At 47.1% G+C, this 57,671-nt stretch carries 50 protein-coding genes (1 of these 50 running past the window's edge); 39 read left to right on the forward strand and 11 right to left on the reverse strand.

Annotated elements, in window-relative coordinates:
• From AB4Y93_RS25850 to AB4Y93_RS25895, 10 genes are all read left to right on the forward strand, one after another.
• Positions 1-1,430: WIAG-tail domain (locus AB4Y93_RS25850; protein ID WP_441896324.1), on the forward strand; the 1,430-nt coding region annotated here is incomplete at its 5' end.
• A 188-nt stretch (positions 1,431-1,618) separates the two neighbouring features.
• A complete protein-coding gene (locus tag AB4Y93_RS25855; protein ID WP_441896326.1) occupies positions 1,619-2,428 on the forward strand; it encodes a glycosyltransferase family 2 protein in 810 nt (269 codons plus the stop codon).
• 27 nt (positions 2,429-2,455) lie between these two features.
• The gene (locus tag AB4Y93_RS25860; protein ID WP_441896327.1) at positions 2,456-3,178 is read left to right on the forward strand and encodes a sugar phosphate nucleotidyltransferase; all 723 of its coding nucleotides are present in this window, start codon (positions 2,456-2,458) and stop codon (positions 3,176-3,178) included.
• A 16-nt stretch (positions 3,179-3,194) separates the two neighbouring features.
• Positions 3,195-4,553 (forward strand): glycosyltransferase family 2 protein, encoded by a 1,359-nt coding sequence (locus AB4Y93_RS25865; RefSeq protein WP_441896329.1) that lies wholly within the window; start codon positions 3,195-3,197, stop codon positions 4,551-4,553.
• A gap of 97 nt (positions 4,554-4,650) precedes the next feature.
• Positions 4,651-4,938: a nucleoside-diphosphate sugar epimerase gene (locus AB4Y93_RS25870; protein WP_441896330.1), complete on the forward strand. Its 288-nt coding sequence runs from the start codon at positions 4,651-4,653 to the stop codon at positions 4,936-4,938.
• Positions 4,939-4,959: 21 nt separating this feature from the next.
• On the forward strand, positions 4,960-5,292 hold the full coding sequence (locus AB4Y93_RS25875) for a restriction endonuclease subunit S (protein WP_441896332.1): 333 nt from the start codon (positions 4,960-4,962) through the stop codon (positions 5,290-5,292).
• 2 nt (positions 5,293-5,294) lie between these two features.
• On the forward strand, positions 5,295-5,597 hold the full coding sequence (locus AB4Y93_RS25880) for a hypothetical protein (protein ID WP_441896333.1): 303 nt from the start codon (positions 5,295-5,297) through the stop codon (positions 5,595-5,597).
• A complete protein-coding gene (locus tag AB4Y93_RS25885; protein ID WP_441896335.1) occupies positions 5,594-5,875 on the forward strand; it encodes a hypothetical protein in 282 nt (93 codons plus the stop codon). The genes AB4Y93_RS25880 and AB4Y93_RS25885 overlap by 4 nt, the downstream gene beginning before the upstream one ends.
• 108 nt (positions 5,876-5,983) lie before the next feature.
• Positions 5,984-7,084, forward strand: a complete 1,101-nt coding sequence (locus tag AB4Y93_RS25890) for a CgeB family protein (protein WP_441896336.1) — start codon at positions 5,984-5,986, stop codon at positions 7,082-7,084.
• 11 nt (positions 7,085-7,095) lie between these two features.
• On the forward strand, positions 7,096-8,205 hold the full coding sequence (locus AB4Y93_RS25895) for a CgeB family protein (RefSeq protein ID WP_441896338.1): 1,110 nt from the start codon (positions 7,096-7,098) through the stop codon (positions 8,203-8,205).
• 8 nt (positions 8,206-8,213) lie between these two features.
• On the opposite strand, the gene AB4Y93_RS25900 is transcribed toward AB4Y93_RS25895, so the two are convergent.
• The gene (locus tag AB4Y93_RS25900; RefSeq protein WP_441896339.1) at positions 8,214-9,209 is read right to left on the reverse strand and encodes a ketoacyl-ACP synthase III; all 996 of its coding nucleotides are present in this window, start codon (positions 9,207-9,209) and stop codon (positions 8,214-8,216) included.
• Positions 9,210-9,380: 171 nt separating this feature from the next.
• Here AB4Y93_RS25900 and AB4Y93_RS25905 point away from each other — a divergent pair, with 171 nt between their 5' ends.
• Positions 9,381-10,259, forward strand: a complete 879-nt coding sequence (locus tag AB4Y93_RS25905) for a YhcN/YlaJ family sporulation lipoprotein (RefSeq protein WP_441896340.1) — start codon at positions 9,381-9,383, stop codon at positions 10,257-10,259.
• Between the two features lie 207 nt (positions 10,260-10,466).
• On the opposite strand, the gene AB4Y93_RS25910 is transcribed toward AB4Y93_RS25905, so the two are convergent.
• Together AB4Y93_RS25910 and AB4Y93_RS25915 are read right to left on the reverse strand one after the other, a co-directional pair.
• A complete protein-coding gene (locus AB4Y93_RS25910) occupies positions 10,467-10,691 on the reverse strand; it encodes a helix-turn-helix domain-containing protein (protein WP_006040330.1) in 225 nt (74 codons plus the stop codon).
• A 183-nt stretch (positions 10,692-10,874) separates the two neighbouring features.
• Positions 10,875-12,503, reverse strand: coding sequence for a catalase (locus AB4Y93_RS25915; RefSeq protein WP_441896342.1), 1,629 nt, complete (start codon positions 12,501-12,503; stop codon positions 10,875-10,877).
• Between the two features lie 186 nt (positions 12,504-12,689).
• Here AB4Y93_RS25915 and AB4Y93_RS25920 point away from each other — a divergent pair, with 186 nt between their 5' ends.
• The 18 genes from AB4Y93_RS25920 to AB4Y93_RS26005 all read left to right on the forward strand — a co-directional run bounded on the left by AB4Y93_RS25920 (position 12,690) and on the right by AB4Y93_RS26005 (position 38,832).
• Positions 12,690-14,294, forward strand: a complete 1,605-nt coding sequence (locus tag AB4Y93_RS25920) for a response regulator transcription factor (RefSeq protein WP_441896344.1) — start codon at positions 12,690-12,692, stop codon at positions 14,292-14,294.
• Positions 14,291-16,066, forward strand: a complete 1,776-nt coding sequence (locus AB4Y93_RS25925) for a cache domain-containing sensor histidine kinase (protein ID WP_441896346.1) — start codon at positions 14,291-14,293, stop codon at positions 16,064-16,066. Before AB4Y93_RS25920 ends, AB4Y93_RS25925 begins: the two co-directional genes overlap by 4 nt.
• Positions 16,067-16,185: 119 nt before the next feature.
• Positions 16,186-17,622, forward strand: a complete 1,437-nt coding sequence (locus AB4Y93_RS25930; protein WP_441896348.1) for an ABC transporter substrate-binding protein — start codon at positions 16,186-16,188, stop codon at positions 17,620-17,622.
• Between the two features lie 87 nt (positions 17,623-17,709).
• Positions 17,710-18,657, forward strand: a complete 948-nt coding sequence (locus AB4Y93_RS25935) for a carbohydrate ABC transporter permease (RefSeq protein ID WP_441896349.1) — start codon at positions 17,710-17,712, stop codon at positions 18,655-18,657.
• Entirely contained in the window at positions 18,657-19,487 is an 831-nt protein-coding gene (locus AB4Y93_RS25940) for a carbohydrate ABC transporter permease (RefSeq protein ID WP_441896351.1), read from the forward strand. The genes AB4Y93_RS25935 and AB4Y93_RS25940 overlap by 1 nt, the downstream gene beginning before the upstream one ends.
• Positions 19,488-19,538: 51 nt before the next feature.
• On the forward strand, positions 19,539-21,383 hold the full coding sequence (locus tag AB4Y93_RS25945; protein ID WP_441896353.1) for a glycoside hydrolase family 127 protein: 1,845 nt from the start codon (positions 19,539-19,541) through the stop codon (positions 21,381-21,383).
• Between the two features lie 240 nt (positions 21,384-21,623).
• A complete protein-coding gene (locus AB4Y93_RS25950) occupies positions 21,624-22,301 on the forward strand; it encodes a tetratricopeptide repeat protein (protein ID WP_441896355.1) in 678 nt (225 codons plus the stop codon).
• 101 nt (positions 22,302-22,402) lie between these two features.
• Entirely contained in the window at positions 22,403-24,151 is a 1,749-nt protein-coding gene (locus AB4Y93_RS25955) for a sensor histidine kinase (protein WP_441896357.1), read from the forward strand.
• A 135-nt stretch (positions 24,152-24,286) separates the two neighbouring features.
• A complete protein-coding gene (locus AB4Y93_RS25960; RefSeq protein WP_441896358.1) occupies positions 24,287-25,870 on the forward strand; it encodes an SWIM zinc finger family protein in 1,584 nt (527 codons plus the stop codon).
• Complete coding sequence (locus AB4Y93_RS25965) at positions 25,867-28,758, forward strand: DEAD/DEAH box helicase (protein ID WP_441896359.1); 2,892 nt, start codon at positions 25,867-25,869, stop codon at positions 28,756-28,758. Before AB4Y93_RS25960 ends, AB4Y93_RS25965 begins: the two co-directional genes overlap by 4 nt.
• A 9-nt stretch (positions 28,759-28,767) precedes the next feature.
• Entirely contained in the window at positions 28,768-28,941 is a 174-nt protein-coding gene (locus AB4Y93_RS25970; protein WP_441896361.1) for a hypothetical protein, read from the forward strand.
• Positions 28,942-29,134: 193 nt separating this feature from the next.
• Positions 29,135-30,517 carry an ABC transporter substrate-binding protein gene (locus AB4Y93_RS25975; protein WP_441896363.1) on the forward strand — a complete coding sequence of 461 codons (1,383 nt, stop codon included), beginning with the start codon at positions 29,135-29,137 and terminating at the stop codon, positions 30,515-30,517.
• A gap of 284 nt (positions 30,518-30,801) precedes the next feature.
• Positions 30,802-31,680, forward strand: a complete 879-nt coding sequence (locus tag AB4Y93_RS25980) for a carbohydrate ABC transporter permease (protein ID WP_441896365.1) — start codon at positions 30,802-30,804, stop codon at positions 31,678-31,680.
• Positions 31,680-32,537 carry a carbohydrate ABC transporter permease gene (locus AB4Y93_RS25985; RefSeq protein ID WP_441896367.1) on the forward strand — a complete coding sequence of 286 codons (858 nt, stop codon included), beginning with the start codon at positions 31,680-31,682 and terminating at the stop codon, positions 32,535-32,537. Before AB4Y93_RS25980 ends, AB4Y93_RS25985 begins: the two co-directional genes overlap by 1 nt.
• 23 nt (positions 32,538-32,560) lie before the next feature.
• Entirely contained in the window at positions 32,561-34,378 is a 1,818-nt protein-coding gene (locus AB4Y93_RS25990; protein WP_441896369.1) for a cache domain-containing sensor histidine kinase, read from the forward strand.
• Complete coding sequence (locus AB4Y93_RS25995; protein ID WP_441896370.1) at positions 34,375-36,009, forward strand: response regulator transcription factor; 1,635 nt, start codon at positions 34,375-34,377, stop codon at positions 36,007-36,009. Before AB4Y93_RS25990 ends, AB4Y93_RS25995 begins: the two co-directional genes overlap by 4 nt.
• Before the next feature lie 22 nt (positions 36,010-36,031).
• Positions 36,032-37,639: a glycoside hydrolase family 3 protein gene (locus AB4Y93_RS26000; protein ID WP_441896372.1), complete on the forward strand. Its 1,608-nt coding sequence runs from the start codon at positions 36,032-36,034 to the stop codon at positions 37,637-37,639.
• Positions 37,640-37,860: 221 nt separating this feature from the next.
• Positions 37,861-38,832: an aldo/keto reductase gene (locus tag AB4Y93_RS26005; protein WP_441896373.1), complete on the forward strand. Its 972-nt coding sequence runs from the start codon at positions 37,861-37,863 to the stop codon at positions 38,830-38,832.
• Positions 38,833-38,904: 72 nt separating this feature from the next.
• Here AB4Y93_RS26005 and AB4Y93_RS26010 read toward each other — a convergent pair whose 3' ends face one another.
• The 4 genes from AB4Y93_RS26010 to yfbR form a co-directional block, all read right to left on the reverse strand.
• Complete coding sequence (locus AB4Y93_RS26010) at positions 38,905-39,336, reverse strand: NUDIX hydrolase (RefSeq protein ID WP_441896374.1); 432 nt, start codon at positions 39,334-39,336, stop codon at positions 38,905-38,907.
• A 157-nt stretch (positions 39,337-39,493) separates the two neighbouring features.
• The gene (locus AB4Y93_RS26015; RefSeq protein WP_441896375.1) at positions 39,494-40,963 is read right to left on the reverse strand and encodes an AraC family transcriptional regulator; all 1,470 of its coding nucleotides are present in this window, start codon (positions 40,961-40,963) and stop codon (positions 39,494-39,496) included.
• Positions 40,950-41,921 (reverse strand): ABC transporter substrate-binding protein, encoded by a 972-nt coding sequence (locus AB4Y93_RS26020; protein ID WP_441896376.1) that lies wholly within the window; start codon positions 41,919-41,921, stop codon positions 40,950-40,952. Before AB4Y93_RS26020 ends, AB4Y93_RS26015 begins: the two co-directional genes overlap by 14 nt.
• A 179-nt stretch (positions 41,922-42,100) precedes the next feature.
• Complete coding sequence (yfbR, locus tag AB4Y93_RS26025) at positions 42,101-42,697, reverse strand: 5'-deoxynucleotidase (RefSeq protein ID WP_167279642.1); 597 nt, start codon at positions 42,695-42,697, stop codon at positions 42,101-42,103.
• Between the two features lie 573 nt (positions 42,698-43,270).
• Between yfbR and AB4Y93_RS26030 the strand changes: the two genes are divergently transcribed.
• From AB4Y93_RS26030 to AB4Y93_RS26055, 6 genes are all read left to right on the forward strand, one after another.
• A complete protein-coding gene (locus AB4Y93_RS26030; RefSeq protein ID WP_441896378.1) occupies positions 43,271-43,969 on the forward strand; it encodes a Na-translocating system protein MpsC family protein in 699 nt (232 codons plus the stop codon).
• Between the two features lie 124 nt (positions 43,970-44,093).
• The gene (locus AB4Y93_RS26035; RefSeq protein ID WP_441896380.1) at positions 44,094-44,786 is read left to right on the forward strand and encodes a Na-translocating system protein MpsC family protein; all 693 of its coding nucleotides are present in this window, start codon (positions 44,094-44,096) and stop codon (positions 44,784-44,786) included.
• A 113-nt stretch (positions 44,787-44,899) separates the two neighbouring features.
• Positions 44,900-46,306, forward strand: coding sequence for a PAS domain S-box protein (locus tag AB4Y93_RS26040; RefSeq protein WP_441896382.1), 1,407 nt, complete (start codon positions 44,900-44,902; stop codon positions 46,304-46,306).
• A 67-nt stretch (positions 46,307-46,373) separates the two neighbouring features.
• Positions 46,374-47,336: a bile acid:sodium symporter family protein gene (locus tag AB4Y93_RS26045; RefSeq protein ID WP_441896384.1), complete on the forward strand. Its 963-nt coding sequence runs from the start codon at positions 46,374-46,376 to the stop codon at positions 47,334-47,336.
• A 40-nt stretch (positions 47,337-47,376) separates the two neighbouring features.
• Positions 47,377-49,152 (forward strand): two-component system histidine kinase PnpS, encoded by a 1,776-nt coding sequence (gene pnpS / locus AB4Y93_RS26050; protein ID WP_441896386.1) that lies wholly within the window; start codon positions 47,377-47,379, stop codon positions 49,150-49,152.
• A gap of 93 nt (positions 49,153-49,245) precedes the next feature.
• A complete protein-coding gene (locus AB4Y93_RS26055) occupies positions 49,246-49,965 on the forward strand; it encodes a response regulator transcription factor (RefSeq protein WP_167279646.1) in 720 nt (239 codons plus the stop codon).
• A 67-nt stretch (positions 49,966-50,032) separates the two neighbouring features.
• Here the strand turns inward: AB4Y93_RS26055 and AB4Y93_RS26060 are convergent, their stop codons facing one another.
• The gene (locus AB4Y93_RS26060) at positions 50,033-50,899 is read right to left on the reverse strand and encodes a helix-turn-helix domain-containing protein (protein ID WP_441896388.1); all 867 of its coding nucleotides are present in this window, start codon (positions 50,897-50,899) and stop codon (positions 50,033-50,035) included.
• A 153-nt stretch (positions 50,900-51,052) separates the two neighbouring features.
• Between AB4Y93_RS26060 and AB4Y93_RS26065 the strand changes: the two genes are divergently transcribed.
• Positions 51,053-52,027 carry a 2-hydroxyacid dehydrogenase gene (locus AB4Y93_RS26065; protein ID WP_441896390.1) on the forward strand — a complete coding sequence of 325 codons (975 nt, stop codon included), beginning with the start codon at positions 51,053-51,055 and terminating at the stop codon, positions 52,025-52,027.
• Between the two features lie 82 nt (positions 52,028-52,109).
• Here AB4Y93_RS26065 and AB4Y93_RS26070 read toward each other — a convergent pair whose 3' ends face one another.
• Positions 52,110-52,658, reverse strand: a complete 549-nt coding sequence (locus AB4Y93_RS26070) for a pyridoxamine 5'-phosphate oxidase family protein (RefSeq protein WP_441896392.1) — start codon at positions 52,656-52,658, stop codon at positions 52,110-52,112.
• 116 nt (positions 52,659-52,774) lie between these two features.
• Between AB4Y93_RS26070 and pdxR the strand changes: the two genes are divergently transcribed.
• The 3 genes from pdxR to AB4Y93_RS26085 all read left to right on the forward strand — a co-directional run bounded on the left by pdxR (position 52,775) and on the right by AB4Y93_RS26085 (position 56,358).
• Entirely contained in the window at positions 52,775-54,196 is a 1,422-nt protein-coding gene (gene pdxR / locus AB4Y93_RS26075; protein WP_441896394.1) for a MocR-like pyridoxine biosynthesis transcription factor PdxR, read from the forward strand.
• Positions 54,197-54,236: 40 nt separating this feature from the next.
• Positions 54,237-54,593 carry a nucleotide excision repair endonuclease gene (locus tag AB4Y93_RS26080; protein WP_208420456.1) on the forward strand — a complete coding sequence of 119 codons (357 nt, stop codon included), beginning with the start codon at positions 54,237-54,239 and terminating at the stop codon, positions 54,591-54,593.
• Positions 54,594-54,753: 160 nt separating this feature from the next.
• Positions 54,754-56,358, forward strand: a complete 1,605-nt coding sequence (locus AB4Y93_RS26085; protein WP_441896397.1) for a glycoside hydrolase family 9 protein — start codon at positions 54,754-54,756, stop codon at positions 56,356-56,358.
• A 275-nt stretch (positions 56,359-56,633) separates the two neighbouring features.
• Here the strand turns inward: AB4Y93_RS26085 and AB4Y93_RS26090 are convergent, their stop codons facing one another.
• A complete protein-coding gene (locus AB4Y93_RS26090) occupies positions 56,634-57,485 on the reverse strand; it encodes a GNAT family N-acetyltransferase (RefSeq protein ID WP_441896399.1) in 852 nt (283 codons plus the stop codon).
• A 12-nt stretch (positions 57,486-57,497) separates the two neighbouring features.
• Positions 57,498-57,671 carry the end of a M3 family oligoendopeptidase gene (locus AB4Y93_RS26095; RefSeq protein ID WP_441896401.1) on the reverse strand. Its footprint extends 1,521 nt past the window's final position, so 174 of the gene's 1,695 nt are visible here — the last part of the coding sequence; its start codon lies beyond the right edge, outside the window; the stop codon is at positions 57,498-57,500.

Below are 57,671 nucleotides of genomic sequence, written 5' to 3' on the forward strand. Positions count from 1 at the left end.
CGACTGATAAGCTTGCGAGCGGCAGCATAACAACTAGCAAGCCGACTGATAAGCTTGCGAGCGGCAGCATAACAACTAGCAAGCTGGCTGATGAAAGTGTGACGAGTGATAAGCTTGCCAAAGAGAGCATAACTAGTGATAAGCTATCAGGGGAAAGTGTTACGACTGATAAGCTTGCGAGCGGCAGCATAACAACTAGCAAGCTGGCTGATGAAAGTGTGACGAGTGATAAGCTTGCCAAAGAGAGCATAACTAGTGATAAGCTATCAGGGGAAAGTGTTACGACTGATAAGCTCGCGAGCGGCAGCATAACAAACAGCAAGCTGTCAGACGAAAGTGTCACAGCCGAGAAGCTGGCGGACGACAGCATCACGAGCCGTAAGCTGGTAGATGAGAGTGTGACGACCGAGAAGCTGGCGGATGATAGCATTACAGTTGAGAAACTTGCAGACAAAAGTATCATAAGCAGCAAGCTGGCCGACGAAAGTGTTTCAACTACAAAGCTTGCGGACAGCAGCGTTACAAGCAGCAAGCTGATAGACGAAAGCGTAACGACCGAGAAGCTGGCTGGCGAAAGTGTCACAGCTGATAAGCTTGCGATTAGCAGCATTACAACTAGTAAGCTGTCAGAAGCAAGCGTGACGACTGAGAAGCTTGCGGACAGCAGCATCACAACGAGCAAACTGGCCGAAGAAAGTATCACGACTGGGAAGCTTGTAGACGGAAGCATCATAAGCAGCAAGCTGGCGGATGGTAGTGTTTCATCTGCGAAACTGGCAGACAACAGCATCACAAGTGGTAAACTGGCCGACGGGATTATCACCGGAAATAAGTTATCAGATGGAAGTGTCTCAGCTGTTAAACTCGCACAGGGAAGTGTGACGACTGCGAAGCTTGCTGACGAAAGCATCACTAGCGAGAAGCTGGCGGACGAAAGCGTCATAACCGAGAAAATAGCCGATGAGAGTGTGACGAGTGAGAAGCTTGCTGATGAAAGTGTGACTAGAGAGAAGCTCGCGGAGGAGAGCGTTTGTGGCTGGCATATTGCTCCAGAAGCCATCACACTGGAAAAGTTTGCACCAGAACTTGTGTCTGCTTTATTCCCAGCTCTAGTCGAAGAAATGATGGAGGAGTCAAAACCGGAGCCAGTGCCAGCCTTTATTCGATCAACGGGAAGCAGCCAAGTGATCCAGCAATTTGGGCTTAATCCGTATTCCTTCTTCAAAAAGGGTAAAATGCTGGAAGTGGAGATCCTATTTGAAGAACCATTCAGCGATACCAATTATGTTATAACTGCTATCTGTGACAACCCGGAATGTTATGTCTCTATATTTAGCAAATCCGAGGATAGAGCCATTCTTAATATTATTCGCTCCAGAGGATCATTTGAACCTGAAGGATATATGAACTGGATTGCTATTGGCCGATAATATTCATTCTTTTTCATAGAGGATTGGAAGCGTGGAGTACGCTTCTATCCTCTTTTTTATTTATAGCGGGACATCCGTCTTGGAAGTTGTACAAATGCCGTTGCGCCAGCAGGAGCTATACATACTATGTGATGTACATCAATTAAGCTTGTAAATTTTAATAGGCGTAAACTGAGGTGATTTAGTGGATGAAACGCGCAGAGCGATTGATAGGCAGCCGGGCAGGAAGCCGATCATCGGAGCACGGATCTTACAAGCCTCATCCTAATCCGATTGTATCGGTTATTATCCCTGTTATGAATGAAAGATCGACCATCGGGCGCGTGATTCGCGAAGCTGCAAAAGTACATCCTCGGACAGAAGTTATCGTAGTGGCTAATGGTTCAAAGGATGGTTCAATTGCAATTGCTAGGAAGATGGGAGCTAGAGTGCTGCAATTCGAGAAGCCCCTTGGTCATGACGTAGGAAGAACGATGGGGGCTCTAGAGGCCAAAGGCGAGGTCCTGCTTTTTATTGACGGCGATATGGTTATATCAGCCTCTCAATTACGCCCTTTCATTCACGCGGTGAAAGAAAGAGGAGTAGATGCGGCACTGAACAACTATTCCGGCCCCGTTCATAAAGTGAATGTTCATAGTGTAGTGCTTGCAAAACATGCTTTAAACGCGGTTCTGCAAAGGCCAGATCTGAAAGGTATTTCGTTTACAGCTGTACCCCATGCCATTAGCCGAAAATGTCTGGATACGATTGGGGCATCAGCCTTGTCTGTCCCTCCGCTTGCTCATGCAATGGCTGTAAAGGAAGGGCTTAAGGTTGCTGCCGTGCATACCGTTAATGTCGGCAAATTAAATAAACCTCGTCCGGAGCGGGAAAGGAAAAATCCACTTGAACGGTTAATTCTAGGCGATCATTTGGAGGCGATCTATTGGCTGCTTTCATGCACAGATGAACGGGGCGGGTTCGAGGATCGGCTGCGCAAGCGCGAGATGGCCTTGTAAGTCTGCACATGATAGGAGGTATGTACAATGAAAGCTGTTATATTGGCAGGTGGAACGGGATCGCGGCTTATGCCTTTAACTTCTTATATCAATAAGCATATGCTGCCTGTCGGTAAACTTCCAATGATCCATCATGGTATTCAGTCCCTGCAGAAAGCAGGAATTCAGGACATTCTGATTATCACGAATCGGCAATCTGCAGGAATGTTCATTCAATATTTCGGAAACGGACATCAAATGAAGATGTCGCTGGCGTATCGGATTCAAGAGGAAGCCGCCGGCATTGCAGACGCCTTGCAGCTTGCGAGACCGTTTATCAATGATGGGGAAAAGTTCCTTGTACTCTTGGGCGACAATTTATTTGATGAGGATTTAACACCTTATGTGGAAGATTTTCAGAAGCAGGCAGAGGGAGCGATGGTACTTCTTAAGCAGGTGGATGACCCGCGCCGCTATGGCGTTCCAGTCTTCAGTCCCTCCGGTACCATCCTTCATATTGAAGAAAAGCCTGCCGAGCCGGAATCCGATCTATCGGTTACTGGTTTATATATGTATAGTACTGATGTCTTTCAGCATATCGAGAATATTAGCCCGTCCAGCAGAGGGGAGCTGGAGATTACGGATCTTAACAACCACTATGCAGCCGCCGGACTATTAACCTATAGGGAAATATCCGGCTGGTGGATCGATGCAGGAACATTCGAGTCGCTGAGAGAAGCATCCGCCCGATATTGGGATAAAGAATACTAGACGGGAGAGATCATACGTGAGACGAAAGTCGCGGAACATCCGTCGTCTCAAGCTCGTACCAACGCAAGAGGGCAGGCGCTTGGACAGTTATAAGGCCGGTTTGCAAGCGGGGTACAATCAGGGGCTGCAAGCAGGTCAAAGCAGCTACCACGCTTTATTCGAAGGAACCAGCATCATCATCCCGAGCTATAATCAAGTGGATTATTTGAGAGCGTGTATCGATAGCATTATGGATAATACCGAACAGCCTCATGAAATTATTGTGGTCGATAATGCGTCAACCGACGGGACTGTAGATTATTTGGAACAGCTCGACGGGCAGGTGCGTTATCGAGTTTTAAGCGAGAATTACGGATTTTCCGGAGCGGTAAATATGGGGCTCATGATGGCCAAAGGAACAACTATGGTCGTTCTTAATAATGATACGCTCCTGACGGATAACTGGCTTGGCAACATGCTGATCTGTCTGCACAGTGATCCAACGATTGGACTGGTGGGTCCTGTCACCAATTATATTAGTGGGGATCAGCAGATTCAGGTACCTTATGTGAGTATTGAAGATATGCCTGAGTTTGCTAGACTTAATAATATTTCCGATCCGAAGCGATGGGAGAGAACAGACAGACTTCCGGGCTTTTGCCTCTTGTTCAGGCGGGAGTTGTGGGAGAAAATCGGTTTCCTGGACGAAGGCTTCGAATACGGCAACTATGAAGATGATGATTATAATATTCGGGTCCGGCTGCTTGGGTACTCACTTGTTATTGCGAGAGATTCATTTATCCACCACTTCGGGAGTGTAAGCATTAAGGCGCTTGGTGACCAGCTTGAAGAAGTGACAACCCGGAATATGGTTTACTATATGACCAAATGGAACAATCCGTACGCTTGGATTCATCAGCTTCGTGCGGGTGAGCATGGCAAGCCTTCCTCTTCCCTGATGACGAAAGGGGAAACAGCCTTTTATCCAGAGGGAATTGTGGTGAAGGGAATTGGACCACAAGCCTACTGGATTGAGAATGGAGTCAAGCGGCCAATTGAAGGTGGTTGGTCAGGTCCGATTGTAAGGCTTCCGCAAATCCTCATTCGTAACTGGCCGATGGGCGGCCCTCTGTCAACCTTGGAGGCTGAGGTCAAATGGCAGACGCTGCATTACGTTCATCACGGTGCACCATTACACGGACAGATTGCAAGCGGACTTGATGGGTTCCTCTATTATCTGGAGCATGGTATGAAACGGAAAGTGATTACCGAAGCGGCGGCTGCAGCCTGGAATCTGAAAGCCAGAGCCAAATATCCGCTGACGGTTGAACAGCTGGAAGCACTACCGGAAGGGCTGCCGCTTATTCCTCCGGTCAAGCTGCGACAAGCGTTGTAGGCATGCCGCATGTATCACCCTTTTTCCCTGATGCATATGCTGGTATGACGACATCTGTAGAGAGCTAAGGTTATTGCTGCCAGAGGAGGGGACCGAATTGCAGCAGATCGTAAATGAAATTATTGAGCATCTATCCTATTCCCATCATCAGATGGCTCGTATGATTGACTCCAAGCGTCATGTTGTCGTGCGGATGGCTGAGGTTGTGAAGGCGATTCCCGATAAAGATCCGAACTTTGGGGGAACGGATGGGCTGCTGTCCAATACCCAATCCTTACTAGGCGGAATAGTCTCTTACTTGACGACGATTGCGGAACTGCAAGAAACACTTGCAGCACAGCTGACGTTTACCGTTCGCGAGCTTCGTCTTGAAGATGAGGAGTGAATCGGAAGGAGGGCGTCTGTCATGAATCGTGAACAGGCTTATAAGCGTATGCTTGGCGCTACCGCCAATATGCAGTGGAACATCGCACTGATGCTAGAAGCAAAAGCAGAGGAAGCGGAAAAAGCACGTAATTGGATATGCAACCATATCACATCGGCTTCCTTCTTAGGTGAACAAACGCAAATGAAACAATCCGCCCAAGTCAATGAGCAGGTTATTGAAGTATTGGACGGCGTAAACAAAATGAGTCAAGGGATTCTCTCTGTCATGAAGTCCGTTCTGCAGAAATCCAATGAGGGCGGGGGCGACGGCGACGACGAAGAAATGCTATTTGGCATGGGTGATATCGATTGAGCATGATCACTCATAGAGAGCGGGAAGTGAAGCTGGAGCTTCTGTCTTCTTTGGCAAGAAGCCAAGCAGCGCTTGCCCGAATTCTGGATAGTATTGCTGTCGTATCGGAGGCTTCACCTGAGCTTGCGAGAAACATTGCAGAAAATGTGAAGCTGCTGACTGGGATGCAGGCGAATATAACGGAAGCTGTAACGGGACTGTCTTTGAAGCGCAAGCGCAGGAAGACTAGCAGCCCCGTTCATCCATGGCTGAATACGAAGATTACAAGTATAAGAATGTCATCACGAAGGAGGCGTTTGATATGAAGAAGAAAGCTGCCTCTGCTGCGAAACGGAAAGCCAAACGCAAGCCTCATGTACGTACTAAACGCAAAGCAGTAGGAGCGCGGAAGCTGGCCGGCAAGAAAACAGGCAAGGGCACATTGAGGCGTCGAAAGTCAGCGGTTAGAAAGAGAAGAAGAAAAAGCTTCGATTCCGTAAGTTATGATGAAGGCTTTAATCAAACCTATAACGAAGGCTACAACGCCGGTTTTGCTAAAGGGTTCGAAGATGGACATCAAATAGCTTACGAGACGCAGGTGTAGTATCAGCGATACAGGTCTTAGATCTGCCTTGTTCATGCCCATGATGGACAAATCAGGAATAAGGCTTTTTTTGTATAATCATCACACACGGGCAGGTGAAGGGGTATTTTGAATACGGCAGCAGAAGTGTCGTTTCAAACGGGCAGGCAGCAGGGCTTTGCAGCCGGATTCCATACAGGATGGCGGGATGGAGCTTGCGAATGGGCCAAAGCGGCTTCCATTACTCCTCAGCCAGAGATACAGCCTTTGCGAGTATTGTATATCCCGCAAGGTTCATTAGGATTTGAAGCGATAGACTCCGGTATTATTCTTGCCCTGCAGAGATGCACCAGCGAAGTTCTGGTAGGCACGCAGGAGCAATTATTGGAGCAGGCCATTGCTTTTCAGCCAAATATAATGATTGTGCTAAATGGTTTATATACGTTTCCTCCCGATCATTTGCAGCAAATAGATGCGATAAGGGCACTCGGCATCCGAACCGTGATCTGGTTTGTAGATGATCCTTATATGACGGATCAGACGGTCCCAATTGCTCTTCATTATGATGTTGTATTGACCCATGAACGGAGTACCGTTCAGCTGTACCAACAGCATGGATGTCTTCAGGTGCATCATATGCCATTAGCAGTGAATGAAGCGATATACCGGCCTTTCCGGGCGGAGAAACCATATGAGTATGATGTTTGCTTTATCGGGGTCGCTTTCTGGAACCGGGTAGAGTTGTTTGATGCCATTGCCAAGCAGCTGTCTCATAGGCGGTTGTTTATTGGCGGAGGGCATTGGGAACGGTTGAAAAATTATTCCCTGCTTAAGCCATTCATTCATTCGGGAGAAATTGTACCAGAGGAAGCTGCCCGTTATTATAACGGCTCCAAGATTATCATTAATCTTCACCGTACTGATGTTCCTGGGAAAGATAATCAGAATGAAGCCCAGCTGCCAGGGCTGTCGATAAATCCAAGGACGTATGATGTAGCAGCCTGTGCCACGCTGCAATTAACCGATATCCGTGACGACCTTATTCATCAGTATCGTCCAGGTCATGAGATTGAAACGTATAACGGGACAGCCGAATTGCTGGAGAAGATTGATTATTATTTGACTCATGAAGAAGAACGGCTTCGCATTGCGATGAGAGGGTTATATAGGACTTTACGAGATCATACGATGACTACGCGAATGGCATCGCTATTGACATTATTGAAGTAGGAGTGACGAATATGGCGCCAGGGCTCAAAAGAAAGCTCGATGAGGAGGCTGGGCGAGCGGCAGGGTTTCAATTAGGCTGGGATCATGGCTATTGGTACGGTATATGCGAATCGGCAATTAGCCGGATTCCGCAGGTAAGCCAAGTATGGCCGATTCATGCCATGTTTGTTGAAACGGGAAAAGGCTTCCCTTATTCGCCAATTGATGAAGCGGTAAGAGAAACCCTGTCAGCTTTCGTTCAGCGTTTGACTGTGGTTAATGGCTCACAGCCAGTCGCGGATATCGCGATTGCAGAACGACCGGATATTGTAATCGTACTTGACGGCCTGCAATTTGATATCGGACAGATTATTGCGATGAAGGATAATGGGATTCGCACGGCGATCTGGCTGACGGATGATCCTTATTATATGGACATTACAACCAGCCTCGTCCCTCATTATGATACGGTATTCACGTTGGAGAGGAACTCTGTCGATTATTACAAACAGCTGGGCTGTCAGCAAGTACATTATTTGCCCTTTTGCTTCCACCCATCCCAATACAGGCCAACGAATCCTGATCGATCGATTCGAAAAGAAATTACATTTATAGGTTCAGCTTATCTAAACAGGGTGAGCTACTTCAATGAATTAACTTCTTACCTGGCAGGTAAAGACACCTTAATATCTGGCATTTGGTGGGATAGGCTAGCCAAATATGATCAGCTTCGTTCCAAAATTAAACTGAACCATTGGATGGGGTCAGCCGAAACCTCTCTCACTTATAATGCATCCAAAATAGTGATCAATATGCATCGAGCACATGATGATGCGTTGTATAACAGCAATACAATTGGTTTGACTGCCGTTTCGCCAAACCCACGCACGTTCGAGATTGCGGCTTGCGGCGTCCTGCAGATATGCGATATTCGTGACGACCTGGCTTCATTCTTTATACCGGATGTAGAGATTGTAACGTATTCTTCTCCAATGGAGCTTGTACAGAAAATGGATTATTATCTGAGCCATGAACAAGAGCGGAAACAGATTGCCCTTCGCGGCATGTATCGTGCTTTCCGGGATCATACGTATGCGAACCGCATTCATACGATGCTGTCCATCTTATTCCCATTGACTTGAAAGAAATTTCAAATGGACCAGCGCAGTATAACGCCAGATTGGGTCAAACCACCTCCAAAGCCATAAAGCAGCAGCAGATGTCCAGGCAGCACACGCTGGTCGCGGACAGCGGCGTCAAGAGCAAGTGGAATGGATGCAGCTGATGTATTGCCGTAATGCTCAATGCTCGACAAAGCCTGCTGCTCGCTTATGCCGGTCCGTTCGCATAACGCGTCGATTATGCGCTGATTCGCGTTGTGCGGAACGAACCAGTTCATCTGGGAAGGTGCATAGCCGCTTTCATGAAGCAGATTGGAGATCCCTTCAGAAACATGGCTTAAAGCCCAGCGGTATACTTCACGGCCATTTTGTACGATACGGCTTGTCGTATCGATATCCGCTGCATTAATTGTGGAGGACAAGCCGCTGCGGTAAACATGATGTCCACCTGATCCATCCGTATGAGAGGAGGCAGCTAAAATGTCTCCTTCAGCTGTGGCTTTGGCTTCCATTAAGATAGCGCCAGCCCCGTCTCCAAATAAGATGCAGGTCGTCCGGTCAGAATAGTTCGTTACTTTAGACAGGGTTTCTCCGCCAATAACAAGAATTTTACGGTAAACTCCCGACAACAGCAGACCATTAGCAAGCTGAATCGAAGAAGTGAAACCGGCACAGGCTGCCTGAATATCGATCGCACCGCATTGCGTGATGCCAAGTGCTCCTTGAACTTGTGCGGCTACACTGGGGATGACGTTATCTGGAGTTGAGGTTGCTACGATAATGTAGTCCACGTCTTGGACATCTACTCCGTAACGCTCTTGCATATTACGAACTGCCTCTATACATAAATCGCTTGTGAACTGATCCTCAGCTGCAACACGGCGTTCACGGATGCCTGTACGCTGTACAATCCATTCGTCAGAGGTCTCAACGATTTGTTCTAAATCAGCATTGGAGAGAATTTTCTCAGGCATATAAGTGCCAATAGCTGTAATAGCGGCATTGGAATGGAATTGCTTTTCCATAATAAACAGCTCCTTCACGATTTTATTTAGTACCTGGTACTAACACCTGATATTAACTTACTCAAACAGAGAGGATTTGTCAAGGGTTACGGCAGGATAGCTTCGTAATCATCCGCACACAATAATGGACGGGTCAAAGCCTAACTAACCGAATGGAGGAGTGGCCAGTTCATGAAAAACAAATTCATTCTTCTCACAGCAAGTGTGGCTTTAGCAACAACGTTAGCAGGATGTGCAGCTAATCAGGGGGATCTAGGCAACAAAAACATTCGTCCCAATAGTGTACGTTACGATGCTAATGGTAATGCGATCCGTAACTTAGCAGTTCCGGGTGCAATGACAGACAAACGGTTCGCCAATGACCAGATGAATGAGATGAATCGTGTCAATGGTCGTCGCCTCAACAGCAACAATATTGTTGGCAGTCATAAAAATTATAAAATGGAAATGAGCGATGAAATCGCTAAGCGGATTGTTGCATTAAATACGGTCAAATCAGCCAATGTCATGCTGACAGACAATAATGCTTATGTGGCCGTATCTTTCGAGGATCATGTAAACGACTTAAGCGCAAAAAGCATCAGCCGTACAAACAGAAGCTACATGACCAGCCCGATTACCGATACCAACCGCAGCATGAACGGCACCTATGGAGCGAATGGGAAATACGGTATGAACGGGATGAATGGCACGTATGGCATGAATCCAGCGATGAACGGCCATGGTACAACGAGTAACAATAGCAACGGCATGCGTGGTCTAAGTATGACGAATACCGGAGAAAGTCAGCTCACGGATAAAATTAAAAGCGATATCGCTGCAGAAGTTAAGCGAATACACCCATCGATTCAAAATGTTTATGTATCCGCAAACCCAGATTTTGTAGACCGCATGACCAGCTATATGGGCGATGTAAGACTTGGCCACCCAATCCAAGGCTTTGTATCTGAATTTAATGCGATGGTTGAACGGATTTTCCCGGCTAATGCAACCAAGTTGAATTCCCAAAGCGCAAAGCATACTTCCCCGCATATCTATGATCGTCGTTAAAACACAATAGAACAAAAAAAGGGCCCGCTTGCAAAAGCGGGCCTGTCCTAGAAAATGGTATCAACTGTGGGGTTGATGCATATGATTGTATCGAAGAAAGCTTAGTGTAAGATTAAAGAACTTTGTCGAAATTGAAACAAAGTAAAACCCCGCCCCTTTTATAAAAGGAACGGGGAAGCTAGATAGCCCAAATCGAGGTTGGGTTGGTTAGATTTGTAACTCCCCAAGCTTGATCAGCTCGACAACTGCTTGTGAACGACCTTTAACGTTCAATTTTTGCATGACATTGGAAATGTGGTTGCGGACGGTTTTTTCGCTAATAAATAATTGCTGTGCAATATCTCTAGTTGTCTTATCTTGCACCAGCAGCTCAAATACCTCGCGTTCACGATGCGTTAATAAAAACTTGCTCTTATGGTCGCTACCCTTCAAGTTTGTCACCCCTCCTTGCTCGGGTTTTTATGGTTTAACAAGGTTAAGGGATACAGTCAAAATTATAGTATGAATTGGCCGTGGCAATGGTGCTGTATGTAGGGAAAATGGGCGCTTATAATAAAAGAAGGGCTGTCCAACCTGTCATGATAATGACCGGTTGGACAGCCCTTCTATTGCGATCTAGTAGCCGTCCGTCCGATGTCCCAGTTCCTCAGCAATTTCCATGCCTTCGCGAGCAGGGAACGTACCGATATGATCGGATTTCATCGAGGCCGATTTCTTGATGGATTCCGCGACTAGGCGGCCGTACTCCGGATCAGCATTGGTCAAATTCGCAAGCATCTTCTCTTGAATGACAAGTGCACATGTCGATAACGCATCGCCGAGGTTATGAACGAGTTCATCACGTTCCCACTGCTCCAGCTTACGGAATGTTTCGCCGGCTTGGCCAAAGTTGTTTGTCCGGTCGATCGTTTGGCGGACCAGATTCGCATCATAATGCGGTTCATGCGGTTCACCGGAAGCTTCTGCCTCTACAAGTCCGTTTAAGCTTGACGGCTCATAGTTAATATGCGGATTTTGACCAGGGGCTACATCCACATAGAAGGCCATTTGGCCGTCACGCTGGTTAGTCGCGGCACGTTTCTTTGGTGCGTTGATCGGCAGCTGCAAGTAGTTCGCTCCAACACGGTAACGCTGGGTATCCGAGTAAGATAAGGTACGCCCTTGCAGCATTTTATCGTCAGAGAAGTCAAGTCCGTCCACCAGAACCCCCGTACCAAACGCCGCTTGTTCCACTTCTGCAAAGTAGTTTTCCGGATTTTTATTAAGCACCATCTTACCTACAGGAACCATAGGGAATTTGTCTTCATCCCATAGTTTTGTATCGTCAAGTGGATCGAAATCAAGCTCTGGGTGCTCGCCATCCTCCATGATTTGAACCTTCAGTTCCCACGCTGGATAATCACCGCGCTCAATCGCTTCATACAAATCCTGTGTCGCATGATTGAAGTTTTTCGCTTGAATTTCTTCTGCTTCACTTTGAGTTAGATTGCGGATACCTTGCTGCGGATCCCAATGATATTTAACCAGAACAGCTTCGCCTTGCGCATTTACCCACTTGTATGTATTCACCCCAGAACCCTGCATTTGACGGTAGTTAGCCGGAATACCCCATGGTGAGAACAGGAAGGTAATCATATGTGTTGCTTCAGGTGAATTGGATACAAAATCAAAGAAACGCTCCATACTCTGAATGTTGGTTACGGGATCTGGCTTAAAGGCATGAACCATATCCGGGAACTTCATCGCATCGCGGATGAAGAAGACTTTCAGATTGTTGCCAACCAGATCCCAGTTGCCGTCTTCGGTGTAGAACTTTGTAGCGAAGCCGCGAGGATCACGTAGTGTTTCCGGCGAATGCCCGCCGTGAATAACGCTGGAGAAGCGAACGAAGACAGGCGTTTGTTTCCCTTTTTCCTGGAACAGCTTCGCTCTCGTATATTTGCTGATTGGTTCGTTGCCAAAGGTTCCATACGCTTCGAAATAGCCATGTGCCCCGGCGCCACGCCCATGCACGACACGTTCAGGTACACGTTCCCGGTCGAAGTGCGTAATTTTCTCGATAAATTGATAATTTTCTAACGTGGCAGGACCACGGTTGCCTACTGTTCTGGTGTTCTGGTTATCTGTTACGGGATGACCCTGTCTTGTTGTCAGCGTCATATCCGTTTCTCCCGCCGCTTTACGGTTATCTGCAGATCCGCCAGCTCCGGTTGCGTTTGTGCCATTCATCTCATTTGCAGACATTATAACTTTCCCTCCATTTCCATAATTCAGGTGATTGACCACATCCTCCACTACTATTCCTCATTCGCTTCGGGATTATGAGATTAATGGTAAATTTGTTTCTTTTGGGTACTCCCCTATTCAGGCTTGCTGCCGCGTAGTACTGTATTAGAAAACGGCCTGCACCAAGGGGGAAGGAAGTACGATATGAACATTCTGATCGTCGACGATGAACCAAGACACTTAAGAGGGATGGCTGGCATGATCCAATCGATGCGTCCGGAGGCAAAAGTGACGACGGCCAAAGACGGAGCAGTTGCACTTGCCATGGTAAAAGAAAATCTGCCAGATGTAGTGCTGAGCGACATTCAGATGCCTAATTTGGATGGTCTAGCTTTCTTGCAGCTGCTTAAGGAAGAAGGCTTGCAGACCAAGGTTGTTATGGTGTCTGCCTACAATCTGTTTGAATATGCCCAGACTGCTATTCGGCACGGCGCTTATGATTATTTGCTTAAGCCTGTAGACATAGAGAAGGTGGAGACGCTGCTGCAGCGGCTGGAGGAGCAGTTCGCGGCAGAAGCCAAAGAGCGGGGTGAATCTGCTGAGTTAAAGCAAAAGCTTGAACTTGCTTCTCCCGCTTATCGAAGCCGGATGCTTCATCAGTGGCTGATCGGCGAGCTGCCTTCGGACCAAGGTGCCGAATTGGAGGAGTGGCCGCTTCTTCAGGAGGTGAATGTCCTCCTGCTGACAGATATCAGAAGATTAGAAGCAGAGGAAGCACTTCCGCCTCAGTTGATGGAAGATCTGTCCCGGAAGCTCAGGAGCTTTGCGGACAGATTCGGACAATACTGTGTATTTCCGCTTCAGACCATGCAGCAGGGAGACAGGCTTGTTACCGCGCTGAAGCTCGGACAATTGTCAGACCAGTCAGCAGCAGAGCTTGCTGCAACACTGAGGGATTGTACTTCTTCCTGGCAGCTGCATGGCAAAGTCATTCACGGGATAGCTGTCCGTATTGTTCAGGAAGGCATTCCGGATTTGTATCAGAGGACGGAGACGGCCTTGCATTATGCTTTCTATGATGAATGGCAGGGAGTTGTAGCTGCGGAGGAGATTGCCGCATATGAGCCGAAGGAAGCGCTCTATAAGCTGGATGGAGAGCTGTTGTTCGAAGCCCTTCAAGAAGCTTCCTTCAAGAAGGCAGAGGAAATGTGCCAAGAAGCGTTCAAGACTCTGGCAGCCGGCGGTTACACCGAGCCTAAGCTGATGATCAATTATGCTGCGTTAACCTTGATTAAGATCAAAAGCCGAACCTCAGGTATTATTGATCCGCAGGTTGGAAGCGTACTCACAGAGACAGCTTCCAATTCGATTCCTTCCTGCAGCACGAGTGATGAACTGCTGAAGCAGCTGATGTGCTGTCTGAGCGCTGTTCATCAGGCACTTACGGACCGAAAGCAGGGCAGCGGCGATGCAGCCGTGGAGCAGTGCTTAAGCTGGATCCAGTCCCATTACCATGAGGATATTACGCTTGAGATGGCAGCCGAGCAGTTCCATTTCAATCCGTCTTATTTCAGCACCTTAATCAAAAGCCGTACAGGCCGTTCGTTCTCGGATCATCTGACTGAATCGCGGATACGGGAAGCGAAAGCACTGCTGGCAACCGGGAAGCTCAAAATATACGAAATTGCAGAACGATGCGGTTACCGGGATACGAAATATTTTACCCGAATCTTCAAACGGCAGGTCGGCCTGTCCCCAGAAGCTTATAAGCATACAGCACGTCCATTGACCGGAGGCGATACTACATGACATTCAGAATGAGGCTGTTGCTCAGCTATTTGATACTGATTGCACTGCCGCTGCTTGTACTCAGTTCACTATTCTACCGGACAAGCCTTAATGTTGTGACCGAGCAGGCACAGAAAAATGTGTACGATGTAGTCATGAAAAATAATGATGTGATCGACACGAAGCTTGGTATTGCAGATCAGAACAGCCGGGCACTATTTGTGGACAAAGACCTGTTCCAGATCTTTAACGATCTCAATCCGGCAAAGGAAGAAGAGCTGCTGGCGGCTGACCGACAGATTACAGCTATCTTAAGCAAATATTACTCTCTCAATGAGGATGTCTATTCAGCACAGCTGTGGACCTCCTATTACAATTTTGGAAGCTCTGTGCAAATGCCGCTTGGTGATCCGGTACAGTCAGACATCTATAAGGAGGCTGTTAAGGCAGGCGGGAAAATGGTCTGGTACCCGACGTACGATTTTATTCAGATGTTCAATCAGCCATGGCTGGAGAACGGGTCGATCGACTTCCGTTACTTGTTCTCGGCAACAAGACTGCTCAATTTCTCTCATATGGAGGACAGCACCCTTGTGAAGCTGAAGCCGGATGTAGAACGTCCCGTGCTTACCATCAGCTTCAAATCAACCGTAATGGACCAATTGTTCGAGAAGAGCATTCCTGCCGGTTCCACTTATATGGTGCTGAATCCGGAAGATATTGTTGTCGCTTCAAGCGATTCCACGCTCGTTACAAAGCCGTTTAAGGAAGACTGGCTTGACCAGTTTCGGGACAAGGATGGCGGGACAGCGCGGATTAAGATTGACGGGCGCAATCAGATCGTCAGCTATGCCCGTTCCGAAATAACAGGATGGCTGTCCATTGTTGTTACTCCGCAGTCTGTACTCGTTGAAAACCTTGTGCCAGTCATACGTACCTCCACGCTTGTCAGCGCAATTGCTTTAAGCGTTGTTGCTTTATTATTTGCTTATTTCATTCTAAGCCGCATCACCGGACCGATCAAAAAGCTGATGAGTGCTATGCGGTCGGTTGGCGAAGGGGATTTCGGGACTCGTGTCGAGGTGACAAGACAGGATGAGTTTGGACTGCTTTCGCAGCGCTTTAACCGGATGAACGACCGGATTGAGATGCTTGTGAAAGAAAATTATGAGATTAAGCTAAAAGAGAAAGAAGCCGAAATTCAGGCACTGAATATGCAGATGAATCCTCATTTTCTGTACAATACGCTCAATATTATGAACTGGACAGCCATTGAGAACAATCAGACCGAACTCAGCAAGATGCTTGTCTGTTTATCCAATATGCTGCACTATACGTCCCGGAAGGACTGGGGAGCTGTTCATCTGACAGACGAGTTGGAATGGATACGCAATTATTTCTTTATCATGTCAGCACGATTCGAAGGGAAATTCATCGTTTCATATGAGATCGAGCCGGTACTCTACGAGGAGAAAGTGCCAAGGCTGCTATTCCAGCCCTTTGTGGAGAATGCGATACTGCATGGGTTCAGCGGCATGGAGGAAGGCGGGGAAATTACAATCCGGGGCTGGACCGAAGGGGAAAGCCGGTATTTCGAGATCAGTGACAATGGACGTGGAATCAGCAAAGAAGGTATAGATACAATTTTATATAAGGAATCTGCATCTGTTGGCATTAAAAATACAATTTCGCGTATCCGGATGGCGTATGGTGACGAGTATGGGATCCGCATAGACTCGACGCGAGGCAAGGGGACAAGCATTGTGATCCATCTTCCGCACAAGATCCAATAAAAGTCCACCATTCTAGAAATGCTCGGGTTTTGTAAGCGTTATCTATGATCTACAATAAAAACAATCATAGACTGCAGCTATGAACCATGAGGATGGAAATAAGAGAGGGGCTCGAAAAAATGATTATGAATCGATGGAAATACACTTCCGCGTTTATGGTTACGGTTCTGTCTGCTGTGCTTGTTATGTCTGGCTGCACCAAGTCTGATAGTTCTAATGGGAATTCTCCATCCAGTGATAACGCTAGCACTTCAACAAACAATGCCGGAACCGATACGAAGAGCGGCGAGAAAATTACACTGAAGCTGACCGGATGGGGCGCACCGGCAGAGGTAGCGGCATACAAATCTGCCATTGCCAATTTCGAGCAGGATCATCCAAACGTTAAAGTCGAATTTCAATCGATTAGCAGTGGTGATTACGATACAAAGCTGACAACGATGGTTGCCGGCAACGATGAGCCGGATGTAGCGATGATGGAGTCTGCGACGATCGCCTTCCCGCTCGCTGAAGAAGGCAAGTTCCTGAATTTGCAGGACTTCCTTGCAAGCGATCAACAAATTACACTCGACTCCATCGTTCCGAATATTACCTATTCCCAGGCGCCGGGCAATATTATCGGCATCGGCCCAGGCCCGGAAACATTCGGACTGTTCTATAACGAAGATGTATTCAAGGATGCTGGTATCGAACCGCCTCCATCTGATATTTCCAAAGCATGGACCTGGGAACAGTTCGTTGATGTCGCGAAACAGTTGACGCTTGATAATAAGGGGCGGAATGCGACAGATCCAAACTTTGATCCTAAAAATATTAAACAATTTGGTATTAACCTTCCGACATGGTGGGGGCAATACAGTAACTTTATCTATTCCAATGGTGGAGATTTCCTGTCAGCAGACGGTAAGACTTTCGCTCTTAATCAACCAGCCGCTGTAGAAGTTATTCAAAAGCTTGCTGATCTGATTAATGTGTATCATGTCGCTCCATCTCCTCTGCAGTCGAAAAATATCCCGGGAACAAACGTAGCCCTGCAGACGAAGAAAGTCGCTATGGCTATTGATGGTCAATGGGCTACTTCATCGCTTGCTGAATCCAAGGTTCACTTTAACGTAGGTGTCCTGCCTGTGATGAAAGAACCGGTAACAACGGTTGTGGCCGGCATGTTCTCCATCTTCAAATCGACTAAGCATCCACAGGAAGCTTGGGAGCTCTTGAAGGCACTGCTTGATCCGGAAGCATCGCTTGATATGCTGACAAACGGAACTTGGATGCCAGCTCCTAAAGACTGGTATACCGACAGCGAGAAGCTGGCGAAGTGGACGAAGGATCTGCCTGCCCGTCCATCCGGCTACCAAGGTGCAGTTATCGATATGCTGCTCAATCACAGCCATGCAACTCCAACGGCTTATGTGAAAAACTTCAATAAAATTATGGATATCGTAAATCCCGCTCTGGATAAAGTGTGGCTGGGCAAACAGTCGGCCCAGGAAGCTCTTGATTCCATCGCCGCGAAGGCACAGCAGCAGGTGCAAGGCCGGCGTGACGTCGAGTAAGCAGTCTGCGGTAGTGGACTAAAGGAGAGGACAGCGGTTCTTGGCTCCAAGAACGTTGTCCTCTTTCATAGACAGGAGGGATACGGCATGGAAATGACGGCAAAAGATGTGCAGCCAGCGGGGACAAGAGCCAGGAATAAATTCTCCAAAAGAGAGAAGAAGGCGTTGTTCTATGGTCTGCTCTTTACAGCGCCGGCGATAATCGGCTTTATCATTTTTACATTAGGTCCGATGATCGCCAGCTTATATTTAAGCTTAACGGATTACAACGTATTCAAGGATACAACTCACTTTATCGGTCTGGACAATTATGCGAAGCTGTTCAGCGGTGAAGATGATCTGTTCTACAAGTCACTTGGTACCACCTTCTATTTTGTTATTTTACGCGTACCAGCGGTTATCATCATCTCGTTTTTCCTGGCCATTTTGCTGAATATGAACTTAAAGGGTCGTTCGCTTTTCCGGACTATTATCTACCTGCCAAGCATTGTTCCGGCGGTTGCCTCTTCGATGATCTGGCTGTGGCTGATGAACCCTGATCTAGGCTTGCTTAATACCGCTCTGGAATGGCTACACCTGCCAACAAGCTCGTGGCTATTTGGAGAGGGTAGTGTTATCCCATCCGTTGTGCTTACGACTTTATGGGGAATTGGGGGGACGGTTATTATCTTCCTCGCCGGCTTGTCTGGTGTACCGAAGTCCTATTACGAAGCAATTGATGTAGACGGCGGCGGCTGGTACAGCAAGCTGCGTCATATTACGATTCCAATGCTGACGCCAACGATCTTCTTCAATACGATTATGACGATTATCGGCTCCTTCCAAGTGTTCAGTGAAGCTTATATTCTGACCCAAGGTGGACCTAATAACAAAAGCTTGTTCTTTGTCTTCTACCTGTGGAGAACGGCCTTCCGTGATACGGAAATGGGCTATGCATCCGCACTTGCTTGGGTGTTGTTCATTATCATTATGATCTTTACAGTGTTTATCTTCAAAACCTCGAAATCCTGGGTGCATTATGAGGGGGAACGGTAATGAGAGAATCCAGGCTGAAGCTTACTGCGGGATTTACTACCCTGCTGATTATTTCCGTGATGTTTATCGTGCCGTTTGTGTGGCTGCTGCGCAGCTCGGTGATGGATCTGTCTCAAATTTTCATCATGCCGCCGCAGTGGATTCCGAAGCCTTTTCACTTTGAAAACTTCAAGGAAGCCATGACGGTCGTGCCGTTTGGCGCTTTCTTCAAAAATACGCTTATTATCGTGGCCGGTGTACTGATCGGCACAGTCGTCTCGAGTACCATTGCTGCATTCGGCTTCTCCCGCATTAAGTGGAAGGGCCGCGATATGGTGTTTGCTATTCTGATGTCTGCAATGATGCTGCCAGGAGCGGTAACACTCATTCCAAGTTTTCTCGGCTGGAAGGAGCTTGGCTTCTACGATACGTTCTATCCGCTTATTCTTCCTTCTTATTTTGGCGGCGGTATCTTTAATATCTTCCTGCTGCGTCAATTCTACATGTCGATTCCTCAGGACTTTGATGAGGCGGCGGTTGTGGACGGAGCGACTTATTTCCAAATCTATTGGCGGATTCTGCTTCCGCTCAGCCGCTCGGCTGTTATTGTTGTTGCGCTCTTTACATTCCTTGGATCATGGAATGACTTTATGGGGCCGCTTATTTATCTGAAGAGTGACAGCCACTTTACCCTTGCGCTTGGTCTGCAGATGTTCCAAGGCAGCTATAATGCACAGTGGGATTTATTGATGGCAGCATCAACTGCTGTTGTACTGCCGTGTGTATTAGTCTTTTTGGTCGGACAGCGATTCTTCCTTGAAGGAATTACACTGACGGGGCTGAAAGGGTAAGAAGCGAGAATTACGCCATATGTGTGAGCATTCTTTTTAGGAGGCATGGCAATGACCATTATGAAGCAGTCAAATGTTATAAAAGGCTGGCGGGGCGTCCCATTTTCGAATGTATCCATCAGTGATGCTTTCTGGCGTCCACGGCTTGAGACAATCAAGAACGTAACGATTGGTGTCTGCCTGGACCAATGTGAGAAGACGAATCGGATCGCGAATTTTGCACTAGCCGCTGGGCTTGTTGAAGGTAAATATGAAGGCATGTACTACAATGATTCCGATGTCTACAAGGTTCTAGAAGGTGCGGCATACTCGCTTATGACGGATCGTGATCCAAAGCTTGAAGCGGAGATTGACCGGATTATCGGGCTGATTGAAGCTGCACAGGAGAGCGATGGGTACTTGTCTACGTACTATACGGTCGAAGCGCCTGATCTGAAATGGATGGACATGGAAAAGCATGAAATGTATAATGGCGGCCATCTGATTGAAGCGGCGGTTGCCTATTATCAAGCGACGGGCAAGCGTACATTGCTGGATGTAGCCTGCCGAATGGCGGATCATTATGATTCGTTGTTTGGACCAGGTAAACGCCACTGGGCAGAAGGACATGAGGAGATTGAACTTGCGCTCGTGAAGCTGTACGGAGCTACGGGAGAGGAGCGCTACTGGAAGCTGGCGCTCTGGCTTCTAGAGGAGCGCGGGCATGGATATGGGGTTGGCGCCATCTGGGATAAGGCAGATTGGGGACCAGCGTACTGCCAGGACGATGTTCCTGTACGGGATATCCGTGAAGTGAAGGGGCATGCCGTCCGAGCTATGTATCTGTACACGGCAATGGCGGATGTTGTAATTGCTTCGGGGAATCCAGAGTATCTCGAAGCACTTGATCGGGTGTGGGCGCATACGGTCGAACGGAATATGTACGTGACGGGGGGCATTGGCCCTTCTGTGCATAACGAAGGCTTCACCCATGATTATGATCTGCCGAATGAATCGGCGTACTGTGAGACCTGTGCAGCGATTGCTATGGCCTTCTGGAACCACCGGATGAATCTGCTGCATGGCGATGGGAAATACGCGGATGTGGTGGAACGTGAACTGTTTAACGGGGCATTGTCGGGTATCTCGCTGTCTGGCGATCGTTTCTTCTATGTGAATCCGCTGGCCTCAAAGGGTGAGCATCACCGGGTGGAATGGTTCCATACATCATGCTGTCCAACCAATCTTGTTCGGTTCCTGCCGGCGATTGGCCAATATACGTATGCGGCAACAGCAGACGGCATTACGGTTAACCAATATTTGAGCAGCGAAACGACCGTTGAAGTGGAAAATGCGGGTAAAGTGTTAATTGCTCAATCTACGACATATCCGTGGAATGGACATATATCAGTAAGCATCTCGCCGGAACAGGTCAGTGAATTCACGGTGCGGCTGCGCCTGCCGGGATGGTGCAGGAGCTATCAGGTATTCGCACAAGATGAGCGTGTTCAAGGTGTGGAGGCGCTGGCAGAGAAGGGCTATCTTGTTCTCAAGCGGCACTGGGCCCCAGGTGACACGATTGAACTAGAGATGGATATTCCGGTTGAAGTGGTCCGTTCACGGCCGGAAGTGAAAGAGAATCGCGGCCGAATCGCATTCCAGCGGGGGCCTGTTGTGTACTGCCTCGAGCAGTCCAGCAATACCGGACTAAGTTATGATGACTTCGCGATGAACGCGCATGAGCCATTTGTTACGGAGCATCGTGAAGAAATGTTAGGCGGTGTAACGGTTCTGCGAGGAAAGACGGCAGAAGGCGCGCCCTGCGAGCTTACTCCGTATTATGCATGGGACAATCGTGAAGCCGGATTCATGCAGATATGGCTGCGCGAAGCGGAGGATCGGAATTTGTATCGGTAGAGGGAATGGAACGGGGAAGAGTTGTCTAAGCGGCTGCATGAGCTGCATAGACAGCTCTTTTTTATTTGTGATTCTGTACGTTTCCATTATCAATCCTAGTTAGGCGGAATATGCTGTTACTAGCCTAATGTAGTTCTGTTTCCTTTGGGCAGCGGTGAAATCTATTTCTCAAGATGATAGGGTTATGTTAAGATTAATACAAATTAAACCAAATAAGCTGGTGAAAATCAGGGGGTTGCAATGGGGAAAATCTTTTTATTATTTGTTTTTTTTACATGGTTATTTGGTAACCCAATAATTGCAATCTTGGTATTGCTATTTATTGTATACGTTTTAGACCGGAGATTTATAGGATTAACACCTAGTCTGCTGAAGCCGATTCGCCGCTCCTCCAGGTTAAAGAAGCTGAAGCGTCATATTGCGCAGTCTCCTAACGATACATCCTCCAAAGTGGAGATTGCCAGAATTTTAATCGAAAAGAAAAAATACAACGAAGCATTAAGCTTGCTTGCACCACTCGAGCGTATGCTTGATGATTCCGCTGAATATTGGGATGATCTTGGTCTTTGCCTCATGCAGACCGGTAAGCCGGAAGAAGGCGAAGCAGCCATGAGTAAAGCGCTCTTGCTTAACCCTAGAGTCAAATATGGAGCTCCTTATCTAAGACTGGCCGCCTATTACTCGAATCAAGATGCGGTGAGGGCTCTATCTTATATCGAAGCGTTCCAGGAAATCCATTCCTCCTCCTGCGAAGCCTATTACCGACTCGCAGATATTTATGAGCAAATGAACCGGAAAGAAGATGCCAAACAAGCGGTCCAGGAAGGGCTTCGAATCTACCGTTCTTTGCCAAGATATAAGAAGCGGGTGGAACGCATATGGGCTATACGTTTGCTTATACGGCGAACCCAAGGTTGATGGAAACAATTTCAAGGTTCTTTTACCGCAAGCCTTATTGTTGTTTGGAGGAAAATCATCCATAATCGAAGTACATTACGAGAGACTTAAAGGAGCATCATATGCCGCGCAATACTTGGCTCATGGCAATTAGCTTGAGCGTTATTATCGTTTTACTTAGCAATGTTGCTTATTATTTTCTAACCAAAAAAACGTTGGAAGATGCGCTAAACCATGAGATGCGAGCTGTTGCAAAGCAAATTGAATTTTCGGTTGAGCAATCCCGGCTTGGTTCCGAGAAATTTCAGGAGCAGATTGGGCGGGAGCTTCGAATTGTTGCCATTGCAGCGCAATATGCACTGGATCCGGATATAGAGAAGGTAACGAATGATCAGTTGAAGGAATTAAGCGCTAAGCTTGGTGTCAGCCATATAACGTTGATGAAACGGACAGAAGACAACATTATATTGTACAAGTCATCCGACGAGAATGAGCTTGGCAAAGGAACAAAAACCTGGGATCCTTGGTACGTTGCCTTTAATCAACTGTTTGATGACAAGCAAGTGAATATCGATTGGCTCGGGCAGACGCTGCCGAATTTCTGGAGCGGACCATTTGAGGTAGCTTCGACAGATCCCTATCATGTGTACAAATGGGGCTATTATCACGACGGAACGACTAATTACATTATCGATCCATACGTCAACTATACGACTCTTGCGGAATATGAGAAATTAACGGGTACAAATCAATTAATTGATAAGTCAATTAAGAACAGTGATTCCTTGCTCGAAGCCACTGTATTTAATCCTTCTACGTTTGGCAAAGGGTCATTTGATACGGTGAATCCGGATGGTGAAGTGCAGGGACACTTGCTGCAGAAGGCCATCTTCTATGGATCTTATCTGTATGAGGCAGACAATGATGTGGATAACGTAAAGAAAGCTTATACTTCAGGAGAAATCATTTCGGCTAAAGAGAATATCAACGGCAAGCATGTGCTGAAAATGTTCATTCCCGTCCTGACAGCAGATTACGGGGCCAGCATTGTTGATGAGAACGGTGAACCGATTCATGGATATGTTCTTTCATTAGTCTCCGACTATCAGGTTATTCAGGAAAGACTTGATTCCCAGTTCTTGAACATTGCTATTGTTATTTTCCTTATTACGGGAATAAGTATTCTGATTGCGACCTTCGCTATGCGTTATTTCCATCAGTCTCGTGAGAAGATGGTTCAAGTGACGCAGCAGACCTATGTAGACGAGATTAACAGCATGTTCCAATCGATCCGTGCACAGCGGCATGATTTTCTAAATCATGTTCAGACGATCCATTCGCTCGCAGAGCTTAACAAATCGAAGGAGCTTGTCGCGTATACGAAGGAATTAACGGGCGAAATCCGATTGATGAACGATATTATAAATATCGGGAATCCGGCTATTGCCGCCTTAATCCGTTCTAAGATTTCGCAGGCAGAGAGCCATCGGATCGCCTTCAGCTGTTCCTTCAGCGGACTTAACCGTCTGGAGATGGGGCTGAAGACGCTGGATGTGAACCGTATGCTTGGCAACTTGATTGATAACGCGTTTGATGAGGTATTGAAATATGCAGAGGATCGCCGTGAGGTCGAGCTGTCCGGACGGCAAATGGACGGATTCATTGAATTTTGTATCAGCAACACCTGCATGAACGCGCATGAGGTGAAAGAAAAGCCTTTGTTTGAAGCAGGCTTCTCAACAAAAAATGATGCTCATCAAGGGCTCGGCTTATTTACTATCAAGTCGATTACAGAGCATTATAAAGGCACGATTCAAGTTAATGTGGAAGCAGAGAACCGTATTACGTTCTATATTCGTATCCCGCACTAATGAATACCTTCATAATCAGCAGTCCATTGGCTCAGGTTGAGAGTCAATTGGGCTGCTTTTGTCTTTTCAGAGGGGGCATTTTTTGTGGTATACTAATAAGATGCTAGGTGAACGGAAGAGGGCGGGTGAAACAGCTTGGCAAGTCTTGATGATAAGCTTCATACAGCGCTTGAACACAGTCTAGGTCAGCATTTGCACGAAGATATCATTCGCCGCGGATGGGAATATTATCGGAGCGGCCAGGTGCTGAACGTCAAACAAGCGGATGAAGATACCTTATACGGTGCCGTACAAGGCTCAGATGTTTATTCGGTTTTGCTTGACTCAGACCAATTTCGATACAGTAAATGTACTTGTCCCTTTAATGATTATTGCAAACATATGGCGGCCGTTTATTTCGCCTATTGTCATAGTCTAGACGGTGAATCTGCGGCACAAGCAGCCTATGACCGTATTTTAGGTGTAGACCAGAAACCGCAGCGGACATCAGTCACAGTGAGCGTACCGAAATTCAGCGGCAGGCATACGCAGCCATCCGATGATGCTTCTCCATGGGAATGGGGACATTGGATGGAGGAGGAATATGGCGAGACGTGGCGCAGCTGCCGCCATTCACTCCATTCCCTGCAGCCTGTGCTGTCAGCCTTGAAGGGAACGACCAAACATTGGGACAAACGAAGCCAAAGGCTTCATTGGATGAGTGTCATTTTATTTGTTCTCGATCAGGCGGAGCAGGCCATCAAGACGGTCGATACATTCAGCCGTTATTATCATGAAATGTCGTTTCTACGCATGGCGGAGCCATGGGTGGAGCATTATTATACACTTGTACTCGAGATGCAGCCGTCAGAAGTCATCGGACTAGATCGCAAATGGATTAACTATGTGGCGGATTATGCGAAGAAGAGAGCAATGAAAAACGAGCAGCAACTCTTTGATTGGACCTATATTTATTTGGCGATTTGTGAGCGGATGGCAGAGGATACCGAATGGTATGAGCAAGAGCTTGCTTCGATGACTCGGGAAGAGCATAGGGAAGATCCTGTTGATCTGACGTTCGTGCATACGGCGGCAGCGATGTTATGCTTCTTTGGCAAAGATGACGAAGCAGCACTATCGCATTTTGGGAAGACTGATTTCGCACGCTCACAGAAGGTCATCTATCCTTGCGTCGCACAGCGTCTTGAAGAAGGCGACTGGAAAGTGATTGGCGAGTGGATGGGCTTCTTGTATGAGAATATCTCCAAGGTGAAAAATGCTCGGACGATTGGTCCGTTCATGACTTTGTGCAGAAGAGCGGATACCGATCAGCCGGATGAACCGCGCTGGACCCGGTATATGGTGGAGCTTCTGCCGCATTCCTACTCCGATTTGTCAGATCATTGGCTGGCCGTGAAGAAATATGAGGAATGGGCCGACCTCCAGCTGCTTATTGGAATGAGACCAGATGATCTTGGTATCCAAAATGTGCGGGAAGTCGCGAAAGCAGCTCCCAGCGTGATGATTCCGCTTTATCATCAATCGATTGAAGAGTGGATCAACTCGCGCAATAGACAGGGATATCGCATGGCCGTGAAAGAACTGAAGAAGCTCGAGAAGCTGTACAAAGCAGGCAAAGACGCGGAGAAATGGGATCGTTACCTTGCTGGTATCGTGAGCAAGAATCAACGGCTTCGAGCGTTTCAGGAAGAGCTCTGGAAAGGAAAAATCGTAACATGAAATCATTCATCGGCGCTCGAACGTTAGTGGTGGACGGATATTGGAAGCAAGGCGACACAGCAGAAGAAAGTGCGATTATTTTGGCCGCGGCTGAACGATCCGAGAATTCAGCTCGGCTCAAACCGGTTCTCTTCGCATGGCATCAAGCATCCTGGTATGGTGCTGAGGTCGAAGATATAGAGATTGAGGGCGGCAAAGGACTTAAACTTTCTCCACTTATTGCTATTGATTATTTATCCTCTCCACAGCACGTACGTCTCCTTCAAGTGGAATGGACAACGAGGCTGCAAGGCTTGATGCAAATGGCTGGTATGCTGCGTCAAGTGCTGCTTCACGGATGGTTTCAACCAGACTGGGGACGCTGGTCGGAGTATCGACGGGCTTGGCGGATGGAAGTTCCGGCCGAGGAGATAGATTTTCTGGCGGCTTGGGAGCACCAAATTAGGGAAGCTGAAGTAGTTGGCGTAGAGCAATGGTTAAGTGAGGCAGTCGAAGAAATTCTGGCCCAAAATGACCATGCTGCCAGCGCTTGGCGAAAAATAGCTGCGGCAGCAGGCGGTGAATCCGTGTTGCTTCACAAAGCGGCCGATGAAGAAGATTGGCTGATTGCTCTTGGGCTGCATAAAGATACGATGCCGTTTAAGGTTGCCCTTCAGCTTGCAGAGCCTGTAGAAGGGGCGAGCTGGCAGCTGCGTCCGGCTTTGCAGGATCGGAATGGCGGACCGTGGATTTCTGTGGTACAGGTGAATGGGCAATGGCAGGCCATGTTCGATCAGGACGGCCTGCTGCCTGAGGATTGGATGCCGCATCTGGAGACTAGGCTTGCGAAAGAGCAGGGGAAATGGCTTGCTGCCCTGCCGGACTGGAGAGATGAGGCGAACCCGGAGAAGTTTCGTGTTCAACTGGGAGATAATGATGCCTGGTACTTCATGGAGAAAGCAAGCTTACAGCTGCTCGAGGCAGGCTGTCCGGTCCTTCTGCCAAGCTGGTGGGAAGCCGTACGCTCACGCCGCTTGAGGCTGAAGGCGAAGATGAAGTCCTCGGTTGGCTCCGATACGCAGCCGATGTTTGGTCTTGATCAGATCGTCCAATTCGATTGGAAAATGGCTTTGGGCAATATCGACTTGACCGAATCAGAGTTTATGCGACTAGCCGAAGAAAATCGCAGATTGATGAATATAGGCGGGGAATGGGTGCATCTTGATCCGCAGGATGTCGCACAAATCAGGGATTGGATGACAAAGGTCGGCAAACGCAAAGGCATGTCCTTCCGAGATGTGATGGAGATGCATTTGATGGGCGGCTCCGCCTTGGAAGAGGGAGAAGATGCTTCGGAAGGCCTTAGAGCTGAAGTTGAGCTGAATGATCATTTGATGAGATGGCTCGAACAGCTGCAGCACACGGCTGAAATCCCGCTTGTTGATATTCCGGAGAGCTTTCTTGGATCACTTCGCCCTTATCAGCATCAAGGGGTATCCTGGATGTTATTCCTTCGCCGGTTTGGTCTTGGCGGCGTGTTAGCTGATGATATGGGTCTTGGTAAGACCATTCAATTTATGGCCTATCTGTCGTATGTGAAAGAGCATGGCGATAAAAGCTTTGGTCCTTCTCTCCTCATCTGCCCAACCTCGGTAATCGGCAACTGGGAGAAGGAGCTCGAGAGGTTTGCACCAACCTTGAAGGCTTACCTTCATTATGGTCCGAAGAGGGAGAAAGGCGAGGCATTAAGAGAAGCGATTGCAGACGCGGATCTGGTTATTACCTCGTATTCACTAGCCCAGATAGATGAAGAAGAGCTGAATCAGATTGATTGGGACGCCTTATGTCTGGATGAAGCTCAGAATATAAAGAATGTATACACGAAGCAGTCAACCGCCATTCGTGCGCTGCCCGCACATCATCGACTTGCGCTTACGGGTACACCGATGGAAAATCGGCTGACTGAGCTGTGGTCGATCTATGATTTTATAAATCCAGGTTATCTTGGAAGTATGGGTGAATTCCGCAAAGCGATTGTTCTTCCAATTGAACGTAATCGGGATGAAGAAGTGATCAGCGGTTTGCAGCGCTGGGTGAAGCCGTTTATGCTTCGCAGGGTGAAGAAGGATCCGGCTATTCAGCTGTCATTACCAGACAAGAATGAATCAAAAACGTATTTGACGTTAACGACAGAGCAAGGCGCCATCTATGAGAATATCGTCGCCGACCTGCTGGAGAAGCTGGATAAGCTTGGTCCAATGCAGCGCCGTGGATTGATCCTGGCATCACTAACAAGGCTGAAGCAGCTTTGTGATCACCCCGCTATGCTTAACGAGGAAAGTGATCAGCAGTGGGACGACACTCGTTCGAATAAAGTGGCTCGATTGCTAGAAATGGTTGAAGAGATCGCTTCTGAAGGAGAACGCTGCCTGATCTTTACCCAGTTTGTTGATATGGGGAAGCAGTTGAAGAAGCTGCTCGAAGAACGGCTTGAGCTGCCTGTCCCTTATTTGCATGGCGGTGTGCCAAAAGCGAAGCGGGATGAGATGATCGAGAAGTTCCAGAATCCTGAGGAGCCTTGTTGTGCATTTGTACTTTCACTGAAGGCTGGTGGTACAGGTCTTAATCTGACGGCCGCGAACCATGTGTTCCATTTCGACCGCTGGTGGAATCCCGCCGTTGAGAATCAAGCGACGGACAGGGCATTCCGAATTGGCCAGACGAGGAAAGTACAGGTTCATAAATTTATTACGTTAGGCACGCTTGAAGAGAAGATCGACGAGATGATTGACCGCAAGCAGCAGCTGAACGAGCAGGTTGTTGGTCAGTCGGAGCAGTGGATCACCGAAATGTCTACGGATGAATTGAAAGAACTATTCGCGCTTCGTAAAAACTGGTTAAAGGGATGAGGGGGATAAATGTCTGAGGGCAAGGATAAATGGGCCAAGGCAATGACCGAACGGCATACCGGCTTCCCTAAGCCGGATGAAGAAGGCATTAATCAAGAGGTGTCAGGTTCTGAGCAAGGAAATGAAGAATGGAAAGCTTTATATGAGGCAATTAAAGCTCATGTTATCGATATGCGTAAGTAATATGTGACCTATCATTACACAGTCTGTCGGAAATAGTAACCCGAGAGGCTGTGTTTTTTTATCCCTATTTCGAAAAATAATAGAATTGTATCCCTCATCGGGCTTATTTTCGACCTCCCTTGCCCTTATGCAGCGAACTTATAATAAGGGTGCAAGGCAAACAAGCAACATCATATCGAGGAGGTCTTCTTAAATGAAAAAAAGTACTTTGCTCATCGCCACATTGCTTGCATCATTCACCATGGTCGCTTCAGCTTGCGGATCAAACAATAATAATGGTGGTAATAACACTCCTGCAAGCTCAGAAGCTTCGCAAGAGCCGGCAGCTACAACAGAAGCAACACCAAGTCCGGAAGCAAAAGATGTAACCTTATCTCTGCGCCACACGCAAATTAAAGAGACGAGCAAAAACCGCCTTAAAATTCTCGAAGATGTTGTGAAAAAAACACAGGACGAAAACCCTGGCCTTACCTTCAAATTGGAAGGGATCGACGAAGTTGTCAACCGCGACCAAAAGCTGAAAGCGGAAATGACAGCAGGCAACCCGCCTGATATCTTCGAAGTATTCGGCGGAGCTGACCTGAATCTTTATGTGAAAGCAGGCCGCATGCTCGACCTGACACCAATCATTGAAGAGCTTGGTATTAAAGACAAATTCGCCAGCCTTGACGAGTTCACGGTTGACGGTAAAGTATACGGCTTGCCATTCGGCGGCTACTCGGAAGGTATTTTCTACAACAAGAAAATCTTTGCTGACCTTGGATTGTCTGTCCCTACAACTTGGGATCAGCTGATCGAAACAGCTGACAAAATCAAAGCAGCAAAAATCACACCACTTGGTCTTGCAGCAAAAGACGGCTGGGTAAATGGTATGCTCTGGAACACAGTGATGGAGCGTAACGTAGGTATCGACGGGTTCAACAAGCTCGTTACAGGCGAAGCAAAATGGACGGATGAAAACTTCATTAAAGGCTTCACGAATTACGCTGATCTCGTAAATAAAGACTACTTCACAAAAGGTGCACTTGGTCTTGCTTATGCGGATCAAGGCGCGCAGCTGCTCTCTGGTAAAGCAGCAATGGTATTCACAGGTTCATGGGATGCTAACCGCTTCACAGGTGATGAAGCAGGCGACCTGAAAGGTCAAATCGGCTACTTCAACTTCCCATCGATCGCAGGCGGCGCAGGCGACCAAACGTCGATCAATGCATCGTACTCGAACGGCTTTGGCTTCTCCGCTAACCTGAACGAAGATCAAGTTGCAATGGTTAAGAAATTTATCGCTAACTTCTACAGTGAAGAGATTCAAAAACGTACGCTTCTTGAAGACAAAGTCCTTCCTTCTATGAAACTGTCTGACCTGTCCGGCGTAGATCCGCTGATCTCTGAAGTGCTGACGGTTATGGCTAACGCTTCTACTTCCTGGAAAGCTTATGATGCTATCGTTCAACCTGCTGTAGGCGCTGTTGTTAACGTTGGTCTGCAGGAGCTGATCGGTAAGGTGAGTAAGCCTGATAAAGTAGCTAAGGATATTCAAGCCGCACAAGACAAGGCTAACGCTGCTGCTGCAAAGTAAGAATTAGAATGGATCTACCGCTTAATGGCCGCTGCGCGGAAGTATCATTCTTCCAATCGCCATTGTCACCGAATTTCTTCATTACAATCCGCTTGGCGGATGAAATTCGGATGACAAAAGCGAGCGCTACGCTTCTCCAGAATGATACTTCCACTCCGCTAGTGCGGTGCGAGAACATCCAGTTCTAAAAACAACTTTACAGGCAAGGGAAATAGGAAAAGGAAAAAGCTAAGGTTTTTCACGAACCTTAGCTTTTTTAAAGGAAGGAAGCAGGAGGCGAAGTTATGAAGGCACTCAGAAATCCGTTTACTTATATCGCGTTCATTATTCCAACGCTTGTATTATACGCTTTGTTTTTTGTTTATCCGGTTATCGTATCGTTCGTTTATGGGTTCTACCAATGGGACGGCATTACAGATAAGGTGTTCATCGGCCTGGATAACTTCACAAGGCTGTGGAAAGATGAAGTGTTCTTGAAATCGCTTGCAAACAATTTCTACTTTATGGCGTTCTCCCTAGTCGTGAATATTCCGCTCGTCTTCCTTATCTCGATCTTGATCAGTAAGGTTGGTCGTATGCGTGACTTCTACAAGTCGGCTGTGTTTGTGCCGGTCGTGATCTCGACCGCAACGGTCGCTATATTGTTTGGCGTGTTGTACAACTATGATTCTGGCCTCATCAACCAGTTTATCCGTTTGGTGGCACCTGATAGCTGGGCGCGTGAATGGCTATCGGATCCGAAGCTTGCAATGCTGTCGATTCTAATCGCTAACGCATGGCAGAACATTGGATTCTTTATTGTCTTGTGCCTTGCTGCCATCTTGAACATCCCGAAGGAAATTGTAGAAGCTTCGAAGATTGACGGTGTAAACGGCTGGACGGAAACCTGGAGCATTACCCTTCCGCTTATCAGGCCGGTACTGTTCGTTATGCTGCTCCTTAGTGTATCCGGTACGATGAAAGTGCTTGATATCGTTCAGATTATGACCAATGGTGGTCCGTTCCAATCAACTGAAGTTATGTCCACGTATATGCTGAAGGTTGGTTTCCGTTCGATGGAGCTTGGCTACGGCAGTGCGATTGGCGTAACGATGTTTATTCTGATTCTCGTGCTTACGGGCATCCTGCAAAAACTGACGAAGCATGAGGAGGTGCAGTACTAATGAATGCAGCATTAACTGGACTGCGCAGAGGGAAGTTCTGGATTCACTTTTCGCTCATTGTTTATATCGTTGCTACCTTATTCCCGCTTGTGTGGCTGCTCATGTCTTCCTTCAAGACGAGTCGTGAAATTACGGTTAATACATGGGCTTTCCCGAAGCATTTCAACTTTGATAACTACAGCCAAGCCTGGGAAACGGCTAAAATCGGCCTCTATGCCTTAAACAGCTTGAAAGTGACGGTCATTGCTTGTCTTGTTACGCTGCTCTTCGCAGCGATGACTTCGTTTGCTTTATCGCGTATGAAATATTCCCGAATGAACAAAGCCGTGTACCAATTTATTTTGTTCGGATTGCTTGTCCCACCGGGCGCATTGTTCATTCCGCTGTACCGTTTGATCCAGCAATTGAGTGTTGGCGGCATCCATTTATACAATTCGCATTTCGGCCTTATTTTGGTATACTGCACATATGCATTGCCCATTACGGTATTTATTATTTATGCCTTTATGCTATCGATTCCGAATGAGCTTGAAGAAGCGGGGATTATGGACGGGCTTTCAGCCGGGGGATTGTTCGTGAAAGTCGTCCTTCCGGTCTCTTTACCTGCACTCGTTACTGTAACGATTCTTAACTTTATTGGTAACTGGAATGAATATATATTATCGCAATTATTTATTACATCCGAATCGCTTCGCACATTGCCTACAGGTATGGCGAGCTTTAATGATGGCTATCGCACGAACTTTGCCGCTTTGTCGGCTGCCGTTATTATGAGCATTATTCCCGTGCTGGTCGTGTACTTCTTCTTGCAGAAGCAAATTATTGAAGGCATGACGGCAGGAAGCGTGAAGGGCTAAGACGATCGGAAGGGGCCCGCTAGATGAACTTGAGACCGAAATTGATGCTTGCTTTTATTCTTCTGGTCGTATTTCCGATGATCGGATTAGGCATTGTGTCTTTTCTTAATACGGAATCCGTGCTGGAGAAGAAATACAGCGAGCAGACCGAAATATCGCTCAAGGCTGTCGGTGGGAATATTAAATACTTTTTCAAAGAGCTTGACCAGCTCTCAGACGGTAATCTAACGAGCTCCGAAGTGCAGGATACGCTGAATTACAGCAAATATTATTCGAGCGATGATGCCAGCACCTTAATTGCGATTAACCAATCGGAAAAGGAAATGAAGCGGATCTTGTTCCAGCATCCTGCAGTCAGCTATGTTGTGCTGTATGCGATGGATGGGACGATGTTCCGCACCTTCCGCAATGATCCAACGACGTTTCGCCCGATTGCCTTCGAAGCATTGAAGGTCCAGCCTCTATATAATGAAACGATTCAATTAGGCGGACGTCCGAAATGGATCGGCCCTTATGAGCATCAGGAGCTGACAGGGGTCGAACCACCTCTATTTACCCAACTTAGGTTAGTAAAAGATTATGAGACGCTGGATGATCTAGGTCTGATGATCACGCAGTATAAGACAGAAGAAGTGTATTCCATGCTGAATACCTTCTTGAATCCAAAGGCCGAAGGCCAAACCTCCCGTTATGTAATTGTAAATACGGAAGGGCTTGTTATGCTCGACAGCGGCAAGCATTTCGAAGGAACCAATATTGCGGATTACTCCAGCGAGCTGCCGCAGAAGACGGTGGATTATTCAAGCTCCAGGCTGCGATTTGATGGAGAGGATAGTCTTGTTTCTTCCTATAATTTAGGCTTTAACGGCTGGGTTCTGGTGTCGGTCAAATCATGGGATTCCTTAACGAATGAGAATGAACGTTTTGTGCAGTGGATTGGTATGATCACGATCTTCTGTATTTTGTCAGCGATTCTATTTAACATCTTCTTCGTGAACCGGGTCGCCAAAAGTATTATTAAAGTCGTACGCAAAATGCGGCTTGTTGAGCAAGGTCTGCTTGATATTCGCGTTAATGCGCAGGGCAAGGATGAGACTGTGCTTCTCGCTAACAGCTTCAACAGTATGGTGGAGCGGATAGGTGAACTTCTGACTGAGGTGCGTACGGAGCAGGAACGCAAGCAGCATGCCGAGATGATGCTCATGCAGGCACAAATCAAGCCTCATTTCTTATTTAACACCTTAGAATCGATTAATGCGCTTGCCGCTCAGAATGAGGGCGGGAAGATCATGATGATGGTGCGGCGATTAAGCAACCTGCTTCGCACAAGCATGCACCATACCGAAGAGATTTTCCTCGGGCAAGAGATTGAGCATGTCCGAAGCTACTTAGAGATTCAGAAATATCGGTTTGAGGACTTATTTACTTATGAATTGAATGTATCGGAAGAAGCGTTTGATTATTCGATCCTGAAGCTGACGCTTCAGCCGTTAGTTGAGAATAGCATTCAGCATGGCTTTGAAGGTCTTGAGGATGGGAATGGCGTTATTAAGATCGAGGTAATCGTCGAAGTCTATCAGATTGTCATTATGGTTAGTGATAACGGACATGGCATGAACGAGCAGACGCTTAAAAAGTTCGCCGAAAGAGAGCAGCAGCCAAGTGGTAAACGGCGTAATGCCGCAGAGCTTGGGGAGAGGCGGGGACTAGGGCTTCGTAATGTTGCGGATCGCCTGCGTATTCATTATGGTCCATCTTACGGATTAAGGATTTGCAGCGCAGAGGGGTATGGCACAGTGATTCGCTGCACCATTCCGAAAAACAGAGGTGAACGATTATGAACGGCAAAGTATTGCTTGTAGATGATGAGCCGCATATCACCCGTAATTTGGAGAAGGTTATTCCATGGGAAATGCTTGGCTTGACCGTTGGTGGTACAGCAAAAAACGGGATGGAAGCGCTAGAGCTTCTGGAGTCAGAATCTTTTGATTTGGTGTTATGTGATATTCGGATGCCTGTTATGGATGGACTTGAGCTCGTTAGGCATATAAGGGAAAAAGGAACAGAAAGCGACATTATTATGCTGTCCGGCTATCAGGATTTTGCTTATACACGGGCTGCAATTCAATATGGTGTCAAGGATTATGTCTTAAAGCCTATTCCTTATGATGAATTAACAGGAGTTATTGCCCGGGTAATGGCGAATCAACGTCAGAAACGGAAGCAGCAAAGCGAAGAGCAGCAGAAGATCGGCCGGATGATTGACCTTGCTAGCGAGAAGATCCTTTATGATATTTTGATGGATTATACGGAAGTAACAAGCGGGAACTGGCTGTTTAGCGGGGAAGAGCAGGAACTTGATAAGAGATATGTACTTATTGTACTTGATCTTGACGTAAGCTCGGAGCGGACGAAGGATTGGCGGGAATGGTCGGATAAAGAGCGGAAGCTATGGAATTTCGCGGTATGTAATGTACTCCGTGAGAGGCTGCAGCTGAACGGCCTGCATCATGCAGTCATTCAAATTCGGGATGGCGAGTGGTGCGTATTAATAGAATGCGAGCAGGCGTTGCCTTATGATTTGAAGCAAATTACAGGTTGGACGGAGCTTCTGCTTAGTGCGGTGAAAAATCACGTTAAGTTGTCTTTATACGCAGGCATTTATCGGGAATATGCCGAAGTGACTACCCTTTCGCAAGCCTATAAGCTGGTTCAGCAGGGGATGCAGCTTACGCCAGTTCAGGAGCATATCGCAGTCTATCCGGATGAACGGATTGGTTCTTCGCGGGAAGATCAAGCCTTCTGGGATACGTCCGAGAAGCTGATCGGTGCGGTAAAGCGCGGGGATACCGCTGTCGTTGATGATGAGCTGAAGCGGCTGACGACGCAGCTGCAGCGGATGAATGAGACCTCGCTTGGACGCTTCAAGCCAATGCTGCATTTCTTCGTGCTAAACCTGATGCGCGAGACGAAGGAAATGGGGATTTTCTCACGGGATCAGGAAGATTTGCTCTGGCTGAAGCTTGACAGGCGTTTCGGTATTAAGGATCTTCTGTCGGTTATTTTACAGGTGACGAAGGCGGTTGCCGAGAAATCGACGGATAAAAAGAAACAGTCTGAGCGCTCCATGTCGGAGGCCAAGGCGTTTCTTAGCCGGAATCTGTATCGTGATTTGAGCGTAGAGGAAGCAGCAACTCATGTGGGCTTAAGTACCTCCTACTTCAGCTTGCTGTTCAAACAGACCTATAACGAGACGTTTATTGAATATGTCACCCGCGAACGGATGGAGAAGGCGAAATCGCTGCTGGCCGATACGATGAAAAGCATCGCGCAAATCGCCAAGGAAGTTGGTTATGCAGAGCGGCGGTATTTTACGAAAGTATTTATGAAATACACTGGGGAAAATCCGACGGATTACCGGAATAAGCATCAGCAGAATCCAGCTGGACTTGAGGAGCAGGAAGTAGAATAGCGGTGAAAGAAGGGGACGGGGAATGGAAGAGTTGTCTTGGAACAGCTGGACACTGCGTGAGAAGGTTGGTCAGCTGTTTGTGTTTGGGTTTCATGGGTATGAACCAACCGAGGAGATTACTTCGTTAATTGAAACATATGGCATTGGGGGAACCATTTACTTCGGACGTAATGTTCAGAATGCAAGGCAGGTTCATCAATTGTCCAGCTCGTTGAAGGATATTGCCAGCCGTTCAGGCAGGCCTAATGTGCTTGTTGCCATTGACCAGGAGGGCGGCATGGTTGCCCGTATTGTGGATGGCGTAACTTTGATGCCTGGCAATATGGCTCTTGGTGCCACAGGTTCGGCAGAAGGTGCGGGTGAAACGGCTCGCATATGTGGTGAAGAGCTCCGTCTGCTTGGCGTAACGATGAACTATGCGCCATGCCTCGATGTAAATAATAATCCGGATAATCCCGTTATTAATGTTCGTTCTTATGGTGATCGTCCACAACTGGTTGGAGAGCTGGGTAGAGCGGCGTTGCTTGGTTATCAGGCATCCAAAGTAGCTGCAACTGTTAAGCATTTCCCGGGACACGGGGATACCTCGGTTGATTCGCATCATGCGTTGCCGGTGTTACCACATAGTCGTGAACGGCTTGATGCCATTGAGCTGGCACCATTCCGCGCTGCGATTGAAGCGGGAACGGCTGCTATTATGACAGCTCATGTATGCTTGCCTGCGCTTGATCCATCGGGTAAGCCTTCAACGTTGTCGCAGCCGGTATTAACGGGCTTGCTTCGTGAAGAGCTAGGCTACAAAGGAGTTATCGTGACGGACTGTCTCGAGATGGACGCCATCGATCGGTATTATGGTCCTGAGAAAGGTGCAGTACTTGCGCTTCAAGCTGGGGCGGATATGGTGTTAGTCTGTCATACGTATGAGAAGCAAGTCGCAGCGCTTGAAGCCGTTGTTGCAGCAGTTGAAAGCGGTGAGCTGACAGAAGCTCGTATCGATGAATCACTAACCCGGGTTATGCAGCTGAAGCAGGACTATGAAGTAGATGCGGCGCTGGGTTCGTGGGGAGAAGTAGAATCTGCTATTGGGACTGCTGCGAATAGAGCGGTTGCTCGGCAGTGGAGCGAAGCTTCTGCGACACTTGTGAAGCACGAAGGAGCACTTTTGCCGCTTCGCCGTGAATTTCGTACTTTGGTATTATGGCCGGACATTAAGCCGGTATCTGTTGCGGATGAGATGTTGTCCGGTGATGGAACATTGGGAGATTATCTGAAAGTGCGGCTGGATCAGGTAGAAGAGCGCTTTATGAATGGCACCGATCCCCTGGCTGATCTGGAATCGTTCGAGCAGATTGTTGTCGTCACTTATGATGCGACAAAACATCCAATCGAAGCGGATATTGCTCGGCAAGCTATTGCCAAAGCTGGTGACCGTACGGTTGCGGTTTCGGTCCGTAATCCATTAGATTTGAAGATGTATCCGGAAGCAAAGGTTTATCTGGCCGTGTATGAATGCCGTCCGCTGGCACTGGAATCAGCTGCTAAAGTGTTAACTGGAGAATGTAAGCCAACAGGAAGTTTACCGCTGGAGCTATCCGCGCAGTATCCGTTTGGCTGGAGTGTAACGTTGTAAAGTGAAACGCCTCTGATGGTCAAGAATGACCCTTCAGAGGCGTTTTTTAATAGGTGGTTTATGTCCGGAAATGAGAGACTGTAATGTCGCATTCTCATAGTATCATGGAGGGAACTAAGTGAATAAATTTTCCCTTCTTATTTTAAGCCGAGGCTCTGAGGTATAATGAACTGCAACTTATGTGCACCAATTGCTGCAAATTTATCTCAGGGGTGATATTCGTGGAATACCGGGTATTAGGACGTTCAGGCTTGCGGGTAAGTGAGGTCAGCTTAGGCTGCTGGGCAATAGGTGGGCCATCATGGCGGGATGGGGATCCAGTAGGCTGGTCCGGTAATGATGATAACGAGTCTCTTGCAGGTTTGCGCCGAGCTCATGAGCTTGGCATTAATCATTTGGATACGGCGGATGTATATGGTGACGGTCATTCAGAGAGAGTAATCGGACAATTTCTGAAGGATGTTCCGCGTGATTCTGTGGTCGTTGCTTCGAAAGTAGGCTGGTTCAGAGGGACGGCGCCTAATGCGATGCAGCCCGTACATATCCGTCATCAATTGGAGCAGACACTTACAAATTTAGGTACAGATCACGTAGATCTTTTTTATTTTCATAATACGAATTTTGGACCAAATGACCTCTATCTGGAAGAAGCAGCGGATACGATGCGCGAGCTTCAGAAAGAAGGCAAGGTTCGGGTGATCGGCCAGTCGGCCTACAGCTATGCGGATTTTATGCGGGTATGCCCGGTAACACGGCCGGATGTTCTGCAGTTCCATTATAATGCCTTCGGCAATGAATTCGATAAGCCTGGAACACAACTGTTCCAATGGGCTGAACAAGAAAATTTGGGTGTAGTGTTGTTTGGTCCGCTTGCGCAAGGATTGCTGCTGGATAAGTTCGATCCGGAGAATCCTCCTCAATTTGGCGAAGGAGATATTCGCTCGACGAATCAATCGTATTCAAAAGATCGTTTGCTCGAAATTCGGAGACAGCTTCAGCCGTTGAAGGAGCACGTTGGCCACGAAACACAGGATCTGGTACGAGCGGCTATTCAATATGCTTTGGCACAATCCCCAAATGCATGTGTCATTCCCGGGTTTAAAAATATCCGTCAAGTGGAGTCCAACGCGAGTGCTGCAGGCAGTCCGCTGACTGCACAAGAAGTCGAACTAATCAAACAGTCGATTCGATAATATATACTGAAATAAATAACCCCGAGAAGGGATGCTCATGGCGAGCATCCCTCTTCGGGGCTTTATAATCTATTATTCCAACCACTGCCGTGAGATCGTCGTATGAAAAAGTGATTCCTGATTAGGATTCAGCGCATCCAGAATACGATTATAGGTGAAATCTTTCATCGGTCTCGGCAGATCATTGAGGGCATAATAGCCGAGTTCTACTATTTCATTAGAGCTTGGCGTTGGCTGCTGACCTTCTCTAATCGTTGCGAGAAATACAAAATGATGCATGTCATACTCTGAATCGTAGTAAACGCCGATTAATGCTCCAATATCAGCTTGTACGCCAATTTCCTCCAGCACTTCTCTCGCTGCGGTTCCTTCAGCCGACTCATTAGACTCCGATTTTCCGCCAGGCAAATCCCAGTTATTCCTGCCATAGCTGTGCTTAACGAGCAGAACTTTCCCTTCATCATTTACAATAACGGCTGCTGCCCCCATCAACTTGTTCGACAAAACAATACCTCCTTAAATGGCGTTTCCGTTTGGATGATATATCCATATAAAAATGGTATTCGGTAAATCAATCCGTTATCCTGCAAAAGGGTCAAAGGACCGGCAACTCAAATGAGTTAGCTGGTCCTTTGTTTTTACAAATAACTATGACGTACCCTTAATTTTTGATACCAAATAATTCCGGAAGATCGTTCAGGAATCGGCTAATCGGCTCGGCCGCATGCTCGTTCCACGGTGCATCGAAGCAGCCGTACCCAAATACCAAATGTACATGGCCAGCCTGAACGGCCGGAAGCTTCAACCACGCTTCACTTCTCGAGAGTTGATGCCAATGGGCCTCAGCGGCTGAACCCCGTTCGATGTGAACTAAAATCCGATCAGCATGTATCCCTGCGAGCTCAGATGGTTCAATCGGTTTATTCCAATCTATGTCCCGGAGTGAAGGTGGCATTGCGATACCAAGGTCTTCATAAAGTACGGTGTCGGCTTGCTGTCCCCACACAGACAACTGGTTCCGACCGACGGCTAAGACAAGTAAGTGACCTCGGCCAAGTATTGGAGCGAGCTTTTCCTGAGCGATTATTACATCTCTGTCATATCTTCTGAGCCATGTCTCAGCGTCTTCTTCACGTTCCAACTCATAATGATGACTGAGTGTTGTAGTGACTTCGAAGTCATATTTGTTTCGGTAACGGTCCGTCCAATAATGATCCATCGGAGCAGCGATTGGAATCATTTGTAAGGCAAGCAGCTGCCCAAGATTGATCCAGCTGTAGGCGGCGAGCTTTCGCTGCCGGTTGCCCTGATAGACAGCAGGGGCGAAGCCGGTCTGTTTTTTGAACAAGCTGCTGAAATAACTCTCATTCTTGTAGCCAATACGTTCAACGATTTCGGCAAGCGTCAGATTCTCTCCGCTCATCAACCGCTTAGCCTCACGCAGCCGAAACTCAGTTCGGTATTCCGCAACACCTTTGCCGAAACGTTCCTTGAACAGCCGCATGAAATGGAAGCGGCTAAGTCCAGCAATTCTAGCCAAAGATTCAATCGCGATCTCACTCGTGTAATGATGTTCGAGCTCTAATCGTGCTGTTTCGAGAGCGATTTCTGTTTGCCGCTCTTGATAAGTCAAAGCAAGGCTTAGCAGCTCCAGCAGCCCTGCCTCGCACCGAAGCCAAGCGGAAGCAGTACTTTGCTTCGAGTTAAGACTGATCATGTCAAACAACAGGCTGGCAGCAGCGGGGGATTGTAATAGGGCTTCACCGAGGAATGGGAACAGTGGATCTGCTCCCAATGTAGATGCTTCGGCCCGATTATCCCGCTGAACGATGACTTGGAAATGCAGGAGTAGCAGCTCTAGCGGCTGGCCAATGTGATTGGTCCATTCGATTAACTGCCCAGGCGCACAGACATATATCCAGCCGGGCTTTAGAATATGTAGACGTCCATCTATAATAATGCGGCCATCAAAAGCATTCGAGAGCAATAGCAGATGTAATTTCGTCTCGATAAATGCACGTTCCTTGCGCGATGCTTGCGGGTCATCCCGAAGGATCTCTACATCCATCAGCCGATAAGAAAGCCTGGCCGCAGTATGCAGGCCAGGTAAAGGTTGTTTATTCATGGACATCTTTGAGTACATCGTCGATGATGAGACCATTCGCAATGGCATTGGCGTTGAACCAATGGCCGGAGTCGGCATCAAACACATGATTATTCTTAACAGCTTGCAGCGATTTCCATAGTGAATTGTCTACAGGCGGTTTGCCGCGTCCTGGGCCGGAAATGACGAAGATGTAATCGACATCTTTCAAATCCGCAAGCTTTTCAATCGAATAGGTCTCGTAGTCCCCATTCAATAGAGCTGGCTGCTTGAAACCAAGCGTTTGGTAAAGTGTCTCGCCACCGTAGAAGTTTGGACCAAACAACTTGAAGCCTTTCTCTCCGTCTGCCTGCATCAACACGGCTGTTTTCTCGGCAGGAAGATTGCCAAGCTTGCTTTTCGCGTCAACTACCTGCTGGTCGTACTTATCAAGTGCTGTCTTCACCGCATCCTCATCATTGAGCAATGCACCAAGCTTCTCTAGATTTCCACGCCAGTCTGCTTCGCTATCGGATAACACAAAGGTTGGTGCGATTTTGGAAAACTGCTCATAGCTGCCGTCCGCAAGATAAGTAGGGGCTGGGAAGATGATCAAGTCAGGAGTATAGGAGAGAGCCTCTTCCGGCTTCAATCCACCTTCCATATTCAAGACAGGAATATCTTTCAATTTCTCCTGCAAATATTGCTGTGGAACGCCAGCGGCTCCCCATTGTGCGACGGGAAAAATGCCCAGTGCCGTGAGTGGATCTTCCATGAATGGTGCAATAACTCGCTTCGGATGGGCCGGTACTTGGACCTCATGCCCCATGGCATCCATCATTACGCGGACTTCGTCGTCGCTATTATTTGCAGGCTGTTCCGCTGCGTTGTTTGAGGGAGACACTGCAGCTTCCTTATTTCCATTGTTGTTGCTGCCGCAAGCGGCCAAGAGGGCAATAAGCATCATAATGAGTGTAAATTGCGCCATACGTGTAAATCGTTTCATGTTCGATTGGCTCCTATAATTGAAATTGATTATCATTATCTAACAATAGTATAGTGCCTTCGACACGCATTGTGAATCATGATTTGTGCTGTCTTTTTGGAAGTGACAGCATTTTTACTGATTTGATCTATCAAAAAGAAAAAAAGAGCCATGCGGATATTTCCGCACAGCTCTTTTGCTTACGACAACTCATCCAGCGTCATTCCCAAGCTTGGCGCCATATTAGCAAGGAACCAATCGGTTTCCGGCAGGCCGAGACCCTCGAGGGAAGCTTGGATCTGTCCTTTGGCGACGAGAAATTCGCGGTTGCCGGTGGACACCTCGGTTAAGCATTTCAAATAAGCATCCAGCAGGTCAGCGGCTTTTACAATCTTATGGAGCTGCTGCTCCTCTTCGGAAAGCGTCCCGTCTGGTTTCCCGAGCAGGGGAGCGTATGCAGACTGTAGGGGCTCAGGCACCATCCCAAGCATTCGCTCTGCGGCCATTGCTTCAATCTCACGGAAGCTCGCGAGCATCTTAGGATTATGATGCTTAACGGGAGTAGGGATATCACCGGTGAATACCTCCGTAGCATCGTGAAATAAAGCTATCGTTACCGCACGATCAGCGTTGTAGCTGCGGCCAAAAAAGCTGTTGCCAATCTCGCACAGCATATGGGCAAGCAGCGAAACATGGAAGGAATGCTCCGCTACGGTCTCCTTCGTCGTGTTGCGCATCAAGCTCCAGCGTTCAATATATTTCAACCGATACATATAAGCGAAAAAATGACTTTCCATTCGACTTGAAGCTCCTCTCCATTACGTATCTATCCATTTGCTTATTTTACTATATCCTACCATATACGAGCTATGTGCCATTCTAACGAACCCTCATATTCTTATTCGGTCAGAAAAAGCTGTCGCAGAATTCTAACGAATCGTAGACACGCTATTGCTGAGAAATAGCCCATCGAGCCAGCTGAAATGGCGAAGTAACGATACCACGATTCGTTAGAATCTAAAGCAGCTATAATCGGTGAAATAAGAATTCCTCAGTTCGTTAGTGTAAGGATCAGATCACGGGTGAGGTAGCGGAGTTTATGAAGGGTCAGCAGTAGGAGGAAGGTCATATAAATTAATTCTTGTTTAAATGTATAAAAATTATTAGAATAATGAAAGGGTGAAGGAAATAAAGCTTTTGCCTTATACTAAAATGATTCTGACTAACGACTAATTCGGCATTAATGAACCAGAGATGGCGCTGGACATAAGCCTAAATAAGAGTTGTTCACAACAACTTTTATTTAGGCTATTTTTGTTTCTTATTTTCTACTTACTATTAAATAATTGCAGGTACTGAGGATGGGATTTTTGGACAAGAATGAAAAACAAATTCAAAACGACATTGCGAGTCATATTGGAAGATTACTGCGTGAATCTTTTGGAAAAGGACCGCAATCGATTTATGTGAATATCAATCGCCCGTTTATTGTTATCTACCTTAGGAACTTCTTATCGCCAACAGAGAAGATCCTTCTACAGCAAGATCAGGTTGATTCCGTTCGACATACAAGAGACTTCGTGATGAAGTCGTTAATGCCGGAGATAAAAGCCTATTTGCTGCTAGCGGGAATGAACATTCGGGAATTTTACTATGACTGGGGCTTCGATAACTATTCTGGCATCCTTGTTGGAATAGAATCAGACCAGCATTCCTTACTTTATAGTCCACAAGAGTGGTATGCCGGAAAAGAGGAACTGCACGGTGAAATGGAGAGGATTAGTCAGCAAATTCAAAAGAAACCGGAAGAAATTCGCTCCTATCTGATTAATGAAAGGACACTTCTGGTTGTCAGGATCGGGATATTGAGCAGCCTTGGCAAGGAATTGATCCGGCTTGGATTTGAGGGAAGCTTAAAGCTGGCGGAACGAAATCTAGAGAGAAGTCATCTGCTTCATAACGATCAATTTCAGAAAATATTTCAATCGCAGATTTCAGATATTTTTATTGACTGGGATTTTCATCTGGATAAAAGCGTCATCGTGTTTATTCTGAATCCAAGTAAATAGGAGATGGATAGAATTTCCGCATACGTACATACTAAGTTTCGATTGTTTTATTCCAACTAAATATTTACAATAAATTTGGGGCGAAAGAAATAATGCTTTTGCCTGAACCTAAGGATGAATGATCTTGGATAAACAGGCTGCTCAATCCGAAATAGCGAGCTATGTTGGACGATTGTTAAGAGAGTCATTTGGTAAAGGTCCACAATCGATTTTTGTTAGCATTAATCGCCCGTTTGTAGTCCTTTATCTAAGAAACTTCTTATCACCAACCGAGAAGATTCTTCTTGATCAAGGCCAAATCTACACCATTCAATCAACTAGAGATTTATTAATGAAGTCATTAATCCCTGAAATTAAGGCCTATCTGCTTGTACTTGCAGGTATGAATATTCAGGAATTTTATTATGATTGGGGACTTCATAATCAGTCGGGGGTTATGGTCGGGATAGAAGCTTCCGAAGAATATGGACAGCTCCACATGGAATCCGTATATACAGGGAAAGAGCAGCTTGAATTAGAGGTTAATACAATCAGTCAACAGGTTGAGAAATGGCCGGGCGAATTGTATTCTTGTTTGATTAATGAAAGAACCCTGCTGGTTATTCGGCTTGGAATTCTGATTAGCATTGAGAAAGAACTGATTCGAATTGGCCATGAAGAAAGCTTAAGGCTCGCTAAACGTAATCTTGAAAAGAGTCATCTGCATAATAATGGCCGTTTCCAGGAGTTTCTGAATGCAAAGGTAATTGATCTGTTTGTCGACTGGGATTTTCATCTGGATAAAAGTGTTATTGTGTTCATCTTACATCCAGGTTAATAAGTTGGCGGCAATGAACCAGAGAGATCGCTGGGCATAAGCCTAAATAAAAGCTGTGAATACAGCTCTTATTTAGGTTTTTTTATGGTTACTTCGCGAAATGAGGGGGATATATGGTCCATTATTATGAACAGAATGAGATTCTCGATCGAATCACGGATGCCGTCTTTGCACTCAATGACAGCTGGGAATTTACTTATATTAACGAAGAAGCGCTGCGATTTATGTTCTATAAGAGGGAAGAACTCCTTGGCAAAAAAATATGGAGTGTATTTCCGGGTGCGGTTCATTCTATTTACTATGAACAGTATCATAAAGCGATGAAGGAACAGATTCGGGTTGAATTTGATGCCTATTATCTACCATTAGCTTCTTGGTTTGAGATAAGAGTGTATCCATCTCCTAGTGGACTTTCCGTCTATATACATGACATTACGCAGAACAAAGGACTGTCCTTACAAAAGGAACAGCACTATGAGTCACTTTTTAAATATAATCCTGATGCCGTATTTGCCTTGGATACGGATGGCAATTATCTTCTCGTGAATCCAGCCATGGAGCAGCTATTAGGATATAGTGCGATTGAGCTTTTAGCTATGTCGTATACTCCGCTAATTCCCGAGGAGGAATTAGAGAAGACAAAGGAGCATTTTCGGAAAGCAGCCAAGGGGATTACGCAGCATTATGAAACGAAAGCTTACCACAAAAACGGTCACGTTATCGATGTTAAAGTAACCAATATGCCGATCATCATTAATAATGAAGTGGTGGGGGTATATGGAGTTGCTAAAGATATTACACAGGATAACCAGCATAAGACGATGCTGTTGCAAGCGGAAAAACTGACTGCAGTCGGGCAGCTCGCGGCTTCTATTGCCCATGAGATAAGAAATCCTCTTACTTCGTTAAAAGGGTTTGTATATCTCATCGAACAAGCAGGATCCGGGAGAAGCAAAAGCTATTTCGACATCATGAAAGATGAGCTGAAAAGAATTGAACTCATTACAAGCGAGCTGCTTTATTTGGCCAAGCCACAAGCTCAGGAGTTCAAAAGGGAACAAATTGGCCCGATTATTCAGGATGTTATTTTACTCTTGGGCTCACAGGCTTTAATTCACAAGGTGGAAATCAGTTACTCTCAGCTAGGGGAACTGCCTGCCGTACATTGTGTGGGATCACAATTGAAGCAGGTGTTTATTAATCTTATCAAAAATGCCATGGAGGCTATGCCGGATGGAGGGGAAATTCAGATTAAAGCGGCAAGCCCATCTGAGGATATCATTGCGATTGATGTAATAGATCAGGGCCAAGGGATTCCTCAGGAACTCATATCCAAAATTGGATCGCCCTTTTATACAACCAAAGAAACGGGGACAGGGCTTGGCATGATGGCTACTCAACAAATCATTCATTCCCATGGCGGTACTTTGGAAATAACGAGCACTGAGGGTCAAGGGACAACTATTCATATTACATTACCGGCAGCTTTCCGCCATCCTGACGATGCGCTTACTCCGTAAATAAGATATGATAAGGGGTAATTGACCATATTTAGTAAATGAGGGATGGCTTACGAGAGAGTTTGGATTGATATTCAACCAAAATTTCGAACGGTGGATGTTTCTAATTATCCCGGGATCTCTTGTCCTGGGTTTTCTTTTTGCTGATCAGCTTCAGCCAATGGTTGACGCTGTTCCCTATTTGTTTGCCTACGTCACGCTGACGATGGCGATTGGCTGTGGTATTCGTCAATTGGGCCAAGCGGTTCGAAGGCCGGGCGTACTGTTATGGACGTTAATCCTGGCGCATTTGATCTCGCCATTAATTGCTTATGGGATTGGCAGTCTTATCTTTGGTGCAGCATCCCCTTATGTTGTTGGACTTGTTCTGTTTACGATTATTCCGCTTGGTGTATCAACCGTATTGTGGGTTGGGATGTCGGGCGGCAGCGTGCCGCTGATGCTGGCGATGGTTGTGCTCGATTCTGCGTTAAGTCCATTTGTTGTACCGTTTGGCATTCATCTCTTCTTTAATACTTCCGTTGATATTGCGATTGGGCCGATTATGTTCGACTTGTTCGTCATTGTTGTACTTCCGACCATATGTGGAGTTGTTCTGTATGAGTTAAGCAAAGGGCGTATTCAAGAACGGGTCAAGCCAGTGGCGGCGCCAATCTCCAAGCTCTGTTTTGTAGCCGTGGTTGCCCTGAATGCCTCAGCAATTGCGCCATATGTCGACCAATTGAAAAGGGATATGGTGAAGCTTGTTCCTCTTGTTATTGTACTGGTAGGTGCCTGCTATGCAATCGGGTACTTCGGAACAGCGAGACACAGCCGCAAGGATGTCCAAGTCACTGTCTCTTATGCAACGGGAATGCGTAACATTTCGCTTGGTATCGTGCTTGCACTTGGCTACTTCAGCCCTCTGGCGGCTGTGCCGGTCGTCTTGTCGATCCTTGTACAGCAGCCACTTGCGACAGTGCATCACTTTGTTTTACAAAAACTTAACAAAAACAAGACTAGCGATGCGTCGCATGCGCATGTACGATAAAACGAGTGACAATTAGGCAAAGGAGATGAACGATTTGGCCATGAGCAGCTTTCGCAATCGGCTTACTTTTACAATGATCATTATACTTGCACTGTCCGTTACAGCTGCAGGTCTCTTCATGGCGAAGACGTTTAAAGATAATCATATTAACGCGCTGGAAGACAATATGGTACGTGAGATGCATATCATATTGGCCAAGACGGAATGGAAGCAGGGGGATAAGGCCTCGTTATTTCCGTACTTCACGAAAGAAGCAGAAAGCCTTAGGAGCTTTACTGGCTCGAGGGTAACTTTTATTGCCGGTGATGGTACGGTACTCGGTGATTCGGACCATGCTCCGGATACCATGGACAATCACAGCAACCGGATTGAGGTGCAGGAGGCGCATAAAAAAGGTGTCGGGCGAGCAGTTCGATCCAGTGCTACTCTGAAGGAAGATTTATTGTATGTAGCCATACCGGCGAATGCTTCTGATCCGAACTCAAATGTCATCCGTCTTGCGATGAGCTTGAAGGAAGTTGATCAGAGCATCTATAAGCTGTGGACAGTACTTATTATTGGGCTGCTTATTCTGTTTATCCTAGCTGCAATTGTCAGCTACCGTATTGCCTTAAGCTTGACACGTCCGCTGGAGCAAATCACGAAGGTAGCGCAGCGAATCAAGCAGCTTGATTATAAAGCTAGGGTGAAGATTGAGAAGCAGGATGAGGTGGGCGAGCTTGGTCATGCGATTAACGCTATGGCAGAGAGCCTGGAAATTCAAATGACCCGAATCCGGCAAAATGAAAGCCAGCTGGAGAGCGTCCTCGATAATATGATCAATGGAGTAATGATGATTGATCCTCACGGACGAATTCTGCTTATGAGCCGCCGTGCGGAAGAGATTCTAGGGTTCTCGGCGCGTGAGCTGGTCGGCCGGAATTATGCGGAGGCGAAGCAGCAATATGAGCTGTCCCAGCTTATTCAAGAGGCACTTAGCAGCCGTGAGCATATTCGTGAAGAAATTACGTTCTACTTCCCGGAAGAACGCCTGCTGGAGCTTAACCTCGTTCCCATCCATGGAGAGAATAATGATTTCAGCGGTCTGCTGCTTGTTCTTCAGGACGTCACTGCAATCCGCAGACTCGAGAGAATGCGCAGTGAGTTTGTCGCGAATGTCTCGCATGAGTTAAAAACACCAATTGCGGCTGTAAAAGGCTTTGCCGAGACACTGCTTAGTGGAGCGGTTAACGATGAAGAGACAGCGCGCTCTTTCCTGCAAATTATTTTTGATGAGAGTGATCGTTTGAACCGACTTATTGGCGATATTCTGGCCCTTTCCAAGATTGAATCCAAGCGCGTTCCGATGTATTTCTCCCCTGTGGAGCTGGATTCCTTCATGATGAAGACAATCAAGATGCTGGAGACGGAGGCAGCTCGGAAATCGATCATTCTGGATCTGCAGATCGAGCAAGGACTTTATGTCGAAGCAGACGAAGACCGTTTACGACAAATTATGATGAATGTCGTAGCAAATGGTATAAACTATACACCAGAGGGTGGCAAAGTCTCGGTTCATATTGCGAGTATCGATGAGGATCATATCCGAATTAAGATCAGCGACACGGGTATTGGCATTCCGAAAAAAGATTTACCGCGTATTTTTGAACGATTCTACCGGGTGGATAAAGCAAGGTCACGCAGTTCAGGCGGTACCGGCCTAGGCTTGTCTATTGTGAAGCATTTGGTTGAGCTGCATAAAGGAACAATATCGGTTACGAGTGAGGTTGGCCTTGGCTCGACCTTCATTATCGAGCTGCCAGTTCTCCAGCAATAATCAGCCTAACTTAAAAATTTACCCATTCTTCATGAAATCGTGATAAAATAAGGTAGAAAAATTGTGTCTAGGCTGGACAGGCTGGAGGTTATCATGTCGCATAAAGTATTGGTTATTGAAGATGAACCGACATTAGCTCGGCTTTTGTCGTATAATCTGACGCAAGAAGGTTATGCAACGACAGTTATTGATCATGGGGCAACGGGGCTGCAGACAGCTTTACAACGCACCTTCGATTTGATTATTTTAGACATCATGCTTCCAGGCTTAAATGGATTTGAAATATTAACACGTCTCCGTCAGAACGGCGTGAAGACGCCTATTATTATATTGACGGCACGTAATGCAGAGGAAGAAGTCGTTCAAGGGCTGAAGCATGGCGCCGACGACTATATTACGAAGCCGTTTGGAGTGGCCGAGCTGCTTGCTCGTGTATCAGCAGTACTGCGCCGGACTCAGTCGGATGATGTGGTGCCAATCGAAACGTCGGAGAAGGTCATCACAGCTGGAGATCTGTCGATTTATCCAGAGAAATACGAAGTGATTCTGAATGGTGAGACTGTTCCGCTTCGTCCGAAGGAATTCGAGGTACTTCTCTACCTGGTGCAGCGTCCGGGAATGGTTATTACACGCGATGACTTGATGAATGTTGTTTGGGGCTTTGATTACATCGGGGGACAACGTACGGTAGACGTTCATGTCAGCTCGCTTCGTAAAAAGCTTGAATTAGGCCAGACGGTTCAGATCGAATCGATTCGTGGTGTAGGATATAAATTGGTAATGTCAAAAAAACTCGTCACACCCAAGGGATAAGGGGGACGAGTTTTTTTGTTTATTTCTAAGAATTTATAATCCTATAGCGAAGCCGTTTCACCTTGGCCTATTGCCGGTTCCAGTCGAGCATTTTACGCTGGAACTGCTTTGGCGAGCAGTCATTATATTTTTTGAACATTTTATAGAAATGGGCCATATTTGGCATTCCGATTCGTTCGCCAACCTCGGTAATGCTGAGGTCTTTGGTCAGCAATATGCGCTCTGCCCATTTGATTTTTCGGTAATTGACGAATTCAGTGAAGGACATGCCAATCGTCTTCTTGAAAAACTTCACGAAGTAGTAGTAACTCATATTGGCGATTTTGCATACCTCCTCAACTTGAATGCGGTCAGTCAGTCGATTCTCAACATAGTCGAGTACAGGCTTGAGACGGACACGGTCGAAGTCATCCTGTTCCGCAAGTGCCTTTCGATGATCGTTGCGCAGCAGCGCAAGCAGAATCTGCTTGATCAAGACGCTTACGGCAAGCTCATAACCAGTTTCTTTGCGTTCTGCTTCATGATGCAGCTGGCGGATGAAGTCGCCGATCTGCTTCTTCACAGCACTGTTCTCTTGGAAAATATAATTAGCCTGGCTGAGCGGATTCTCCGTCTCGGAGAAATATCTCATATAGGCAATCGTACTCTGATCAAAGAATGGCTCGAGCTCAAATTGCAAAACGATGTAATCCAGATGCCCGGAGCTTCGGTCGCGATGCAGCTGAGAGGCTCCGATGATTATAACGTCGCCTGCCTCAAGATGATAGCTTTCTTCCTCCACATCAACTTCGAGCTTGCCCTTCATAATATACAGCAGCTCAAGCTGCCGGTGATAATGCCAGTTGGTCAGGTCGTCATCCTTTCGAATCGGCTGCCAGACCCGCAAGGATAACAAAGGGTTCTCATAGACAACTTTCTCGTTAAACGGTTCCACCCTTGCTAGTCCCACCTTACGCTGTAGTTTGGCTCACCACGAACTTAAAGTCTAATGCAGCCTACTTTATTGTAGTGGGCTTCTGTCTTAAAGGCAACCATTCGCCTTGGGACATGTGTATAATAGAAATAGAATTCGAGGGGAGATGATGGCATGCGGCCAAAAGTATACATATCAGCGAAAGTTTCCGATGAGGTAAAAGCTTATCTCGATCAATATTGCGATTGCGAAATGTGGCAGGATCAGGAGAAGGCGATTACTGGCCAGCAGCTCGCCGAGAAAATCGGTGATGTAGAAGGGCTGCTCGCAGCCGGCAACGCAATCAGCGAGCGACTGCTCAGCGCAGCGCAAAAGCTTAGAGCGGTCAGCAATATATCCGTAGGATATAACCATAATGATCTTGAAGCGATGAAGAAGCGTAATATTATTGGTACCCATACGCCATATGTCCTTGATGATACAGTAGCCGATCTTGCATTGGCACTTATGCTGGCAGCTGCAAGAAGGGTAACCGAGCTTCATAATCTGGTACGGACCGGGGGCTGGCAGCGCGGCATCGGGGAGCAGTTGTTTGGCATGGATGTACATCATGCAAAGCTGGGTATTATCGGGATGGGCCGGATTGGTGAGAAAATAGCGAAGCGTGCGAAGTTTGGCTTTGATATGGAAGTATCCTATTATAACCGCAGCCGTAAGGTAGAGGTTGAGGAGCAGCTAGGCGTTAATTACATACCACTGAATGATCTGCTTGAACAGTCAGACTTTATCGTATTGATGACGCCGCTTACGCCAGAGACGAAGCATCTCATTGGTGCGGAGCAATTTAACCGCATGAAACGGAGCGCGATCTTCATTAACGTATCACGTGGTGAGACGGTTGATGAAGCGGCGTTAATTGAAGCTCTTAGCAGCAAGCGAATTTTTGGTGCGGGGCTGGATGTTTACGAGAAGGAACCAGTCAGCGCGGACAATCCGCTGTTGCAGTTGGATAATGTCGTGACACTGCCGCATATCGGCTCGGCAACAAAGAAAACAAGGGACGATATGGCAATGGTAGCCGCCCGCAACCTGGTGGATGCGTTGTATGGTAGAGAGCCGCAGTACGTCATTCCGGAATTGAAAAAATAACAGTTAGGCGCCTCTGCATGTTGCGGAGGCGCCTTTTAATTTATCCCGCTCGTCTTGAATCGTTTGGCCTAGGCAGAAAAATTTAAGGACGATCCCCTTGACTTTTTCGGCCTTGATGAAACATTTTCGCCTCATTCACTTCGCTTTCTTTCGCGGAGATGGAGCTTGAGACCAGCTTGAAGACAGAGGTCTTGCTTCCCATGGAGGAGACGTATCTCTCCAGGTGGCTCTTGGCTAGAGGCCGGTCGAAATAGCCGGGAACATATTTGTTTAACATCAGCTGCATAGCTGCAGTTGCTTCATCCCAGTCCGTTACTTTGATCACAGTGCCATAGATGATTGCACTCATATATGCCGTATCGACATGTGCGGGAGTAGGATCGGAGATTGTGCCGTATTCTTCACTGACTGTGAAACAGGCCTCAGGGTTTTCCGCAATCATATCGATTTTCCTGCCTTCAGACGCGCCGTGGAAATAAACGGCTTCATCCATCCATACGAAGTTAAGAGGTACGACGTAGGGCACATTACCTGAAGCAAGGCCAAGAAATCCGGTGCGCGCTTGCTCCAGGAACTGCTGGATTTTGTGAGGATCCGTACAAGCTCTTTTTTGTAATCGAATAGGGAACATCTTGACCACTCACTTTCTGGGAAAAGTTAATTATGCTATTATTGTAGTGATCAACTGTCCTTATAAAAAGGTACAGTTTTGATGAATATGAGGGGTACAGAGGTTGGGGGCAGCCAGTGATCAGTTTAACACCTGATTTAGATAGAGAATGCGATCTTCCACTTTATCAGCAGCTTTTTTCCTATCTGAAGGGACAGATTGAAGCAGGAATATTGAAAGAGAATGAGCGCCTGCCTTCAATTCGGCAGTTGTCTGTTTATTTATCCGTCAGCAAGAATACGGTGGAAACCGCCTATCAGCAGCTGCTTGCGGAGGGTTATATCCAAAGTAAGCTGCGAAGCGGGTTATATGTCATGGCACTGGAAAAGCTGGAGTTAGAGGGAAGCGGGGGAAGAACGGGGACAGCATTGGAGTCGGAAAAGACGCAGCAGGTTCCTAAGTCGAGCCCTCTTGCTATTAACTTTGAATACGGAGATGTGGAGCTTGCGCATTTTCCAGTACGGCAGTGGAAGAAATGTATGGTGGAGGCTTTAGAGGAATGTACAGTAGAGGTGTACGGATATGGAGACCGGCAGGGACATGCAGGACTTCGAACTGAAATCGCCCGTTATTTGTACCAAGCACGTGGAGTTGTATGCTCATCGGAACAGATTTTCCTCAGTGCTGGTACGCAGACGATGATTAGCATGCTGTGTCAGCTGCTGCCGTTGCCGCCGATGATTGCAATGGAGGAGCCTGGCTATAATGGAGTCAGAACGGTGCTCCGTAATCATGGCAGAGAGATTATTCCCGTTCCTTTAGACAGCGATGGATTAACTGTTAATTTGTTGAAGCAAACTGATGCTAAAGTGGTATATGTTACCCCGTCTCATCAATTCCCTGTCGGTATTATTATGCCGGTCCAGAATCGGGTGCGATTGCTGCAATGGGCTTATGAGCACGATGGTTATATTATTGAGGATGATTTCGACAGTGAGCTTCGTTATCAGGGACAGCCAATTCCTGCTCTCAAGGCGATGGATACGGGAGACAAGGTCATATATTTGGGGACATTATCCAAGTCCTTCCTGCCAGGAGTACGTCTTAGTTATATGGTGCTCCCCGAGCTGCTTGCGAAGGATTATCGCAGTAAACTTCAAACCTACAGTCAATCCGTCTCACCACTTATACAGGCAGCCGTGTATCGATTTATGAAGGAAGGATATTTCGAAAGTCATATCCGCAAGATGAGAAAGCTGTATCAAGCGCGGCATAAAACCTTGCTTCGGGTGATCCAAGAGCACTTGGGCAGCCGGGTTGGCGTTATCGGACAAAAATCAGGCATGCACCTCCTGCTGGATGTGTACAACCGGTCAAGTGATGAATTAATCGAACAAGCTTATCAGCAGGGGGTTATTGTATATACGCCTAGGCTGAATTGGCTGAATCCGGAGGAATGTCCGCCTTCCTATATCATGCTTGGCTTTGGGGGCCTTAGCGAAGAGAAGATCCGGGAAGGAATTATCCGGCTAAGTAAAGCTTGGTTCCCTGAGATGTGATACAATACTACAAACAGACAAGGAAAGAGAAGTGAATTTTTTGATTACCATTACGATTCCGGAACCGGACGTTACGATTTACAAACAAACCAATCCCGAGCTGAGCCATATTTACAACTTTACGGATTTCCATCTTATTACGCGGGAAAAGGGCGGCTTCTTTATATTCTACAACTTTAAGGGCGATGTGCTGTTTGTTGGCAAAGCCAGAAAGCTCAGACCTCGTATCAAAAAGCATTTTGAAGATAGCGTATCTCCAATGAAAAATTACCGTGATGAAGTGACCAAGATCGAGATCTATGTCAATGAAGATCCGGTTGAGCGGGAGATTTATGAGACGTTTCTGATCAATGAGTTTAAAGCGAAGTATAATGTAGACAAAGTGCTTTTCCGTTAAAAGAAGATGGAATGTCAAAGGCTGCTCAGCGATGAGCGCCTTTTTTTTGTAGAAACTGTAGATTGCATAGCATGTCCTTTAGTTTCGATAGTTCCATACTCTATCGGATGCGATATAATGTAGCGGCTTGATCTATTCTCATCAAAGAGAGGAGCTTACCATGATGGAAATTGCAATTAATCAGCTTGGTTACCGGAATAAGGATACGAAGACAGCTGTATTTGCGGGGGAAAGTAAAGACTTCAAACTGATTAATCAGGAGAATGGCGAAGTAGTTTGGGAAGGTGAGACTTTGATCTCACTAGATGATGCTGCGAGCGGGATGACGGTCAGCAAGTTGGATTTTTCTGAGTGGCAGCAGCCGGGTACATATTATGTGAAGGTGAATAATGGACAACAATCGGATCCTTTCATAATCCGAGAAGAGGTATATGAAGAGGCTCATCAAGCATTATTGAAAGCGTTCTATTATTTCCGCTGCGGAATGGATTTGGAAGAGCAATATGCCGGTGATTGGAAGCATGGAAAATGCCACCTGACGCCTGCGATTGTCTATGGTGATGAAACCAGAAGAGTTGACGCATGGGGCGGATGGCATGATGCCGGGGATTATGGCAAGTATGTAGGTCCAGGTGCCAAGGCGGTGGCGGATTTGCTGCTCGCGTATGAATGTTATCCGAAAGCTTTCAAGAGAACGGTACCGCTGCCCGAAACGGACGGCGTCATGCCGGATGTGCTGCATGAATGCCGGTATGAGTTGGAATGGATGCTGCGAATGCAGGATAACAAGTCCGGTGGTGTTTTCCATAAGCTGACGACATTACGGTTCCCGGCAGCCGATACGATGCCGGAGGAAGATACAGAAGAATTATATGTTTCTCCGGTCTCATCAACAGCAACGGGTTGTTTTGCTGGTATTATGGCGATGGCAGCACGGGTGTATGACCGCTTTGATACAGCTTTTGCCTCCAGTTGTCTGATCGCAGCGGAGAAGGCATGGGAGTGGCTCACTCTTCATCCGGAGTACCCAGGCTTTAGAAATCCATCTTCCATTGTGACGGGGGAATATGGAGATAAGCTGGATACGGATGAACGTTATTGGGCTGCAGCAGAACTGTACCGTACAACTGGGGAAGCTCGTTATCATGAAGCGTTCCAGCAGCTAGCGGAGCTTTCTTTTGACAAGTATGAGCTTGGCTGGGCTGATATGGGCGGTTATGGAACCATCTCGTATCTGATGTCGGAGCGTGAGAGAGAAGCGGGGTTAGCGGAACAGTTACAGGCGGGCTTGCTGGAGGTAGCAGGAAAGCTGGCTGCCGTGTGCAGACAGGACGGGTTCGGTATTTCGCTCTTGCCGGAGCAGTACATATGGGGCAGCAATATGGTGCTGCTCAATCAAGCGATGCTGCTGCTTATAGCAGATCGATTGGCAGGTTCAATGTCATATGAAAGTCTTGTGCTGGATCATATTCATTATTTGTTTGGGATGAATGCGGTTGGCATGAGTTATGTAACTGGCTTCGGGAGCAAGCCAATCCGTCATCCGCATCACCGTCCATCGGAAGGTGATGGAGTGGATGAACCGGTACCCGGACTTGTCTCAGGCGGACCTAATGTTGGCGTGCAGGATGAATACGCCCGTGAGCATTTGCAAGGCAAAGCTCCAGCTGCAGCATTCGCCGATGTGATGGAAAGCTACTCGACGAACGAAGTGACGATTTATTGGAATTCGCCAGCGGTATTTGTGCTGTCTCATTTTGTATAAGGCCCCGGGAGGGTCTTATACGTGTCAAACTAGCACTGAACCGTAACGATAAGACCCTCAGTGGGTCTTATTTGTTTGTAGGTGGATAAAAATGGTGGGTTGTGAGAGGTTTATACACGAAATAAGACCCTTAGAGGGTCTTATACGTGTCAAACTAGTATCGAACTGTAACGATAAGACCCTCGGAGGGTCTTATTTGTTTGGTGAGTGGTAAAAAGTGTGCCATCAGATGGACGGTCTATTTAAGATTTATCCCAAATTCATTTCGCGCACCATCAGCACCTGCTCCATATTTGTCGCAAAACCCATTTCGCTGAGCAGCTCAACCAGCACGGTATTTGTTGCTCTGATATTAAAGGCTGATCGGCGGCAGTTGTCGCCGGGCTGCCAAACTTCCTGCAGGGCAGCTCGTATGACACCTGCAGCATCCGTCCGGCCTGGCGCAACCTCAAGTACAAGATAATCCCCGTTAAGCTGCCTTCCGGGCTGAACGTTCGCCGGTATAACGCATAGCCTGCAGCATCCTCACCATCGAAGATAGCAACACTTTCTCCGTCTCTCAAGCTGGTGATACCGGCTTGCCAGACCTCGCCTTCGTTATAGAAGGGAAGTCTAGCAGCTTCAGCTGCCATGCCAAGCGCCACCTGATAAGAATGTTCATAGCTGTCGTCCATATCCGGAATAGGCTGCTCCGTCGACAGAATAAGCAGGCGGTCAATCTGAGAATAACCTACACTTTCATATAACCGAATGGCATATTCATTATGGGCAATAGCTTCCAGATTCGCCTGCTGTACACCTAGTTCCTCATACAATTGCAAATTCCGCTGCATCATCACTTTGCCAATTCCTTTTCCACGAAACGCCGGCTTGATCGCCGTTCCGCCATTCCAGGCCAGCTTTCTTCCATCAAACTCTCGGAAGCCATTCATGATAAGTCCTGCTGGCTCACCATCGACATAGCAGGCAAGGGAATGCTCAAGTGCAAGACCTTCATTCGCCACACGGCCAATAAAACGATCAAGCGGAAGAGCAGCGGGGACAGAGTAATCCTCAAAGGACTGGTTCCACAGCTCTGAAACTTCTCCGATGGGAAGCTCGCTAAGAGGCCGAAACGTGATATTCATACGTCATCCTCCTTACAGCGCTTGGTCATCTACACTTTCCAGCCAGCTGTCGATGCTGCCGATAACAGAAGTTACGCAGCCATCCTCGAATGGCGAAATGAGACCAGCCACCTTAACCAGTTCGGTGAAGGAGAGGCTGCCGCCTTGACGGCACAGGTGCAGGTAATCGGCCCAAGCGGCGGAACG

It is taken from the genome of Paenibacillus sp. YAF4_2 (assembly GCF_052113225.1).
Taxonomy (GTDB): domain Bacteria; phylum Bacillota; class Bacilli; order Paenibacillales; family Paenibacillaceae; genus Pristimantibacillus.

Bases quoted from the DNA above. Each gene is read 5' to 3' on its own strand.
- AB4Y93_RS25855 (WP_441896326.1), top strand. From the start codon at position 1,619: ATGAAACGCGCAGAGCGATTGATAGGCAGCCGGGCAGGAAGCCGATCA.
- AB4Y93_RS25860 (WP_441896327.1), top strand. From the start codon at position 2,456: ATGAAAGCTGTTATATTGGCAGGTGGAACGGGATCGCGGCTTATGCCT.
- AB4Y93_RS25875 (WP_441896332.1), top strand. From the start codon at position 4,960: ATGAATCGTGAACAGGCTTATAAGCGTATGCTTGGCGCTACCGCCAAT.
- AB4Y93_RS25880 (WP_441896333.1), top strand. From the start codon at position 5,295: ATGATCACTCATAGAGAGCGGGAAGTGAAGCTGGAGCTTCTGTCTTCT.
- AB4Y93_RS25885 (WP_441896335.1), top strand. From the start codon at position 5,594: ATGAAGAAGAAAGCTGCCTCTGCTGCGAAACGGAAAGCCAAACGCAAG.
- AB4Y93_RS25895 (WP_441896338.1), top strand. From the start codon at position 7,096: ATGGCGCCAGGGCTCAAAAGAAAGCTCGATGAGGAGGCTGGGCGAGCG.
- AB4Y93_RS25900 (WP_441896339.1), bottom strand. From the start codon at position 9,209: ATGGAAAAGCAATTCCATTCCAATGCCGCTATTACAGCTATTGGCACT.
- AB4Y93_RS25905 (WP_441896340.1), top strand. From the start codon at position 9,381: ATGAAAAACAAATTCATTCTTCTCACAGCAAGTGTGGCTTTAGCAACA.
- AB4Y93_RS25915 (WP_441896342.1), bottom strand. From the start codon at position 12,503: ATGTCTGCAAATGAGATGAATGGCACAAACGCAACCGGAGCTGGCGGA.
- AB4Y93_RS25920 (WP_441896344.1), top strand. From the start codon at position 12,690: ATGAACATTCTGATCGTCGACGATGAACCAAGACACTTAAGAGGGATG.
- AB4Y93_RS25925 (WP_441896346.1), top strand. From the start codon at position 14,291: ATGACATTCAGAATGAGGCTGTTGCTCAGCTATTTGATACTGATTGCA.
- AB4Y93_RS25930 (WP_441896348.1), top strand. From the start codon at position 16,186: ATGATTATGAATCGATGGAAATACACTTCCGCGTTTATGGTTACGGTT.
- AB4Y93_RS25935 (WP_441896349.1), top strand. From the start codon at position 17,710: ATGGAAATGACGGCAAAAGATGTGCAGCCAGCGGGGACAAGAGCCAGG.
- AB4Y93_RS25940 (WP_441896351.1), top strand. From the start codon at position 18,657: ATGAGAGAATCCAGGCTGAAGCTTACTGCGGGATTTACTACCCTGCTG.
- AB4Y93_RS25945 (WP_441896353.1), top strand. From the start codon at position 19,539: ATGACCATTATGAAGCAGTCAAATGTTATAAAAGGCTGGCGGGGCGTC.
- AB4Y93_RS25950 (WP_441896355.1), top strand. From the start codon at position 21,624: ATGGGGAAAATCTTTTTATTATTTGTTTTTTTTACATGGTTATTTGGT.
- AB4Y93_RS25955 (WP_441896357.1), top strand. From the start codon at position 22,403: ATGCCGCGCAATACTTGGCTCATGGCAATTAGCTTGAGCGTTATTATC.
- AB4Y93_RS25965 (WP_441896359.1), top strand. From the start codon at position 25,867: ATGAAATCATTCATCGGCGCTCGAACGTTAGTGGTGGACGGATATTGG.
- AB4Y93_RS25970 (WP_441896361.1), top strand. From the start codon at position 28,768: ATGTCTGAGGGCAAGGATAAATGGGCCAAGGCAATGACCGAACGGCAT.
- AB4Y93_RS25975 (WP_441896363.1), top strand. From the start codon at position 29,135: ATGAAAAAAAGTACTTTGCTCATCGCCACATTGCTTGCATCATTCACC.
- AB4Y93_RS25980 (WP_441896365.1), top strand. From the start codon at position 30,802: ATGAAGGCACTCAGAAATCCGTTTACTTATATCGCGTTCATTATTCCA.
- AB4Y93_RS25985 (WP_441896367.1), top strand. From the start codon at position 31,680: ATGAATGCAGCATTAACTGGACTGCGCAGAGGGAAGTTCTGGATTCAC.
- AB4Y93_RS25990 (WP_441896369.1), top strand. From the start codon at position 32,561: ATGAACTTGAGACCGAAATTGATGCTTGCTTTTATTCTTCTGGTCGTA.
- AB4Y93_RS25995 (WP_441896370.1), top strand. From the start codon at position 34,375: ATGAACGGCAAAGTATTGCTTGTAGATGATGAGCCGCATATCACCCGT.
- AB4Y93_RS26000 (WP_441896372.1), top strand. From the start codon at position 36,032: ATGGAAGAGTTGTCTTGGAACAGCTGGACACTGCGTGAGAAGGTTGGT.
- AB4Y93_RS26015 (WP_441896375.1), bottom strand. From the start codon at position 40,963: ATGTCCATGAATAAACAACCTTTACCTGGCCTGCATACTGCGGCCAGG.
- AB4Y93_RS26020 (WP_441896376.1), bottom strand. From the start codon at position 41,921: ATGAAACGATTTACACGTATGGCGCAATTTACACTCATTATGATGCTT.
- yfbR (WP_167279642.1), bottom strand. From the start codon at position 42,697: ATGGAAAGTCATTTTTTCGCTTATATGTATCGGTTGAAATATATTGAA.
- AB4Y93_RS26040 (WP_441896382.1), top strand. From the start codon at position 44,900: ATGGTCCATTATTATGAACAGAATGAGATTCTCGATCGAATCACGGAT.
- pnpS (WP_441896386.1), top strand. From the start codon at position 47,377: ATGAGCAGCTTTCGCAATCGGCTTACTTTTACAATGATCATTATACTT.
- AB4Y93_RS26055 (WP_167279646.1), top strand. From the start codon at position 49,246: ATGTCGCATAAAGTATTGGTTATTGAAGATGAACCGACATTAGCTCGG.
- AB4Y93_RS26065 (WP_441896390.1), top strand. From the start codon at position 51,053: ATGCGGCCAAAAGTATACATATCAGCGAAAGTTTCCGATGAGGTAAAA.
- AB4Y93_RS26070 (WP_441896392.1), bottom strand. From the start codon at position 52,658: ATGTTCCCTATTCGATTACAAAAAAGAGCTTGTACGGATCCTCACAAA.
- AB4Y93_RS26085 (WP_441896397.1), top strand. From the start codon at position 54,754: ATGATGGAAATTGCAATTAATCAGCTTGGTTACCGGAATAAGGATACG.
- AB4Y93_RS26090 (WP_441896399.1), bottom strand. From the start codon at position 57,485: ATGAATATCACGTTTCGGCCTCTTAGCGAGCTTCCCATCGGAGAAGTT.